General features: G+C 34.5%; 64 protein-coding genes and 4 pseudogenes (1 of these 68 running past the window's edge). 46 read left to right on the forward strand and 22 right to left on the reverse strand.

What is annotated here, in order from left to right:
- Window positions 1-165 precede the first annotated feature (165 nt).
- Window positions 166-1,116, forward strand: a complete 951-nt coding sequence (locus COL05_RS13880) for a serine protease (RefSeq protein WP_098669038.1) — start codon at window positions 166-168, stop codon at window positions 1,114-1,116.
- A gap of 39 nt (window positions 1,117-1,155) precedes the next feature.
- Here COL05_RS13880 and COL05_RS13885 read toward each other — a convergent pair whose 3' ends face one another.
- Window positions 1,156-1,464: an ArsR/SmtB family transcription factor gene (locus COL05_RS13885; protein ID WP_098669039.1), complete on the reverse strand. Its 309-nt coding sequence runs from the start codon at window positions 1,462-1,464 to the stop codon at window positions 1,156-1,158.
- A 109-nt stretch (window positions 1,465-1,573) separates the two neighbouring features.
- On the opposite strand from COL05_RS13885, the gene COL05_RS13890 reads away from it, so the two are divergent.
- From COL05_RS13890 to COL05_RS32185, 3 genes and pseudogenes are all read left to right on the forward strand, one after another.
- The gene (locus COL05_RS13890; RefSeq protein ID WP_098669040.1) at window positions 1,574-2,509 is read left to right on the forward strand and encodes an aldo/keto reductase; all 936 of its coding nucleotides are present in this window, start codon (window positions 1,574-1,576) and stop codon (window positions 2,507-2,509) included.
- Between the two features lie 89 nt (window positions 2,510-2,598).
- A pseudogene (locus tag COL05_RS13900) lies at window positions 2,599-3,852 on the forward strand (MFS transporter).
- A 48-nt stretch (window positions 3,853-3,900) separates the two neighbouring features.
- A pseudogene (locus COL05_RS32185) lies at window positions 3,901-4,108 on the forward strand (hypothetical protein).
- Between the two features lie 38 nt (window positions 4,109-4,146).
- Here the strand turns inward: COL05_RS32185 and COL05_RS13910 are convergent.
- Entirely contained in the window at window positions 4,147-4,371 is a 225-nt protein-coding gene (locus tag COL05_RS13910) for a hypothetical protein (protein ID WP_000162601.1), read from the reverse strand.
- Window positions 4,372-4,455: 84 nt separating this feature from the next.
- Complete coding sequence (locus COL05_RS13915) at window positions 4,456-4,803, reverse strand: DUF4257 domain-containing protein (RefSeq protein ID WP_087959566.1); 348 nt, start codon at window positions 4,801-4,803, stop codon at window positions 4,456-4,458.
- A 299-nt stretch (window positions 4,804-5,102) separates the two neighbouring features.
- Here COL05_RS13915 and COL05_RS13920 point away from each other — a divergent pair, with 299 nt between their 5' ends.
- From COL05_RS13920 to COL05_RS13945, 5 genes are all read left to right on the forward strand, one after another.
- Complete coding sequence (locus COL05_RS13920) at window positions 5,103-5,528, forward strand: DinB family protein (protein ID WP_257152571.1); 426 nt, start codon at window positions 5,103-5,105, stop codon at window positions 5,526-5,528.
- Between the two features lie 182 nt (window positions 5,529-5,710).
- Window positions 5,711-6,760, forward strand: a complete 1,050-nt coding sequence (gene rsgA / locus COL05_RS13925) for a ribosome small subunit-dependent GTPase A (RefSeq protein ID WP_098669041.1) — start codon at window positions 5,711-5,713, stop codon at window positions 6,758-6,760.
- Between the two features lie 204 nt (window positions 6,761-6,964).
- A complete protein-coding gene (locus COL05_RS13930) occupies window positions 6,965-8,947 on the forward strand; it encodes a HAMP domain-containing methyl-accepting chemotaxis protein (protein WP_098669042.1) in 1,983 nt (660 codons plus the stop codon).
- A gap of 199 nt (window positions 8,948-9,146) precedes the next feature.
- A complete protein-coding gene (locus COL05_RS13940) occupies window positions 9,147-9,452 on the forward strand; it encodes a hypothetical protein (protein WP_098669043.1) in 306 nt (101 codons plus the stop codon).
- A gap of 294 nt (window positions 9,453-9,746) precedes the next feature.
- Window positions 9,747-10,115, forward strand: a complete 369-nt coding sequence (locus tag COL05_RS13945; protein WP_098669044.1) for a DUF3979 family protein — start codon at window positions 9,747-9,749, stop codon at window positions 10,113-10,115.
- A gap of 36 nt (window positions 10,116-10,151) precedes the next feature.
- Here the strand turns inward: COL05_RS13945 and COL05_RS13950 are convergent, their stop codons facing one another.
- Window positions 10,152-11,192 carry a YkvI family membrane protein gene (locus COL05_RS13950; protein WP_098669045.1) on the reverse strand — a complete coding sequence of 347 codons (1,041 nt, stop codon included), beginning with the start codon at window positions 11,190-11,192 and terminating at the stop codon, window positions 10,152-10,154.
- A gap of 241 nt (window positions 11,193-11,433) precedes the next feature.
- Between COL05_RS13950 and COL05_RS13955 the strand changes: the two genes are divergently transcribed.
- The 3 genes from COL05_RS13955 (at window position 11,434) to COL05_RS13965 (ending at window position 13,591) form a co-directional block, all read left to right on the forward strand.
- Entirely contained in the window at window positions 11,434-11,877 is a 444-nt protein-coding gene (locus tag COL05_RS13955; protein WP_000105198.1) for a Dps family protein, read from the forward strand.
- 106 nt (window positions 11,878-11,983) lie between these two features.
- Window positions 11,984-12,439, forward strand: a complete 456-nt coding sequence (locus COL05_RS13960; RefSeq protein WP_098669046.1) for a DUF3939 domain-containing protein — start codon at window positions 11,984-11,986, stop codon at window positions 12,437-12,439.
- A gap of 207 nt (window positions 12,440-12,646) precedes the next feature.
- Window positions 12,647-13,591, forward strand: a complete 945-nt coding sequence (locus tag COL05_RS13965) for an alpha/beta hydrolase (protein ID WP_098669047.1) — start codon at window positions 12,647-12,649, stop codon at window positions 13,589-13,591.
- A gap of 45 nt (window positions 13,592-13,636) precedes the next feature.
- Here the strand turns inward: COL05_RS13965 and COL05_RS13970 are convergent, their stop codons facing one another.
- Together COL05_RS13970 and COL05_RS13975 are read right to left on the reverse strand one after the other, a co-directional pair.
- On the reverse strand, window positions 13,637-14,638 hold the full coding sequence (locus COL05_RS13970) for an LLM class flavin-dependent oxidoreductase (protein ID WP_098669048.1): 1,002 nt from the start codon (window positions 14,636-14,638) through the stop codon (window positions 13,637-13,639).
- Between the two features lie 105 nt (window positions 14,639-14,743).
- Window positions 14,744-14,935 carry a DUF3896 family protein gene (locus tag COL05_RS13975; protein WP_060630536.1) on the reverse strand — a complete coding sequence of 64 codons (192 nt, stop codon included), beginning with the start codon at window positions 14,933-14,935 and terminating at the stop codon, window positions 14,744-14,746.
- Window positions 14,936-15,112: 177 nt separating this feature from the next.
- On the opposite strand from COL05_RS13975, the gene COL05_RS13980 reads away from it, so the two are divergent.
- Window positions 15,113-16,585, forward strand: coding sequence for a flavin monoamine oxidase family protein (locus COL05_RS13980; protein ID WP_142337487.1), 1,473 nt, complete (start codon window positions 15,113-15,115; stop codon window positions 16,583-16,585).
- A 75-nt stretch (window positions 16,586-16,660) separates the two neighbouring features.
- Complete coding sequence (locus tag COL05_RS13985) at window positions 16,661-17,245, forward strand: GNAT family N-acetyltransferase (protein ID WP_098669049.1); 585 nt, start codon at window positions 16,661-16,663, stop codon at window positions 17,243-17,245.
- Between the two features lie 22 nt (window positions 17,246-17,267).
- On the opposite strand, the gene COL05_RS13990 is transcribed toward COL05_RS13985, so the two are convergent.
- Window positions 17,268-18,170 (reverse strand): aldo/keto reductase, encoded by a 903-nt coding sequence (locus tag COL05_RS13990; RefSeq protein ID WP_098669050.1) that lies wholly within the window; start codon window positions 18,168-18,170, stop codon window positions 17,268-17,270.
- A gap of 165 nt (window positions 18,171-18,335) precedes the next feature.
- On the opposite strand from COL05_RS13990, the gene COL05_RS13995 reads away from it, so the two are divergent.
- Entirely contained in the window at window positions 18,336-19,286 is a 951-nt protein-coding gene (locus COL05_RS13995) for a CobW family GTP-binding protein (RefSeq protein WP_098669051.1), read from the forward strand.
- A 96-nt stretch (window positions 19,287-19,382) separates the two neighbouring features.
- Here COL05_RS13995 and COL05_RS14000 read toward each other — a convergent pair whose 3' ends face one another.
- On the reverse strand, window positions 19,383-19,853 hold the full coding sequence (locus COL05_RS14000; RefSeq protein WP_098669052.1) for a GNAT family N-acetyltransferase: 471 nt from the start codon (window positions 19,851-19,853) through the stop codon (window positions 19,383-19,385).
- A 521-nt stretch (window positions 19,854-20,374) separates the two neighbouring features.
- Between COL05_RS14000 and COL05_RS32325 the strand changes: the two genes are divergently transcribed.
- A complete protein-coding gene (locus COL05_RS32325) occupies window positions 20,375-20,569 on the forward strand; it encodes a hypothetical protein (RefSeq protein WP_373605322.1) in 195 nt (64 codons plus the stop codon).
- Here COL05_RS32325 and COL05_RS14015 read toward each other — a convergent pair.
- From COL05_RS14015 to COL05_RS14040, 5 genes and pseudogenes are all read right to left on the reverse strand, one after another.
- A pseudogene (locus COL05_RS14015) lies at window positions 20,531-20,668 on the reverse strand (exosporium leader peptide-containing protein); the annotation flags it as partial. The gene COL05_RS32325 and the pseudogene COL05_RS14015 overlap by 39 nt on opposite strands.
- Window positions 20,669-20,856: 188 nt before the next feature.
- Window positions 20,857-21,181, reverse strand: a pseudogene (locus tag COL05_RS14020) (WXG100 family type VII secretion target); the annotation flags it as partial.
- Between the two features lie 226 nt (window positions 21,182-21,407).
- Window positions 21,408-21,812 (reverse strand): hypothetical protein, encoded by a 405-nt coding sequence (locus COL05_RS14030; RefSeq protein ID WP_098669054.1) that lies wholly within the window; start codon window positions 21,810-21,812, stop codon window positions 21,408-21,410.
- A gap of 13 nt (window positions 21,813-21,825) precedes the next feature.
- A complete protein-coding gene (locus COL05_RS14035; RefSeq protein ID WP_098669055.1) occupies window positions 21,826-23,325 on the reverse strand; it encodes a WXG100 family type VII secretion target in 1,500 nt (499 codons plus the stop codon).
- Window positions 23,326-24,070: 745 nt separating this feature from the next.
- A complete protein-coding gene (locus tag COL05_RS14040) occupies window positions 24,071-25,021 on the reverse strand; it encodes a metal ABC transporter substrate-binding protein (RefSeq protein ID WP_098669056.1) in 951 nt (316 codons plus the stop codon).
- 267 nt (window positions 25,022-25,288) lie between these two features.
- Here COL05_RS14040 and COL05_RS31380 point away from each other — a divergent pair, with 267 nt between their 5' ends.
- Both COL05_RS31380 and COL05_RS14050 read left to right on the forward strand, forming a co-directional pair.
- Entirely contained in the window at window positions 25,289-25,438 is a 150-nt protein-coding gene (locus COL05_RS31380; protein ID WP_180233455.1) for a hypothetical protein, read from the forward strand.
- Between the two features lie 115 nt (window positions 25,439-25,553).
- Window positions 25,554-26,213, forward strand: coding sequence for an oxidoreductase (locus tag COL05_RS14050; RefSeq protein WP_098669057.1), 660 nt, complete (start codon window positions 25,554-25,556; stop codon window positions 26,211-26,213).
- A gap of 29 nt (window positions 26,214-26,242) precedes the next feature.
- Here the strand turns inward: COL05_RS14050 and namA are convergent, their stop codons facing one another.
- Complete coding sequence (namA, locus tag COL05_RS14055) at window positions 26,243-27,280, reverse strand: NADPH dehydrogenase NamA (RefSeq protein ID WP_098669058.1); 1,038 nt, start codon at window positions 27,278-27,280, stop codon at window positions 26,243-26,245.
- 133 nt (window positions 27,281-27,413) lie between these two features.
- On the opposite strand from namA, the gene COL05_RS14060 reads away from it, so the two are divergent.
- From COL05_RS14060 to COL05_RS14085, 6 genes are all read left to right on the forward strand, one after another.
- The gene (locus tag COL05_RS14060) at window positions 27,414-27,866 is read left to right on the forward strand and encodes a methylated-DNA--[protein]-cysteine S-methyltransferase (RefSeq protein ID WP_098669059.1); all 453 of its coding nucleotides are present in this window, start codon (window positions 27,414-27,416) and stop codon (window positions 27,864-27,866) included.
- A gap of 7 nt (window positions 27,867-27,873) precedes the next feature.
- Window positions 27,874-28,887 carry a DUF2628 domain-containing protein gene (locus tag COL05_RS14065; RefSeq protein ID WP_098669060.1) on the forward strand — a complete coding sequence of 338 codons (1,014 nt, stop codon included), beginning with the start codon at window positions 27,874-27,876 and terminating at the stop codon, window positions 28,885-28,887.
- Window positions 28,888-28,962: 75 nt separating this feature from the next.
- On the forward strand, window positions 28,963-30,624 hold the full coding sequence (locus COL05_RS14070; protein WP_098669061.1) for a peptide ABC transporter substrate-binding protein: 1,662 nt from the start codon (window positions 28,963-28,965) through the stop codon (window positions 30,622-30,624).
- Window positions 30,625-30,682: 58 nt separating this feature from the next.
- A complete protein-coding gene (gene fosB, locus COL05_RS14075; protein ID WP_000911692.1) occupies window positions 30,683-31,099 on the forward strand; it encodes a FosBx1 family fosfomycin resistance bacillithiol transferase in 417 nt (138 codons plus the stop codon).
- A gap of 13 nt (window positions 31,100-31,112) precedes the next feature.
- Window positions 31,113-31,658, forward strand: a complete 546-nt coding sequence (locus COL05_RS14080) for a short-chain dehydrogenase (protein ID WP_098669062.1) — start codon at window positions 31,113-31,115, stop codon at window positions 31,656-31,658.
- A 13-nt stretch (window positions 31,659-31,671) separates the two neighbouring features.
- Complete coding sequence (locus tag COL05_RS14085) at window positions 31,672-32,283, forward strand: phosphoserine phosphatase 1 (RefSeq protein ID WP_098669063.1); 612 nt, start codon at window positions 31,672-31,674, stop codon at window positions 32,281-32,283.
- A 45-nt stretch (window positions 32,284-32,328) separates the two neighbouring features.
- On the opposite strand, the gene exsB is transcribed toward COL05_RS14085, so the two are convergent.
- Window positions 32,329-32,907 carry an exosporium protein ExsB gene (gene exsB, locus COL05_RS14090; RefSeq protein ID WP_098669064.1) on the reverse strand — a complete coding sequence of 193 codons (579 nt, stop codon included), beginning with the start codon at window positions 32,905-32,907 and terminating at the stop codon, window positions 32,329-32,331.
- A gap of 181 nt (window positions 32,908-33,088) precedes the next feature.
- Between exsB and cotH the strand changes: the two genes are divergently transcribed.
- The 8 genes from cotH (at window position 33,089) to COL05_RS14130 (ending at window position 40,868) form a co-directional block, all read left to right on the forward strand.
- Window positions 33,089-34,165, forward strand: coding sequence for a spore coat protein CotH (gene cotH / locus COL05_RS14095; protein ID WP_098669065.1), 1,077 nt, complete (start codon window positions 33,089-33,091; stop codon window positions 34,163-34,165).
- A gap of 105 nt (window positions 34,166-34,270) precedes the next feature.
- Window positions 34,271-34,888, forward strand: coding sequence for an NUDIX hydrolase N-terminal domain-containing protein (locus COL05_RS14100; protein ID WP_098669066.1), 618 nt, complete (start codon window positions 34,271-34,273; stop codon window positions 34,886-34,888).
- A 104-nt stretch (window positions 34,889-34,992) separates the two neighbouring features.
- Complete coding sequence (uptA, locus tag COL05_RS14105; RefSeq protein WP_000881208.1) at window positions 34,993-35,595, forward strand: undecaprenyl phosphate transporter UptA; 603 nt, start codon at window positions 34,993-34,995, stop codon at window positions 35,593-35,595.
- A 97-nt stretch (window positions 35,596-35,692) separates the two neighbouring features.
- Window positions 35,693-37,072, forward strand: coding sequence for a putative polysaccharide biosynthesis protein (locus COL05_RS14110; RefSeq protein ID WP_098669067.1), 1,380 nt, complete (start codon window positions 35,693-35,695; stop codon window positions 37,070-37,072).
- A gap of 184 nt (window positions 37,073-37,256) precedes the next feature.
- Window positions 37,257-38,198: a magnesium transporter CorA family protein gene (locus COL05_RS14115; protein ID WP_098669068.1), complete on the forward strand. Its 942-nt coding sequence runs from the start codon at window positions 37,257-37,259 to the stop codon at window positions 38,196-38,198.
- A 198-nt stretch (window positions 38,199-38,396) separates the two neighbouring features.
- Window positions 38,397-39,293 (forward strand): permease, encoded by an 897-nt coding sequence (locus COL05_RS14120; RefSeq protein ID WP_000418724.1) that lies wholly within the window; start codon window positions 38,397-38,399, stop codon window positions 39,291-39,293.
- A 3-nt stretch (window positions 39,294-39,296) separates the two neighbouring features.
- Window positions 39,297-40,166, forward strand: a complete 870-nt coding sequence (locus COL05_RS14125) for a TIGR03943 family putative permease subunit (protein ID WP_098669069.1) — start codon at window positions 39,297-39,299, stop codon at window positions 40,164-40,166.
- Window positions 40,167-40,361: 195 nt separating this feature from the next.
- Entirely contained in the window at window positions 40,362-40,868 is a 507-nt protein-coding gene (locus tag COL05_RS14130) for an acyl-CoA thioesterase (RefSeq protein WP_000141166.1), read from the forward strand.
- Between the two features lie 126 nt (window positions 40,869-40,994).
- On the opposite strand, the gene COL05_RS14135 is transcribed toward COL05_RS14130, so the two are convergent.
- Entirely contained in the window at window positions 40,995-41,081 is an 87-nt protein-coding gene (locus COL05_RS14135) for a YjcZ family sporulation protein (RefSeq protein WP_000505094.1), read from the reverse strand.
- 160 nt (window positions 41,082-41,241) lie between these two features.
- Between COL05_RS14135 and cls the strand changes: the two genes are divergently transcribed.
- The 4 genes from cls (at window position 41,242) to COL05_RS14155 (ending at window position 43,997) form a co-directional block, all read left to right on the forward strand.
- The gene (cls, locus tag COL05_RS14140; protein WP_142337489.1) at window positions 41,242-42,426 is read left to right on the forward strand and encodes a cardiolipin synthase; all 1,185 of its coding nucleotides are present in this window, start codon (window positions 41,242-41,244) and stop codon (window positions 42,424-42,426) included.
- A 31-nt stretch (window positions 42,427-42,457) separates the two neighbouring features.
- Window positions 42,458-42,916, forward strand: coding sequence for a spore coat protein (locus COL05_RS14145; protein ID WP_098669070.1), 459 nt, complete (start codon window positions 42,458-42,460; stop codon window positions 42,914-42,916).
- Between the two features lie 183 nt (window positions 42,917-43,099).
- Window positions 43,100-43,279 (forward strand): hypothetical protein, encoded by a 180-nt coding sequence (locus COL05_RS14150; RefSeq protein ID WP_001045960.1) that lies wholly within the window; start codon window positions 43,100-43,102, stop codon window positions 43,277-43,279.
- A 97-nt stretch (window positions 43,280-43,376) separates the two neighbouring features.
- Entirely contained in the window at window positions 43,377-43,997 is a 621-nt protein-coding gene (locus COL05_RS14155) for an NAD(P)-dependent oxidoreductase (protein ID WP_098669071.1), read from the forward strand.
- Window positions 43,998-44,021: 24 nt separating this feature from the next.
- Here COL05_RS14155 and COL05_RS14160 read toward each other — a convergent pair whose 3' ends face one another.
- The 3 genes from COL05_RS14160 to COL05_RS14170 form a co-directional block, all read right to left on the reverse strand.
- Window positions 44,022-44,504 carry a DUF456 domain-containing protein gene (locus COL05_RS14160; protein WP_098669072.1) on the reverse strand — a complete coding sequence of 161 codons (483 nt, stop codon included), beginning with the start codon at window positions 44,502-44,504 and terminating at the stop codon, window positions 44,022-44,024.
- A 1-nt stretch (window position 44,505) separates the two neighbouring features.
- Complete coding sequence (locus COL05_RS14165) at window positions 44,506-45,813, reverse strand: hemolysin family protein (RefSeq protein WP_098669073.1); 1,308 nt, start codon at window positions 45,811-45,813, stop codon at window positions 44,506-44,508.
- A 208-nt stretch (window positions 45,814-46,021) separates the two neighbouring features.
- A complete protein-coding gene (locus tag COL05_RS14170; protein WP_098669074.1) occupies window positions 46,022-46,891 on the reverse strand; it encodes a hypothetical protein in 870 nt (289 codons plus the stop codon).
- A gap of 244 nt (window positions 46,892-47,135) precedes the next feature.
- Here COL05_RS14170 and cbpA point away from each other — a divergent pair, with 244 nt between their 5' ends.
- The 4 genes from cbpA to COL05_RS14190 all read left to right on the forward strand — a co-directional run bounded on the left by cbpA (window position 47,136) and on the right by COL05_RS14190 (window position 50,499).
- Entirely contained in the window at window positions 47,136-47,783 is a 648-nt protein-coding gene (gene cbpA / locus COL05_RS14175; RefSeq protein WP_098669075.1) for a cyclic di-AMP binding protein CbpA, read from the forward strand.
- Between the two features lie 437 nt (window positions 47,784-48,220).
- Window positions 48,221-49,558 (forward strand): branched-chain amino acid transport system II carrier protein BrnQ4, encoded by a 1,338-nt coding sequence (gene brnQ4 / locus COL05_RS14180; protein WP_483861168.1) that lies wholly within the window; start codon window positions 48,221-48,223, stop codon window positions 49,556-49,558.
- Between the two features lie 66 nt (window positions 49,559-49,624).
- Window positions 49,625-49,954, forward strand: coding sequence for a chaperone CsaA (gene csaA, locus COL05_RS14185; protein ID WP_098669077.1), 330 nt, complete (start codon window positions 49,625-49,627; stop codon window positions 49,952-49,954).
- Window positions 49,955-49,971: 17 nt separating this feature from the next.
- Window positions 49,972-50,499, forward strand: a complete 528-nt coding sequence (locus COL05_RS14190) for a DUF1572 domain-containing protein (RefSeq protein WP_098669078.1) — start codon at window positions 49,972-49,974, stop codon at window positions 50,497-50,499.
- On the opposite strand, the gene COL05_RS14195 is transcribed toward COL05_RS14190, so the two are convergent.
- Window positions 50,472-50,777 carry a permease gene (locus COL05_RS14195; protein WP_142337491.1) on the reverse strand — a complete coding sequence of 102 codons (306 nt, stop codon included), beginning with the start codon at window positions 50,775-50,777 and terminating at the stop codon, window positions 50,472-50,474. The two genes, COL05_RS14190 and COL05_RS14195, sit on opposite strands and share 28 nt — an antisense overlap.
- A 4-nt stretch (window positions 50,778-50,781) precedes the next feature.
- The gene (locus COL05_RS14200; RefSeq protein WP_098669080.1) at window positions 50,782-51,078 is read right to left on the reverse strand and encodes a hypothetical protein; all 297 of its coding nucleotides are present in this window, start codon (window positions 51,076-51,078) and stop codon (window positions 50,782-50,784) included.
- An 89-nt stretch (window positions 51,079-51,167) separates the two neighbouring features.
- On the opposite strand from COL05_RS14200, the gene spoIIP reads away from it, so the two are divergent.
- The 5 genes from spoIIP (at window position 51,168) to COL05_RS14225 (ending at window position 56,028) form a co-directional block, all read left to right on the forward strand.
- The gene (spoIIP, locus tag COL05_RS14205; protein WP_098669081.1) at window positions 51,168-52,322 is read left to right on the forward strand and encodes a stage II sporulation protein SpoIIP; all 1,155 of its coding nucleotides are present in this window, start codon (window positions 51,168-51,170) and stop codon (window positions 52,320-52,322) included.
- A gap of 223 nt (window positions 52,323-52,545) precedes the next feature.
- A complete protein-coding gene (locus tag COL05_RS14210) occupies window positions 52,546-53,043 on the forward strand; it encodes a GNAT family N-acetyltransferase (RefSeq protein WP_142337492.1) in 498 nt (165 codons plus the stop codon).
- Between the two features lie 11 nt (window positions 53,044-53,054).
- Entirely contained in the window at window positions 53,055-53,795 is a 741-nt protein-coding gene (locus COL05_RS14215; RefSeq protein WP_098669083.1) for a M15 family metallopeptidase, read from the forward strand.
- A 23-nt stretch (window positions 53,796-53,818) separates the two neighbouring features.
- Window positions 53,819-54,262: an NUDIX hydrolase gene (locus COL05_RS14220; protein ID WP_098669084.1), complete on the forward strand. Its 444-nt coding sequence runs from the start codon at window positions 53,819-53,821 to the stop codon at window positions 54,260-54,262.
- Between the two features lie 290 nt (window positions 54,263-54,552).
- Complete coding sequence (locus COL05_RS14225) at window positions 54,553-56,028, forward strand: amidase family protein (protein ID WP_098669085.1); 1,476 nt, start codon at window positions 54,553-54,555, stop codon at window positions 56,026-56,028.
- Window positions 56,029-56,073: 45 nt separating this feature from the next.
- On the opposite strand, the gene COL05_RS14230 is transcribed toward COL05_RS14225, so the two are convergent.
- Window positions 56,074-57,291, reverse strand: coding sequence for an MFS transporter (locus tag COL05_RS14230; protein WP_142337494.1), 1,218 nt, complete (start codon window positions 57,289-57,291; stop codon window positions 56,074-56,076).
- Between the two features lie 275 nt (window positions 57,292-57,566).
- On the opposite strand from COL05_RS14230, the gene COL05_RS14235 reads away from it, so the two are divergent.
- Window positions 57,567-57,671 carry the 5' end (the start) of an NfeD family protein gene (locus COL05_RS14235; protein ID WP_098669086.1) on the forward strand. Its footprint extends 324 nt past the window's final position, so the window shows 105 of its 429 coding nt (coding positions 1-105); the start codon lies at window positions 57,567-57,569; its stop codon lies off the right edge, out of view.

A 57,671-nucleotide genomic window follows, 5' to 3' on the forward strand; every position in this document is an offset into this window, starting at 1 on the left:
CAGCCCTCACCAATCGGGCTGCCCGTTAATGCGGGATAAAATTAGTAAGCTATATTGAGAAATATTTGTAAGGGAGGAATATGAAACGAATAAAACGAATGTTACATGTAAGCATTTTTAAAAGTGGTCTGAAATGAAAATAATTTATTTTCAGGAGGGATTACGATGAATAGTAGTACAGCGAATAAACAAAAAGGTATACAATTGATTCCTTTTACAGTCGAAAAGGTGGTTGAACAAGTAAATGAAATTCCACCAGGTGTACAACTCATTCATGCTCCGCAAGTATGGGAGAAGAGTGCGAAAGGAAAAGATATTATCGTTGCCGTATTAGATACAGGGTGTGATATGAATCATATAGATTTAAAGGATCGCATTATTGGCGGAAGAAATTTCACGAAAGATTATGAAGGAGATCCAAATATTTATCTTGATAATAACGGACACGGTACTCATGTAGCGGGGACAATTGCAGCGACTGAAAATGGTGTCGGTGTTTTAGGAGTCGCACCTCTTGCTAAAATGTTAGTGTTAAAGGTTTTAGCGGGAGATGGGTCTGGAAGTTATGGGCAAATTATTGAGGCGATTCATTATGCTGTAAATTGGAGAGGGCCTAATAAAGAAAGAGTTAGAGTTATATCAATGTCACTTGGTGGTCCGCAGGACGTTCCGGAATTACATGAAGCAATTCAAAACGCGGTAAAGCAAGATGTTCTCGTCATATGTGCTGCTGGGAATAATGGAGATTGTGATGATAACACGGAGGAACTAGATTTCCCAGGTGCATACTCAGAAGTAATTGAAGTCGGCGCTGTCAATTTAGAACGGAAAATCGCATGTTTTAGTAATTCGAATCAAGAAATTGATTTAGTGGCGCCAGGCGATGAAATATTATCTACGTATCCTGAAGGGAAATATGCGGTATTAAGTGGTACTTCTATGGCGACACCGCATGTGGCTGGAGCGCTCGCATTGCTTATTAAGCAGTGTGAGAGAGAATATGGTAGAAAATTATCAGAGCCAGAAATATATGCACAACTTATTAAAAGAACTGTACCTTTAGGTTATGAACGTACATCTGAAGGGAATGGATTATTAGATTTATTAAAAGAATAGAAAATACAAAAAACATCTCATAATTTTATGAGATGTTTTTTAGTATGGTTCTGTCGCATGTAATACGACGTCTAATAAACCGGGGAATCTAGCATGTAAGTCATCTTCACGAATTGAAATGAAACGCTGTGTTCCTTCAAGACGTGTATACATAACACCAGATTCACGTAAAACCTTGAAATGGTGAGATAAAGTTGATTTCGCAATTGGAATGTTTAACGCACCACAAGATTGTTCACGTTTCTCTAGTAGCATAGTTACAATTTGTAAACGAATTTGATCGCTAAGTGCGTATAAAACAGAAGAGAATTGAATTTCTTCTCGGTTTGGATGATAGAGAGTACGCATTTTTTCACCTACTTGTATAAGTTAATATAGTTTGCACTATAACATATAAAGTGGTATATTTCTATTGTTCGAATATATTAGAACAATAGAAATATAGGGGGGAGAAAAAATGAAGTATACTAAATTACAAAAGGCAGGACTACATATTTCAAAGTTGGGGTTAGGAACAAACGCTGTAGGGGGGCATAATTTATATGCTAATGTGAATGAGGAAGAAGGAAAACGATTAATAGAAGAAGCTATCCAGCAAGGGATTATATTTTTTGATTCAGCAGATTCATACGGTTTCGGTAGATCAGAGGAATTGGTAGGCGAAGTATTGAAAGGAAAACGCCAAGAAGTGGTACTTGCTACAAAAGGTGGAATACAGCCGTTATTAAATGGAGAGGTTTATATTAATAATGAACGAAGCTATTTAAGAAATGCTGTGGAAAATAGCTTAAGAAGATTACAAACTGATTATATTGATTTATATTATTTACATTTTACAAATCCAGAAACAAGTTACATAGATTCAATTGGTGAGCTTACTCGCCTAAAAGAAGAGGGGAAAATTCGTTCAATAGGAATATCAAACATAAACCTAGAGCAATTAAAAGAAGCGAATCAGCACGGACATATTGATGTTGTACAATCACCGTATAATATGTTGGATCGTGCTGCTGGGGAAGAACTTTTGCCGTATTGTATAGAATCAGGTATTTCATTTATTCCGTACGGACCTCTTGCCTTTGGGATACTAGGCGGGAAATATACGGAAGATTTTAAATTAAGTGAAGGTGATTGGCGTCAAAGTGTAAATCTATTTGAAGAAAATACATATAAGAGTAACTTTAAAAAAGTTGAGAAGTTAAAAGGCTTAGCTAAAGAAATGAATCTTGAAGTATTACATTTGGCTTTAGCGTGGCTATTAAACAAAAAAGGAATTGATACTGTTATTCCTGGTGGGAAACGAGCGGGGCAAATAAGAGAAAGTGTAAGAGCGGTGGAAGTTTCATTGAATGAAAAGGTTATGAAAGAAATTGAAACTATTTTAGAAGCTTAGTTGAGAAGAGGGGGGAGTCCCCTTTTCTTATATAAAAGGAGAAGGTTTAAATGAAAAGAGTACTAGCTATATTCTTTACGATCATGTTTATGATAGGTACAGATACTTTCTTAATTTCACCACTTTTACCGACATTACAACAGGTGTATCATGTTTCAACTGAGCTGTCAGGGTGGATGGTGAGTTCATATGCTTTAGGGTACGCTGGATTTGCACTTATTGCTGGTCCTATATCAGATGGCTTAAATAGAAAAAAAGTGATGGTAATAGGAATGAGTTTTTTTGCGTTAAGTACGTTTTTATCCCGCTTTAATGGGCAGTAAGACCCCCACCTCAAAATCCAGCGAAAGCAAAGAAGTTAGGTNNCTAATAATCAGTGGGGGATGAACAAAACCCCCACTGATTAAAGTTTCACTTTATGTGGAATGGCACCGAGTTTTCTATGGATGCTAGCATTTAGATTTTTAGCAGGTGTGAGTGCAGCCTTTGTATCTCCACAAGTGTGGGCATCTATTCCGGTCCTTATAGAGAAGAAACAAATTGCAAAGGCATTTGGAATTGCAACAGCAGGGTTAGCAATCTCTCAAATTTTAGGATTGCCAGTTGGATCGTATTTGGCAATGATACACTATACAACACCATTCTTCGTCATTGGTATATTATCAGCATTACTTGTCATTCTTATTTATGTAGTATTACCAGAAATACAACCTGTTCATATAGGTGAAAGTAAAACAAACATCTTAAAGCGCTATAAACAATTACTTGCAGATTCAAAGGTTTCACTTTCTTATTTTGCATATTTTGTTTTTCAAACTGGTAATTTTGCTGCATTTTCATTTTTTGGTGTATGGCTTTCCATTCAATTTGGCTTGCAAGTTCATGAAGTAGGTACAGCTATGTTCGTATTAGGATTAGGAAATTTAACCGGTAATATTTTTGGCCCTAGAATCGTAAATAAAATTAGTTATAACCTTTCTTTCTATGGTGGAATTATATTTACAGCAGTGCTATATGTATTACTTCCTCATGTAAAGAACATTATATTTGTGGAGTTATTATTCTTTGTTATATTTTTTGTGACAGGAATTTTGTTTGTATTAATGATGAGGCACTTACAAAACATGTCTAGTGTAGCAAGAGGAACAGGAGCAGCGCTTGCGAATGCTTCTATGTATATTGGTCAAATGATTGGAGCAGCAATAGCAGGAATGTTATTTGCAGCATCTCACAATTTTATACTTATAGGTAGTTTTACTGCGTTACTATATGTTGTAGCTTTATTTTTGTTTAGAAAAAGTGAAAAACTTACTGAACATAGTGAAACGGGAATTGCATCATAAAGCTTGTATAGATAGTGAATATATCATAATAAATAAGAGCGTAAATGTATGAATATACTTTTCATTACAGTGGTTACTAAAAGTATAGAAATAGTAGAAGTAATGCATTGTAACAAAGTTATGAGGAATCCAAAAATAAAAAATCCCTATAAAGATAGGGATTTGTATATCGGCATATAGTTCCTTAGGAAAGGATATATTTAGTTTAGCATATCGGACTACTTATATTTGTGAAATAGATGTGAAAGTAATGTGAAAAATACCTCAATAAAAAGCACTGTTTTAGCCAATGAACTAAAACAGTGCTTTTCTTTTTGATTGAACAGTTGCTGCATTTTCATCATGTATGCCTGCATCTTTAATAATTCGTTGTTTTGCTTTATTTAATAGATGATTTACTGCTTCTCCAAAATAGTTAGCTTCGCTTTTGGTGCGGGCTTCTCGTAAACATTTATAGTTTTCTAGCAGTTCCTCTTTTTCAGTGTCTGTTAAGAAATCTTCTATTTTCTTTTTTGTCATACGAAACACCCTTTCTTCTGACAAACGACGCAATAGAAAATATTTATTGTTTATTATAGCAATAATTTTTAAAGAAAGTATAGACTAACGTCGTAATAATTTGTCAATTTCTTGAATCTTCTCATCAGCTTTCCCAATTTGTGTATTTTTAGCCTGCTCACCACCAAGCGCTTGGTGCAGTAAGAAAGTCTGACCGGAAATAGCAGTCACAATGGATACTTTAATAATTTCTTTTATTAAGGTGACATCGAATAAAACGAGTCCAAGAAGTGCAGCTAGACTACCAGTGAAAATATCAGTCAAAAACCCAAAGTGAAAAAAAGTTTTCAAACGGCGTGGAAGCAATAACTTACCTTGGTTATTGATTAGATGGGAAACGAAACCGGTAATGCCACCAACGAGAACAGCAGTTATCCATTGATACATTTCCATCGAATCCACTCCTTTTAGTGAATAAGATTCGATTATTTTATATTGATTCCTTTTAATATTTCATAGAAGCATATTGAGAAAGTTTGTTTGGTTTTTTTTCTATATTCAATTTAATTATAACAGAAAAATCTGATATATATGAGTCTATTATATGAAGCGGTTATTCCGTAATATGAATGTAGAAAGGGGTGCGTGATATGAATATAGATTACCGAATAAGAAGTGTGGATGGTTATACAAAAAATATAGGGGAATTAGTAAGCATGCTGGAGCATACGAGGGCCGTAACATTATAGGAAATAAAAGTTCTATCAGTTGAGCAATTAGATTTAATGAAACCGAGTAGAGGGAATTCCATTGGAGCGTTACTAAAGCATATAGCAGCTATAGAAAAAGCTCATCAACTTATTTCATTTCAAGAGCGTGACTTTATTAAAGAAGAATTAGAAATATGGGAAGACGCACTGTATTTAGGAGAAGTGGGGAGAACAATCCGTGGTCATGAAATAAAGTATTATGTACAACTTCTACAAAGTGTTCGAGAAGAATCTCTGAAGTATTTGAGTAAACAAGATGATGAGTGGCTTAAGTCAGAAAGAAAGTGGCCTAACGGTGTAGCATATAACCAGCACTATCTGTGGTTTCATGTACTAGAAGATGAGATTAATCACCGTGGGCAAATTAGAATGATGAAAAATAAAATGTTTGAAAATTACGTTAAATAAGGTAGCTTTTTGTATAGATATTCCATATAATGAGAGTAATTAAAATGAGAACGGGGTGATGTATTATGGTGAAAATAGTTTATATGAATAATAAACCAAATACAAAGGTGGATGGAAAGGGCGAGACTATATAAGGGAGCGCACGATCCTTCCGCTTAGCTTAAACTAGGGAGGATATCAATTTGAATCAAAATATTTTAGAATCGTTCGGCTGGGATTCTTTTTTTGAGGAACAAGCTGTAGAGAACTTTGAAGTAGGGCGTATTTTACTTGAGCATAAGCATATATATCGAATTATTTGCAATGATGGTGAATATATGGCAGAGCTGTCTGGTAAGTTTCGGCATGAAGCAGTAACGAAGGGTGATTATCCAGCGGTTGGTGATTGGGTATATATAAAGAAAATAGAGAATGAAAAGAAAGCAATTATTCATCGTATTTTTCCAAGAAGAAGCTCTTTTTCTAGACAAGAGGCTGGTACTCGAACGGAAGAACAAGTAATAGCAGCAAATGTAGATTATCTATTTTTAGTGAATGCACTTAACCATGATTTTAACGTAAGAAGAATAGAGCGCTATTTACTACTAGCGTATGAAAGTGGTGCAATGCCTGTTATTGTTTTAACAAAGAGTAGCTTATGTGAGGACGTGGAACAGAAAATCGTTGAAACAGAAGCTGTGGCAATTGGTGTTCCGATCTTCGTTGTTGATAGTTTAGAACATACTGGTATTGAATCGTTGCAGCAATTTGTTTCTTCAGGAAAAACAATTGCTCTAGTCGGATCATCTGGGGTTGGAAAATCCACTTTGTTAAATGCACTTATAGGAATTGAAGTAGCAAAAACCGGTGATATTCGTGAGGAAGATAGTAAAGGAAGACATACGACAACTCATCGTGAATTGTTCCGATTACCGAGTGGTAGTTTAGTAATTGATACTCCTGGTATGAGGGAGCTACAGCTTTGGGAAGGAAGCGATGCAATTCAAACAACATTTTCTGATATTGAGGAACTAGCAAAAACGTGCCGTTTTAGGGACTGTAAGCATGAAAATGAGCCAGGGTGCGCAGTGCATAGTGCAATTGCTAACGGAATTATTACGATAAATCGTTTGCAAAACTATAAAAAATTACAAAGAGAACTAGCGTATTTTATGAGAAAACAAGATGCTATTCTTGCAAGGGCAGAGCGTGATAAGTGGAAAAAGATTTCTAAACAGCATAAAAAAATGTAAAAATCCAAAGGGTGATTCCCTTTGGATTTTTACATTTGTAAATTTTATAATAATATTATTCAAATATATAGACAAATAGAATTTAATTGTTTAAACTTTACAAAGTATTCATCATAGTAGGTTATAAAAATAATAATTAGGGATTGGGAAATATTTATAATTCGTTACGTTTAACTTTTTAAATTGAAAAGCAGGAGGTTTGTAATGGGTAGACTATTAAATTTGTTTCGTGATATGAAAGTAGCAAAAAAACTACTAATTTCATTTTTTGTTATTTTAATTGCGGCTGTCTCTATTATCGGAGGCATGTCTTATCAAACAGCTAAAAAGAATTTTGAATCACAGATTACGAGCAGTGCTCACGACAATATAAAAATATTAGATAATTTAATCAATCAAATGATTGAGGCGAAATTTAATGATGTAAATAATTTTGCACGTGTGATTCAAGGTAATATGTACCAAGGGGATAATCAAGAAGAATTAAGAAAAATGTTATCTCAATATATCAATTTGAATAAAGATGTTGAACAAGTTTATGTTGCTGGGAATGATAAGAAATTTGTGCAAGAGCCAAATATACAAATGGCAGCAGACTATGATCCAACAGAACGTTCTTGGTATAAAGATGCAGTGGCAAAACAAGGTGGTATTGTCATTACTGAGCCGTATAAGGCGAAAGGAAATGGACATATTGTCGTAACGATTGCGAAACAAACAGAAGATAAAAACGGTGTTGTAGCAATAGATTTAAGTTTAGATAATTTATTAAAAACAACAAAGTTAATCAATATCGGTAAAAAAGGGTATGCTTTCATTTTAGATGGGAAACAAAAAATAATTGCGCATCCTCAAGAAAAATCAGGGGAAAAAGCAGCTGGTTCTTGGGCCAAGAAAATTTATGAAGATAATCACGGTGCTTTTTCATATATGTATGATGGCAGCGAAAAACAAATGGTATTTGCTACAAATGTAAAAACAGGTTGGAAAATCAGTGGGACGATGTACTCGAATGAAATAATTGAAGCTGCACAGCCTGTATTTTATAATATGTTAATTGTAATGTTCATTTCATTAGTTATAGGCGGGGCGCTTATTTATTTTGTGACACTTTCTATAACGAAGCCATTAAAGAGATTAGTTACCACTTCCAAAGAAATAAGTGAGGGAGATTTAACGCAAACAATCGAGATTCATTCTAATGATGAAATTGGTCAACTTGCAAAAGGGTTTAATGAGATGACAGATGCATTACGAACGTTAATAGGAAGAATAAATACTTCGGCTGGACATGTTGCAGCAGCATCAGAAGAGCTGACGGCAAGTGTAAGACAAGCGAGTGAAGCAACTGAGCAAATTACAATGGCAATGGATGAAATATCGAGCGGGGCAACAACGCAAACGACAAGCGTAGAAAATGGTGCAATGTTACTATTTGATGTAACAGAAGGAATTCAGCATGTAGCAAATAGTTCCTCATCAATTAGTACCGCTTCTGCTCATACTCGTGAAAAAGCAGAAGATGGCGGAAAACTAGTCGGAAAAACTGTAAATCAAATGCAATCTATTGCAGAATCTGTTTCACAATCAGATGAAGTTATACAGTTACTAAATAATAAATCTAAACAAATTGGTGACATACTAGAAGTAATTCAAAATATTGCAGATCAAACAAATCTTTTAGCTTTGAATGCAGCAATTGAAGCTGCAAGAGCGGGAGAGCACGGAAGAGGGTTTGCAATTGTTGCAGATGAAGTACGTAAATTGGCGGAGAAGTCTAGCGTATCTTCTAGTGAAATTAGTAAATTAATATGTGAAATACAAGATGACATGAGTAAGACAGTAAAATCTATGGGTCATGTAAATGAAGAAGTTCAATCTGGACTTGTTATTGCGAATGAAACGAAGCAAAACTTTACTGAGATTTTACAATCTACAAATGAAATTGCAGATCAAATTAAAACGATGGTTGAAACCGCTAATGGGATGTCGAAAGGTGCAAATGAAGTGTCTATTTCAGTAGGGCAAATTGCAATGACAGCACAGAATAATGCGACGAGTACTCAAAACGTTGCAGCATCAGCAGAAGAACAACTAGCGTCCATTGAGGAGATTAGTTCTGCGGCGGGCACATTATCTCAAATGGCTGAAGAATTACAAGGGTTAATTGAAAGATTTAAAGTGTAATAAAGGACAGACTACTCCAAAATAGCAGTATGAGATTTTGGAGTAGTCTGTTTTTACTATGTAACATGAAATGTGATAGAGAGTATGTTTAGGATGTTTAAAGGTATATCATGTATAATATTTGTCGAAAAATAGAGGTATTTGTTAACTTTATGTATAATTATAATCATATAGAATGCAAATGAAGGAGATTATTAATATGGGAGTGTACTGGGGGACCAAAAGACATTCTTGGCTTAGTTATGTCTCATTTTGGTTAAGTATTTCGTTTTTCATTGTTTTTCTCATTGAAGTGTTTATTTTAAAAACACTTTCAAATAGTTCGGTGCAAATTGTTAAATACTTTTATTTTATATTTGTACCAGTAAACATCTTTCTTAGTTTAAAGTTACTCTTTAAGAAGAATGAAAAGAAAGCATTACCTATTTTTAGTTTCATTGTATCATTATTATTTACAATTTTAATACTAGTATTAGCATTAGTAGCTACTGGAAAGTTCTTTTAAGGAGAGTGATATAAGTCACTCTCCTTTTTGTTATTGTAAGGAAATACTAAGCGGAGGATGGCCAAAGAGTGCATTTACTTATGTTTGATAGGATTGGAAAGCTTTAGAAGCATATTAAGAAATACAATGAGAGACAATTCATATAGCAATGAAGAAAATCAGCTGTTTTATATGCAGTATGAAGCAAATGAATACGGTAAAAACGGTGATATATGGTACAATACATTTGGATAGTGATAGAGATAAAGGGTATATAAAATACTCATCGTTTTTTAGTAAGAGAGGGGTTATCTTATGCTATACGAGGATTTGATGACATTATTTCAAACAGCTCCGAAAGAAGAAGGTAGAGGCGGCTGGAAATATATAATCCAGGAACGAAATGATAAATATGAAATTGTTGATGAAATGTTGAAAAATGAAATGAGTATTGAATTGTATTTTAATGAATATGATGAGGTGAAAATCACTTTATATAAAGATGGAATGCCTATTTCTACTATGCAAAGAATTGCGATTTCAAAAGTTGAATTAGACGAAGAGGAAGAAGGAATTCAATTCGTTTTAGAACGTATGCCTAGTCGGATGATTCGCTTGCAATTAAAGCCATATTTAGCACTCGAAATGGGACCGTACTGGGAAGTTTGTGATGATTGTGAATAAACATAGAAGGAGCATCCAATGACATGGATGCTCCTTCTATGTTTTTTGAAGTCGTTTAAAAGCAATAATCGGGAGTAAAATAATACTGACCCATCCGATTATAGGATATAAAATGTGGAGCAATTCACTGTAACCAACGTAACTAAAGCAATAACTAATTAGTAAAATGAAGAAAATAATATTGTTGTTTTGCCATCCGGTAATCGATTGCATTTGTTTTGTCATTCCGAATACATTGCCAACTAAAGTTGTAAACACTTCGCCGAAAATAACAAGAACAAAGAAGAAGTGGAAAGTTGCATTAAATCTTCTTATGACTTCAGCCATTGGGATGTTATATTGATAAAATTGATCGACTGATAAGATTGCTAAATGGCTGCATAGTAAAATTAAAGAAAGTCCTGCTCCACCTAAAATACCGCCCCATAAAATGGCTTTTCGATCTTTAACTTCACTGGCTAACGGGACGAGAACGCTTTGGGCAAGAGAAAGATTTAAGGCGACATATGTAATTGGGCTAGTAATCCACTTCATATTCCAGCTTTCTACTGGAATAGTGTTACTAATAGGAGTTGTACCATGAAAAAAAGTAGTAATAGCAAGTCCTATAATAAAAATCATCATAATAGGTACGACAAGAGTATTTACTTCAAAGACACCTTGTAATCCACGACTACCTATAATGAGGCATGCAATTACTGTAATGAGAATGCCGAGTTGTCTTGGTAAACGAAGTTGCTCTTCAAATACCGCTCCAGCTCCTGATAACATAACGCTTGTTACACCAAATAATACGAGTAATAATAGTGTATTTACAACATTACCAAATACATCTCCAAATAAATATTTGTTAAATTCTTGCGCTGAAAATGCGCCGATTTGTGATGAAAGCAACATCATCTTCGTGCCAAGCCAAATAAAAAAAAATCCACTGACACATATACCAATTGTTCCGTAAAATCCGTTCACTGTAAAAAATTCAACAATTTCTCGTCCAGTAGCAAATCCAGCTCCAACGACTGTTCCAATATAAGTAGCAGCGACTTTCTTTGCTACTTGCCATTGTTGATTGTCCATGTTATCCCTCTTTCTACTACGATGAGCTTGATTTACTATTATGCATATGTATGAGCTTGGACAATTAGACGTAAGAAGTAGTTGAAAACATACATGAATTGAAAGATATTAGGGAAGTATTAAAGGTGTTAAAACTTTGTTACATATGAGCCAATCGTTCGAAAGGATAGGAAATGTATGGTAACATGTAATTAGGTTATTAAAAGATAAACATTATGAAATGATAAGAGGAGTGGATTGTATGAGTACGAAAACAAACGTTGTTGAAGTATTAAACAAGCAGGTAGCAAACTGGAATGTGTTATATGTGAAATTACATAATTATCACTGGTATGTGACAGGACCACACTTCTTTACATTACATGAGAAATTTGAAGAGTTTTACAATGAAGCTGGAACGTATATTGATGAATTAGCAGAACGTATTCTAGCATTGGAAGGTAAGCCATTAGCGACAATGAAAGAATACCTTGCAACATCTAGTGTAAATGAAGGGACAAGCAAGGAATCTGCAGAAGAAATGGTACAAACATTAGTGAATGATTACTCTGCATTGATTCAAGAGTTAAAAGAAGGCATGGAAGTTGCTGGTGAAGCTGGCGATGAAACATCAGCGGACATGTTGTTAGCAATTCATACAACATTAGAACAACACGTATGGATGTTAAGTGCGTTCTTAAAATAAATATAAGTTGATAAAGAAAAAAGTCATTGAAAAATTCTTTCAATGACTTTTTTGTGATTTTTCAGTTTTCTTTTATGCTATAATATAGTAAAAAGGAGGCGATGCGATGTTTCGCTTTTTCAGAACTGGAAAAGAAGAGCGTGAAATTACGAAAGATGAATTAGAACAAGCGATGGCCAAGTTTCTAGAAACGAATGCTAATATTGTTTATACAGTATTAGTAAATGATGATTATACAGTAAATTATGATTTGTTAAAGCCGTATTTACCTGCATTTCCAACAAATAGTTTTCTTATTACGAAGGAAACGCTTGAGGTATTTGAACATACAGAAGAAAATCTAAACCTAGTTAAAGAAATTGATATCGTACAAAAAGCAGTAGATCAGTACGTAACAGAAAAAGAAATGTTTCCAATTGTTGAAGGTAGTGAAGAGCGTCTTATATGTGGGATGAAATTAGGACCGTATTTAAATCGTATATTAAAAAGAGATTTATATATTTCAGAAAAACATTATTTAGTTTCGAGTAAACCAGACAGAAAAAAACAAAAGAGTGGTTAGATGTATTGAAAACAACAATAAATATATTGTTGTCTTTTTTTGTTTATAAAAATATTGAAATTTCAATCTATTCAATTCTATAATAAACTTATTGGACGAAGAGGAGTAATGATTAAGTACTATTAGCGTGAGTTATATATAGTGATTACAAAATAGTAAAAAGGTTTGAGAAATACATATTATAAAAGATTGTGGGGGAATGGGTGTATGAAAAATAATATGACTTACATTCAATTATTAAATGAAACGTTACATTGTTACGCAAATAAAGGAAGTTTGGAAGCATACGATTATATAATGGAGCATGCGAAAGGCATAGTGGGGAATGAGGCGCAAATATATAATTTTAAATATGCACTGGCGAGTGCGGCAGGGCTTGAAGAAGAAGCGATGCATGTAATGAAGAAAGCTATTATAGAAAAGGGTTTTTGGTATGGAAATGAATATTTAATGACCGACGACGATTTAAAACCACTACATAAATTTGAAGAGTTTCATAAAATGGTTCAATTATGTAAAGAAAGAGAAGAATTAGCAAAGAAGAAAGAACGAGCAGATGTGAAATTTATAGAAGGTAAGAAAAAAGAAAAACTATTGATTGCAATGCACGGAGATCAAGAAAATATAGCAATAGTAGAACCATATTGGAAATCTGTTTTGGATCAAGATTATACGTTAGCTTTACCACAGTCTTCGCAAATTCAGTTTTCAGATGGGTTTGTTTGGGATGATATACATAGAGGGAAAGAGGAATTAAAAGAGCATTACGTTAATTTTAAAGAAAATCATACAGTAGAAAGTGTAATAATTGGTGGTTTTTCTGCTGGTGCAAGAGTAGCTTTGTATACGATTTTACAAAAAAATATAGATGTAGATGGTTTTATTTTTATGGCGCCGTGGCTTCCAGAACTTGAAGAATGGAATGAGTTATTGGAAGTGCTACAAGATAAAAATATAAAGGGATATGTAGTGTGTGGGGATCAAGATGAAGATTGTTTCGAATGTACACAGCAATTTGTACAAGTATTAAAAGATAAGAATATAGAACATGAGTTTAAAGTTGTACCTAATTTAAAACATGATTATCCTGAGGATTTTGATGAACTATTAAAAGAAGCTATTAAATATATAGAAGACAAAAGTAATAAGTAGTAAGAAAGGGAGATGCATCATAATGGATGTATCTCCCTGTTATCCTTATAAATGAAAAGCATTCGCTAGTAAGCGATAAGAATTCAATTTATCTTCAAATCGATGAGTAATTGTTACAATCATAAATTCATCAGTATTGTATGCTTTGCTTAAGTTCATGATTTGTTCTTTCACAGAAGATGGATCACCGACAATCATACGTTGACGATTTTCTTTTATACGGAATAAATCATAAGCGCTGTATGAATAATTTTGTGCAGTTTCGATAGAAGGAGTACCAGTTGTACGCTTTCCTTGCTCTAGTAATAAAATTGATAAATCTAAACTAGAAGCAATTTTTTCCGCCTCTTCATTTGTTTCCCCACAAATAACAAAAATAGAGACGATTGATTTTGGTTTATCTCCTAAATAGGAAGGTTGAAATTGTTCCTGATAAGCCTTCATTACTTCAGGGCCACCGTATCCGTTAATGAACTGTGCGAATGCAAAAGAAGCACCTTGTTTTGCGGCAATCATTGCACTTTCTCCACTAGAACCGAGCAACCACATCTCAGGAGATGTTGGAACCACAGGGGTAGCCTTTAAATTTGCGTAATGATGGTTTTCTGGTACTTGATCATGTAAGTACATTGCAACATCTGCAATTTGTTCTGGATATTGATCAAGTGAAACCATTTTTCCTTCTTGAAGTGCGCGAGTTGCAATTGGCATACCACCAGGTGCTCTGCCAACACCAAGGTCAATACGATTTGGATAAAGCGCTTCTAGAACGCGGAAATTCTCAGCAACTTTATATGGGCTATAGTGCGGTAACATAACACCACCCGAACCGACTCTCATCCGCTCTGTTTTCGCTGCAATATGAGAAATAAGTATTTCTGGACTTGAACCAGCAAGACTTACAGAATTGTGATGTTCTGATACCCAAAAACGTGTGAACCCTAGTTTTTCAACTTCTTGTGCAAGTGTAACTGTATGTGAAAAAGCTTGGGCTGCTGTACTACCATCTGAAATAGGGGATTGGTCTAATACACTTAATTTGATCATAGAATATACCTCTCAATCTTAATGTACATCCTATTATATATTTACTTACGAAAAATGCGTAATGAAATGCTCAAAATAAAAAGTGGATAAATTACATATCCACTTTTAACGTGAAAATCCTCGTTCATAATGATTCATTTCGACTACATTTAAAATATATTCGTAGTTATCAATTTCAAGTTTTAGTTGTTCACGCTCTTTTTTAGATAGATGCATATTACTTAGTTTGTTGCATAGTTGTTGTTTCTTTTCTTCTAAATACTTCTTTGTAGCGTGGTAGTCGTAAGTTTGTTTCATTTTCAACCACTCCTTGTTTGCTGTTGCTATATTCTATGAAGCGTGAAGAGATGTGAGAGCTATCTCTTATGTATTTTTAGTGAATATTCAACTTGCTCTGTTGTTATGTTTATGGGAATTTATGAATAAAATGCACTAAACGACTAATGCCCATTTGATGAAGTAAGGGGTGGAATTGTGCAGAAAGATATAATGTATAACACTGAGATGGATGAAACGTTAAAAGTTATAAATAAAGGGTTAAAGAAGACGACTCGTCCGAAGCGAATTATAGTAGTAGGGGCTGGCATGGCTGGGTTAGTTTCGTCATCTTTATTAAAAGCTGCAGGACATGAAGTAAAGATTTTTGAAGCAAACAACCGGGTAGGTGGCCGTATAGAGACAGTTAGAATGGAAGATACCGGATTATATTTGGATGTAGGGGCAATGAGAATTCCGTATTCTCACACATTAACGATGGCGTATATAAGAAAATTTGGGCTACAGGTGCGCCCTTTTATTAATAGGAATGAGACTGATATTATTTACGTAAATGGCCGGAAAACGACATTAAAGCAATATGAAAAAAATCCAAGTATATTAAAGTATCCTGTAGAAATGAATGAAGTTGGGAAAACGTCTGAGGAGTTATTAATGTTAGCGGTGCAGCCTATTATAAATTTTATTAAAAAGAACCCAGAGAAAAATTGGGATGTTGTAGTAAAGGATTTTGGGAGATATTCTACAGGACAATTTTTAAAGTATCATCCTTATCAATATAATACTTACTTTTCGCCAGTTACAATTGAGATGATCGGTGTTTTATTAGATTTAGAAGGTTTCTTGGAAAGGTCATTTGTTGAGACGTTACGCTTTATATATATTATGCAGGAGGAGAGTGGATTTTGCGAAATAGTAGGCGGGAATGATAGATTACCAAAGTCATTTTTACCACAATTAGAAGAAAATATTATATATAATCAAAAACTAATGAAGCTACAACAACACGATAACGGTGTAACAGCTTTTTATCGAAACGAGGAAACTTTTGAATATAGTAGTATTACAGGGGATTTAGTCATTATTACAATACCATTTTCGACAATGCGCTTTGTGGAAGTAGATCCATTTGATTCTATATCTCATGAAAAATGGAAAGCAATTCGTGAATTGCATTATATGCCGGCGACAAAAATAGGAATTCAATTTAAAAGTCGATTTTGGGAAGAACAAGGACAGTTAGGTGGCAGAATTATAACAGATTTACCAATTCGTTACGCATATTATCCAAGTCATGGAATTGGAGAAAAAGGACCTGCTATAATGTTAGGCAGCTATACATGGTCTTATGATGCGTTGTTATGGGATGGGTTATCAAAAGGAGATCGTATCTATTACACACTACAGAACTTAGCGACAATATTAGGCGGTCAAGTATATGATGAGTTCATGTCTGGCATATCCAAAAGTTGGACATTGGATCCATATGCACTTGGAGGTTTTGCGTTATTTCAGGCAGGGCAAGAATCTGAATTACAACCAGCGATTATAAAACCAGAAGGCAGATTATACTTTGCCGGAGACCATACAACGTTATATCACGGATGGATACAAGGGGCAATTGAATCTGGTGTTCGTGTAGCATTAAATGTAAATGAATTAAATGTATAAAATTCAGAAATTTCTTTACTGTATAGTTTGAGATGGATATTATTATATATAAAAGAATTATAGGGAGTGTTGAAAGTGAATCCGTTATTATTCGATTTTCCTTCTGAATTTTATACTGAAAGGCTATTTATTCGAATGCCGAAGCCAGGTGACGGTAAAGCTGTATACGATGCAATGCAAGCTTCTATGAAAGAATTAAAACCATGGATGGTTTTTGCACAAAAAGAGCAAACAGAGGAAGAAGTAGAAGTGAGCATTAGAAAATCGCATATTCAATTTTTGCAGCGTGAGGATTTAAGATTACTAGTTTTTTCGAAAGAAACAGGTGAATTTATTGCATCAGCTGGATTACATCGCATTAATTGGGATATACCCCAATTTGAAATCGGGTATTGGATTGATTCGAGGTTTAGTGGAAAGGGTTATATGGTCGAGGCTGCAAAGGGGATAACAGACTATGCTTTTTCTGAACTGAAAGCAAACCGCGTAGAAATCCGATGTGATTCTTTAAATAAGAAAAGTAGAGCGATACCTGAGAAATTAGGCTTTAAGTTAGAAGGTACGTTAGAAAGTGCGAGTGTGGCAGTAGATGGAAATGGATTAAGGGATATGTGTGTATTTGCCATGACTAGAGATACATATGAAAAAGAAGAGCTGTAGAAACGGCTCTTCTTTTTGTATATTATGGTACAGGATGTCCATTAGAACTTTCGAAAATTGTAAACCATTGTTGAGGGTCTAAGTTAACTTTTGTAGAAAGAGCGGCTGTTTTAACACGATCTAATTTACCAGATCCAACGATTGGCATCATATTAGCTGGATGAGCAAGCAACCATGCATACATAACTGTATCGATGCTAGTAACACCTAGTTCCGTAGCAATTTTTTGTAACGTTTCACGTACACGTACAGCACGTTCTGATTGGCCCGTAAAGATTTCTCCCCCAGCGAGAGGTGACCAAATCATAGGATTCATTCGTTTTTCTTGGCATAAATCAATTGTTCCTTTTTCAAAATGCTCAAGTTGCATCGCCGATACTTCAATTTGATTTGTAATGAGCGGGGAATCTAAATAAGAACTTAACATATTAAACTGTGAAGGTAAAAAGTTAGATACACCGAAGTGACGAACTTTTCCTTCTTGCTTTAAGCGTGAGAACGCTTCTGCTACTTCATTTGGATCCACAAACGGATCGGGACGATGAATGAGCAATACATCAATATAATCTGTATGTAAGTTTTGTAAGGAATCCTCCGCGCTTTTTATAATATGTTTAGCACTCGTATTGTAGTGCGCAACATATCGCTCTGGAAATTTCGGTGATGGGGGAGCGATTCCACATTTTGTGACAATTTGCATATTTTCGCGTAAGGAAGGCTTGAGTTGTAATGCTTCTCCGAACAGTCCTTCACACGTATAACCGCCATAAATATCAGCATGATCGAAAGTAGTAATTCCCATATCCATACAAGATTCAATAAAAGAAAGTAACTCTTGTTTTGACATATTCCATTCTGCTAAACGCCAAAAACCTTGAATAATACGAGAAAATTCGAGTGTTTCGGCCATTTGAACTCGTTCCATTATAAGTGCCCCCTTGATGAATGAATAATATTTTGAAAAGGCTTTCTTGCTACATATTATTATATAGTTACAGTGTCGTTCATACAATAAATATGTTTTGCTACAAAAACGATTTTTTCTATATGCTATAATGTAGAAACATATAGCTATAAGGAGAGGTACAAAATGATTCCAGTAACAATATTAACTGGTTTTCTTGGATCAGGGAAAACGACATTATTAAATCGCATTTTATCAGAGAATCACGGTCAGAAATTAGCAGTGATTGTAAATGAAATAGGGCAAATTGGTATTGATAATCAGCTGATTATGAATGTCGAAGAAGAGATTATGGAGATGACGAATGGATGTTTATGTTGTACTGTACGTGAAGATTTACTCGTTGCTTTAAAACAATTACTGGATGTAAAAGCAGAAGGGAAAATGGACTTTGATGGATTAGTAATTGAAACGACGGGTCTTGCAAATCCAGGTCCGATTATTCAAACATTCTTTTTAGATCCTGTAATTCAATCTGCATACCAAATTAACGGTGTTGTAACAGTAGTAGATAGTTATCATATACATAAACATTTTGAAAAAGGACTAGAAGCAAAAGAACAAATTGCATTTGCCGATGTTGTATTAGTGAATAAGTTAGATTTAATTGAAGAGAGCGAAAAAGAACATCTCTTACATGAATTGCAAGGAATAAATCCGACTGCAAAGTTAATTCAGTCGACTCACTGTGATGTGGATATTCCATCGTTACTAAAAATTCAAACGTTTAAAACGAAAGATACGTTACAAATCTATCCTCATAAAGAGCATAATCATCTAGAAGGTGTAAAATCGTTTGTACTACGTGAAGAGCGTCCGTTAGATTTACAAAAACTAAATGAGTGGATGTCAGCTGTCGTGCAAGAACTAGGAGAATACTTATATCGCTACAAAGGAATTTTATCGATTGATGGAGTGGATAAACGTATCGTTTTCCAAGGTGTACATACGTTATTTGCTGCTTCGTATGATAGAGAGTGGCAAGAGGGCGAAGATCGAGTAAGTGAAGTTGTTTTCATCGGAAAAGATATTAATAAAGAATGGTTCCAAGAACATTTTGAGGAGTGTGTGAAATAAGTCTGCGTTTACTGCAGGCTTATTTTTTGGACTTAACTAAGTGTTTTGTAGAAAAATGATAGATTGCCAAAAATGAAGGATTAAAAAAGCCTGTTTTCACAGGCTTGTATGTTCATCTAAAAGTAACTCCATTACAACACCTACAACAGGGCCTTCATCATCAATATCGCCATTTAAACGGAAGCCAAATGACTCATATAATCCCATTGCGAGTTTGTTGTCTGGATGTAAACTTAAATAAATTGTTTTACATTCAAATTTATTTTGTAAGAATTGAATAAGTAAGCGAAGGAAACGTTTTGCGTATCCTTTTCCTTGATAGCGTTCGTCAATCATAAAGCGGTCTAACCATACGCTTTTACGTTTTTCCCAATACCATCCATACATTGCATATCCTACAAGTGTTTCTCCATCATATAAACCTACTGACGTTCCGTTTTTCTCATATAATGATTCTACTAGAGAAAACGCATTGCTTTCAATAAATTGCTGCTGGTCTTTTGTGACGGTTAAAGCAGCTACTGAACGCCAGTTTTTTTCTGTTACTTCACAAAAGTGAAGAGTCATAATTCCAACTCACCTTCTAAATTAATATAGCTTAAAAGCTAATATGGATAATTTTACTTGTTATTTTGGTCAAGTCAAGTAGAAGCACATAAAAAAGAAGAGGTTGCCCAAAAATAGCTGAATAGCTACTTTTGGGCAACCTCTTTAATGTTTATGCTTCATTATGCTAATAAGAGCATCTCCATTGGTGAGCTCAATATTTTTATTCACTGCACATTGCACTCGTTGAAGGGGCACTTGGTTTTGTATTGTCTGCTGTATGTAATATCCTACAGGAGAAATCTTGCCAAGGGGTGTAAAAAAGATGGAGAATGCAAGCTCGATTTTCGTTTACCGACTCTTACTGCATCAGAAGTAGTAGTGTAGATCAATCTAGATTAGAGAAACTGCAATTCATTCTAGGAAGATATATATGAAGGAAAACTCCACCATACTGCAAGTTCTATATATTGACGACAAGGTCAAGTGGAAACATCTAAAAGAATATGAGATGGATAAACATGAACATCGACCATTATGTGGTGATACTTGCTACGATTAGAAAGCTACAGTTTGCAACAAGAAGACATGTAATTTGTATTCATGATATGGGTAGTATCCGAAATGCAAAACGTATGATGAGCGATTTAAAGTCATATGTGAGCAAAACAATGCCAGGTGGTCCGGTATTGCCAATAAGGCTCAGTGTTACCGGTTGCCCCTGTAGCACCCGTTGAACCAGTGGGACCTGTAGGGAATTGAAAAGGTTGCATAGGTGGAAGTGTCGGTCCGACTGAACCTGGATTTAATGCAGCGGAGGATAAAAACTCGTTCAATAAAATTCACCTCTGAAAAATTCGTATTACTAATAGTAAATGCGTGGGTAGAGGCAAATGAAATGGACAAGCGATTGTATATATGAAATTTAATAAAATAGTTATTTAATAAAAAAGCAGTTAGCTTTCGCTAGACTGCTTTGCTCCCTAATGTAGTTCTTGTTATGTAATTTAGATGAAGATACTACCCTAAAAGGAGCACTGTCAAATGCAGATGTAATACCATTACCACCTGCGAAAGCTAAATTACCGCCTTTATTAAATAATTGTCCAGCCTTTGAGATACCTTGAGAGAATTTAGCCCCTTGTGCTAGCTTTGCAGCCTTACTGCCCCCCTTTATCTCCAAGAAGACCTAATTCAATTTGTGTTAAAGCATACGATCCCCATCTTGCACGGGTCTCTGCATCACCATTTATCACATCTTTATTAAAAGAGTCGGATAATGCATTCCACATAGCAGGTAAAGCTTCATCTAAATGGATGACAGTGTAGCCTATGCCTTTCCAATATTCATTTTCTGTACCTCTTCATAGAAAGAATCTTGATGAAAGTTTACTGCTAGGAATTGATAAATTTTATTTTCTGGATTGTGTTTTAGTAACAAATTGATCATCCTATTTATCAATTTGGATAGCTAGTTAAGATAAAGATGCTGGTTTTGGGTTTGCTATTGATACAAAAATAGGTATGGATTATAAAAGCAGAACCCTTATAAGGTTCTGCTTTTATTTGGTGTAATTAATTGTCTATATCTAGTGTAAATCCCCATATAGGTTTTTTTTCTTCAATTAACTCAACATCTGTCCTATTTACTTCCATATGAAATTCCCCACGACCTGGTACAGACATATTTAGTTCGTGTCCTACCTGTGGATTATTTGTAGCAATAACTACTTTTAATTCGCTTGCAGTTAGTACTCCGAAATTATGTCCTTTATATTTTGCGTATGTTGTAATTTCATAAGCGGTATCCAAGTCTTCTTTTTTTATTTTTTTAAAGAAAATATTTTCATCCCAATCATCTTGAATAAAACCATTTAATAGTTCAGCTGGATCATTCGAGATGATTTCTAAATCATCTTTCTTTCCAGCTAACATGTATTCTTGTCCATTATATAATCCATATTTTCCATCTCTAATCATTGAGTCACCTACTCTACTGTTTTTCGGTTGCCGGTATAAAACGTTGTTTTCTGTCGTGGTATACGGCTACCAATTTTTCTTCTTGATTAATTACTGAATATATTTCCGCCCCTGGCTGAGGTTTCATAAAATCTCCCCAAGACGTTTCATATTCAGGAACAATTCGACCATTCTCTGCAGCTGTAAAACCATTACCAGTTTGCGGAAAATGGATATATTCATTTGGTTTCATATTTGTTGAATCCTCAAATGATTGGGCATAAGGTATTTTCATTTTTTCTACATCATCAGTTTTAAATCTAATAACTGCATAATCACTAGTTGTAGTGTAAGGGGTTCCTTCGTAATCTAGGCGTAGCGATTCATATACATCCTTAGGAGAGTGAATTGGTTTCACATCTTCCATTTTAGCTACACAACCTCCAATGGAATTGAAGTACTCAGTCTCTTTCAGATAATTATCGACGCTATCTAAACTAATAACTTTTTGTAATAATGTATCTTGATTTGGTGCTGGAACAGAATCTCGTATTTTTTTCATAATTTGAATTTCTTCAGCGTTCAATTCAGTGTAGTGTTTCACTTTAAGGTTATGGAATTGTTCGTTTGATATATTTGCCTCTTTTAAAACATTATCTATTTGCGAAGCAAATCCCTCGCCTATATGTTCTGACAAATTTTCACGGTTAAAACTTGGAGTAACCTCTACAGCTTTTGGAGTAGTACCTATATTACCTTCACCCTTGGCAAACTGGTAGGTTGAAAGTTTTTCTTCGGCTTGTCTAAAATCAGCACTATCAAATACAGATCTACCACCATTACCGCCTGCGAAAGCCAAATTATCGCCTTTATTAAATAATTGTCCAGCTTTTGAGATACCTTGAGAGAATTTAGCCCCTTGTGCTAGCTTTGCAGCCTTACTGACCCCTTTATCTCCAAGAAGACCTAATCCAATTTGTGTTAAAGCGTAAGATCCCCATCTTGCACGGGTCTCTGCATCTCCATTTATCACATCTTTGTTAAAGGAATCTGATAACGCATTCCACATAGCAGGTAAAGCTTCATCTAAATGGGTGACAGTGTAGCCCATGCCTTTCCAAGTTTCCCAGTCACCTAATGCTTTTATACCGTCGATTGTATCTCCAACAGCATCTCCCGCACCGTCTACTATACCATCCCATACTTTTCCTAAGAAAGATTTTTCAGGTGCTTTACTAGACTTAGTCGTTTTTTGGGATGTTACATCTTCACTATCTGCAACGCGGAATTTCTCAGCAATTCTCTTTAATTCTTCTTCAATATGCACAAGCGCATTAATAGCTGTGAATGCGGATGGTCTTGCATTGTTAAACATTTGAACGAAATTTTGATTTGATGCGCCTGTCCATTGAAAACACATGTAATCAATTTGATTGCATAAGTTATTATGTATAGACTCTAATGCATGCTTTGTATCGTTTGCCCGTTTTGCAACTCGTTCCAATTCTTCGGGCGTTACTTTTATTTGAACCATTTTTTTCCTCCCTTTCCCGATTAAAATTATGAGGTAAGGAAGGGGAAATGTAAATACTTAATATTAAGAAAAGACAGCTAAATTATATGAAATAATTATGGATGAATCCAATGTAAATGTGAAGTGGATATAGAGTTTTTATGAGCATGAAAAGTTGCAGTTTCAATTGAAACTACAACTTTTCATTTTTCTTTTACTTTTATAAGGGAGGGGAGATGAAGTGAGCTGAAATAAAGTTGCTTTAGTAGATTTGTTTTATTTTAAAATTAGTTTGAACGAAGGGGATAATTTGCTAAATACACTATGTTGTTCATTTCCTTCTTGATTCATACTTGCTTGATAAGGTAAAAATCCTTTAAACGTTTTTCGTTTCCATTTCAAGAATGACGCTACATGGTGGATTTCAATATAAAGAAATTGAAAATATATCTCTAAAATGAACTACTCTTGATTCATAAAGATTTTCTTAGTCATTGATTTTTTGTATAAAGAGTATTTATATTTCTTTATAGAAAAAACTGCCTCCCAATCGTTAGACATGTCTAACAGTTGGGAGGCAGTTTTTTGTGCTCACTATATTAGAGCATAAAAAAATTAATCACCATTCTTTTAATTTATATCATTACGAAGGTGAATGGGTAAGAACTTCGCTAAATATGTCCCTATTAAAGTTAAAATAAAAAACTGTCTACAAAAGGTCTTATTTAAAGATCTTTTGAGACAGCCTCTTCTTATCAAAAATTGATTAGTTAGTAGCTTCTTTCAATGTGTTTACGTTTTCTTCCATCAAAGTGAAGTAATCTTTATTGCTCTTTGCGTCATCTTCAGAAATAGTAGCAAGATGATTTAAGCGTAAAATTTTTGTCCCCGTTTCTTTTTGAATGACGGATGCTACTTTTGGAGTAGAGAATGTTTCAAATAAAATATATTTTAGATTATGTTCTTTTACTGTTTTTGTAATGTCAGCAAGCTGTTTTTGAGAAGGTTCATCAGAAGCTGAAATACCAGCGATAGCAATTTGTTTTAGGCCATAGCGTTGTTCCCAGTATCCATAAGCCGCATGAGAAACTAAAATATCTTTCGTTTTTGCATTCGCAATAGCTGCTTTAAATTGATCATCTAAATCAGTAAATTTTGTTTGAAGTGCTGCAAAGTTTTTTTCGAACTCTTGTTTATGGTCAGGTTGTAATTCTACAAGTGCGTTTTTAATTTTTTCAGCCTGTTTCATTGCTAGAGTAGGGTCTAACCAAATGTGTGGGTCTTTATCGTGATGATGTTCATCTTCTTTATGGCCGTCTCCGTGATCATGATGCTCTTCTTCAGTAGAAGTACGTAGTTCAATACCTTTTGATGCATTTACAATTTTAACATTTTCTTTTTGTAATGATTTTTCCATTTTTTCAGCAAATGGCTCTAATTCAGCCCCGTTATAAACGAATAAATCGGCTTTTGCAACTTTTACTGTTTGTTTTTGACTTGGTTCAAATGTATGAGAATCAGCACCAGGTGGATAAATTGCTTCAACCGTTACATAGTCGCCACCAATTTTTTTTGCGAAATCTGCAAGAGGAAAAATAGTTGTATAAACAGTTAGCTTTCCGTCTTTCTTGGCATTACCTTCTTTCGTATTTGAGCAGCCAGTAAAAATTAAAGTGAAAATAAGTAAGAATGAAAATATAGTCAATCTTTTAGGCATGAAGTTCTCCTCTTTTCTTTTTTTACGGATATATTTTCCCCAATTATAGAAGAAAAATATCATTTTAATACAAAACGGAATAATTACGTTTTAGTTTGCGAACTTAGTATAATACATCTTTTATAAAGTTGCAATAAATAATAATCATTCCGATTTGATTTTGTTATAAAGTTGTCAAATATAGATGTGTTATTTTTGCGAATACATGCATATGTGACAACGCTGTGTTCATATATATGAAAGGAGGGCGTAGAGGGGGATGAGTGTTTGAGTTACTTAATGGAAGCTATTTTATTGATATTAGCGGTAGTATTACCATTAGCCTTAGTCTTAACTTTTTTAAGCAGATTAATAAGTAATTTAGGAGATGCATCAACAGTATCAAAATTACGAGAGAAAGATGAGAAAAAAGAGTGAGTAAAGCACTATGCGTACGCATAGTGCTTTACTTGTGGTAAAATGAGAGGAGGAAACTCCTAAAAGTTGTATTTTACTGAAGGAGAGTAAAGTAAAATAAGAGGTATATGCATATATGAATAAGCGAACAGCGTTAGTACTTGGTGCAAGTGGTTTAGTTGGACAAGAGATAACGCGTCTATTACTTGAATCAGATTACTACGATTCGGTTACTATTTTTGTAAGAGAACCAATGCAATGGCAACATGAGAAGTTACAGCAAAAGCAAGTGGATTATTCGGTATTAGAGGAATATAAAGAATTTTTTGCTGTAGATGACGTATTTAGTTGTCTAGGAACAACAATCAAAAAAGCAAAAACAAAGGCAAATTTCAAAAAGGTAGATTATGAATATACGGTACGAGCTGCGTGTCTAGCGGAGAAACAAGGTGTGCAAAATTTCCTTGTTGTGTCTTCAATGGGAGCAAATTCTAAATCATTTTTCTTTTATTCACAAGTTAAAGGGAGAATGGAAGAGGAATTACAAAAGTTAGTCATTGGTGGTATTCACATTTTTAGGCCATCTTTATTAGTAGGAAATCGACAAGAATTTCGTTTCGGTGAACGAATGGCTGAAAAGTTATCTCGTATCATTCCTTTTATATTTAAGGGGGCTTTCAAAAAGTATAAACCAATTTCAGCGAAAGATGTGGCGAAAGGGATGTATATCACTGCATTGCGAGAAGAAACGGGTATTTATATTTATAACTCAAATGAAATTACAACGATAGAATAAATAAAACCGAGAAGAATGCCTTCTCGGTTTTATTTATTCGTATGGATTTTCCCCGGTGCTCGCTTGTATTGATACGGTTCTTCTAACTCAAAGCCAAGTTCATTGGCGGCTATTCTTGGGAAGTAAGGATTGCGAAGTAACTCACGGCCGATAAAAATTAAATCTGCTTCGTTATGATTTAAAATTCGCTCTGCTTGTACTCCGGTCGTAATCAAACCAACAGCCCCAGTTGCAATGTTAGCATGTTCTTTAATATGTTTAGCATATTGTACTTGATACCCGGGATATACATCAATGTGTGCCGGAACAACAGCTCCAGAACTACAATCAATTAAATCTACTCCTTGTTCTTTCATCCATTTTGTATATGGAACGTAATCTTGAATCGTTAAACCGTCAGGGTGATAATCGTTTGCTGAAATACGAACAAATAAAGGTCCGTTCCAAACTTCATTTATTGAGTCAATAATTTCACGTAAGAAACGATAGCGATTTTCAGGTGAACCTCCATATTCATCAGTCCGTTTATTAGAAAGTGGAGAAAGGAATTCATTAATAAGATAACCGTGAGCACCGTGTATTTCAATAACGTCAAATCCGGCTTGTTTGGATCGTATTGCAGCTTCTTGAAAAGCTAATACGGTCTTTTTTATTTGCTGTATACTCATTTCTACTGGTGTTTTCATAGTTTCATTAAACGGAATTGCAGATGGAGCGAGAGCATCCGTCTCTAATTCAGCTTTTCTTCCGGCGTGAGCAAGTTGAATCGCTGCTTTTGCGCCGTTATCATGTATAAAAGTTGTCGTTTTATGTAAGCCTTCAATTAAGCTATCATCCCATATACCTAGGTCTTTATTAGAAATTCTCCCTTCAGGTAACACGGCTGTTGCTTCGATCATAACTAAACTAACTTGACCAGCAGCTCTTGTTCCGTAATGAACGAGATGGAAATTCGTTACTTGGCCATCCTCGTTTTCTGATGAATACATGCACATAGGTGACATAACGATACGGTTTTTTAATGTAACGTTTTTAATTGTATAAGGTGAAAAAAGTTCGGAATTCATCCAATAGCCTCCTAGATTGAATTTTCTTACATTGTATCATTCTTGTTTTTGTTTCCCTAATAAAACGCTTATACGAAAAATTTTGTCTATTCGTGTTACAATAATGAATATGAATTGAATTGGAGGATGACATATGTACCAGGCTTATTATGAAAGCGAATTAGGTTTGCTAGAAATTACAGCGAACGATAAAGGAATTACGTCTGTTATATTTGTTGATGAGAGACAAGAAGAAATTACAAATGAAATGATAGATCAATGTATAAATGAGTTAGATGAATATTTTAAGGGGAATAGAAAAGAGTTCACAGTCCCGCTGTCTGCCGAGGGAACAGCATTTCAAAAAAATGTATGGGATGCGCTCTATACTATTCCTTATGGCGCAAGTGCTTCATATTTAGATATTGCAGAGAAAGTCGGAAATACGAAAGCTGTACGGGCAATAGGAGGAGCGAATAGTCGTAATCCGATTTCAATTATCGTTCCGTGTCATCGTGTAATAGGAAAGAGTGGGAAGCTTGTTGGATATGCAGGCGGTCTATGGAGGAAAGAGTGGTTATTAAAACACGAAGGTATTTTGAAATGACGTATGGATGGGAAGAGGGATTGTTTTGAAATGTATAAATTGTGGGCAACTTTGTGAGGGAAATCAGTTGAATTGTGAAAGTTGCCAGCGGACTTTGCATACTGAACAAGGTGAAGGAAGCTCGCTAATAGACAAAGAATTAGAAGTATATGTAGGGAGACAATATCCGTATTACAAAAGGAAATGGGAGCTTGAGGAAAAGCGGATTGCTAGGTGGAGCTGGAATGGTTGGGCAACTATTTTCAATGTAGGTTGGCTTGGATATCGTAAGTACTATTTACCGGCAGCATTATTTGTATTGTTATTAGTAGCGTGTGATGCGTTTTCTTATTATATGGGTTTCAATGTAGCACTGCCAATCATTAATATGGTGCCTCTTACGTTTTTATTACTCGTTTTTATTTTATTTGGAATGGCGATTTTTGCGAATGGATTATATTATCAATTTGCAGAAAGGCGTATATATCGAATAAAAGCACGAGAAATTCAAGATGAGTCGGTTGAGAAGTACCTCATTCGTGATAGTGGTGGAACGAGTAAAATGGGAGCAACAATCGTTACGATTTTAGCGGTTGCTAGTATTTTTTTCAGCCATTTCTTTTTCCCGACTGATCGAGATATTATTCAAAAAGTTCGTACAGGCTCGCTTTATGAATATCCGTTCTTTTCCATTGGTGAATCGTTTGAAAATTATTTTAAAAATCCAGGTTGGGTATATTATCGCGGAACGGAAGGGTTAGAATTGGTAGAATTCCAAGGAGAGAGTCCTGATATGCCGAGAAAAAGGGTGAAAATTCAATTTATTGTTGATTATAAATTGGGTGAGATTGAGCCGTACTCACTTACGATTAATGAAGAACCTAAAAATGAGGATGAATTTTTAAAGATAATGGACGAAATATTCAAAGTTCAAAATCCATTTGACATAGAGGATGGATTACAAGTAAAAAGAATAGAAAAAGAAGCGGATGGAAGACTGCGATATCCGCTTCTTTTTTTATTGTATAAAAATAATATTTGAAATAATCTGAATCTTTTGTATAATAATATGTATTATACTAGCTTTCATTTATACATATAGATTGGGGGAGGAAGAATGAAGAGAAAGATAACAACGCTTGCTGCAGTAGCATTATCGACTAGTGTATTAGTTGCAGGTTGCGGAAATGGGGAGAAGGTATCTACAACGAAGAAAGAAGCAGGTAAGGGAGCAGCAGATAAGCAAGTATTAAACTTACTAGAAACAGCAGAAATTCCTTCAATGGATACATCAAAGTCAACAGACTCTGTATCATTCCGTGCCTTTGTAAATGCAATGGAAGGATTATATCGTTTAGATAAGGATAATAAACCAACTCCGGGTATGGCAAAAGATGTGAAGATTAGTGAAGATAAAACAACATATACATTTGAATTACGAGACGCAAAGTGGTCTAATGGCGATCCGGTTCGAGCACAAGATTTTGTATATGCATGGCAACGCACATTAGATAAAGCAACGGCAGCTGAGTATGCATTCATTTTATTTGATGTAAAAAATGCACAGAAGGTCAATAAGGGAGAACTACCGCTAGATCAATTAGGAGTGAAAGCGAAGGATGATAAAACATTAGTAGTAGAATTAGAACAACCAGCACCATATTTCCTTGAACTTACTTCATTCCCAACATTCTTCCCTTTAAATGAAAAATATGTGAAAGAACAAGGAGATAAATACGGATTAGAAGCAGATAAATTATTATATAATGGACCATTTACGATGAGTGAATGGAAACATGAAAGAAGTTATCAGTTAAAGAAAAACCCTAATTATTGGGATAAAGATACTGTGAAGTTAGAAGAAATTAATGTGAATATTGTGAAGGAAACAAGCACAGGAGTAAATTTATATGATAGTGATCAAGCAGATCGGGTTATTTTAACTTCTGAATTTGTTGATAAATATAAAAAGAATAAGCCAGATGAATTTAAAACGAAGTTAGATCCACGTATGTATTTCTTACGTTTTAACCAAAAAAATGCAACGTTTAAAAACCAAAAGGTTCGTGAAGCAATTGATCTAGCATATGATAAAAAAGGAATTGCAAATGTTATTTTAAATGACGGATCATTGCCAGCATATTTCTTAGTACCTGAAAAATTTACGACAGGACCAGATGGGAAAGATTTCCGTACTGTAAATAAAAATTTCCGTGACAGTAAAGATAATGCAGCAAAAGCAAAAAAATTATGGGAAGAAGCGAAGAAAGAACTTGGCCAAGATACAATTACAGTAGAATTACTAAATGATGATAACGGTAGTCGTAAAAAAGTAGGAGACTTTATTAAAGAAGAGTTAGAGAAAAACTTACCTGGTATTAAAGTGAATTTGAAACAACAGCCATATAAGCAGAAGTTAGATTTAGAAAAGAAATTTGAATATGAATTCTCTTTATCTGCATGGAGCCCAGATTATCCAGATCCAATGACTTATATTGATATGTTTGTTACTGGAAGCTCATTTAATGAAATGGATTATTCTAATCCGAAGTATGATGATTTAGTTGCGAAATCAAAAGGAGAGCTATTAAAGGATGATAAAGCACGCTGGAATGCACTTGCAGAAGCTGAAAAAATCTTAATTGGTCAAGATGCTGCCATTTCTCCTACGTATCAACAAAGTACTGCATATTTAGAAAAACCATACGTAAAAGGCATTGCAAATCATACGTTTGGTGGAGATTTCAGTTATAAATGGGCATATATTACAAAAAAATAGTATAATAAAAGATGAGTGAATTTTTGCTCATCTTTTATTTGTATAGGAGGAATTAGAGTTGTTGAAGGGAATCAATCATCTATGTTTTTCAGTATCTAATTTAGAAGATTCTATTACATTTTACGAAAAAGTATTGGAAGGAGAATTATTAGTTAGAGGAAGAAAACTTGCATATTTTAATATATGTGGAGTATGGATAGCGCTTAATGAAGAAATACATATTCCGAGAAATGAGATTCACCAATCTTATACACATATTGCATTTTCTGTTGAACAGAAAGACTTTGAACGTCTACTGCAGCGATTAGAAGAAAATGATGTTCATATTTTACAAGGAAGAGAACGGGATGTAAGGGATTGTGAATCTATATATTTTGTTGATCCTGATGGACATAAGTTTGAGTTTCATTCAGGGACATTGCAAGACAGGCTTAATTATTATAGGGAAGATAAACCTCATATGACATTTTACTAAGGGGGGGAAGAAGTTGCATGCGCTAGTAATTAGTGGAACAGGAATGCTAAAGAGGGTGTCTATGTGGCTTTGTGAGCAAGAGTTTCATGTTTCTATTATTGGAAGAGATGAAGTGAAATTGGAAAATGTTAAGCGAGAGAGTGCTATACCAGAAAGTATCACATGTCTATCGTTAGATTACCATAATGAAGACGATGTAAAGTTAGCTATAAAAAGCACAATTGAGCAGAATGGCCCAATAACATTAGTTGTCGCATGGATACATGCAAGTGCGAAGGAGACGTTATCACTCATTTGTAGAGAATTAGACTTATCGTCTGAAACATGCAGTGTTTTTCATATTTTAGGTAGTAAAGCATCGCGCATGACCGTCCACAAAATAGGAGGTACGCGGTGTAGCTACCATAGAATAATATTAGGTTTTATATTAGACGGTACATACGGCAGATGGCTTACTCATGAAGAAATATCAGATGGGGTAATAAAAGGAATTGAGAGTAAATGTGATCAATGGATTGTAGGGCGAGTAGAGCCGTGGGAATTGCGGCCAACACGGTAAGGAGGAACGGCAAATGAAAACAACTGTATATGTAACGAGGCACGGTGAGACGGAATGGAATGTAGAGAAACGAATGCAAGGCAGGAAAAATTCTGCTTTAACTGAAAATGGTATGTTACAAGCTAAGCAATTGGGAGATAGAATGAAAGATTTATCTATCGATGCAATTTATAGTAGTCCGAGTGAAAGAACCCTTCATACTGCAGAGTTAATAAAGGGCGAACGTGATATACCGATAATCGCGGATGAGCATTTCTATGAAATTAACATGGGTATATGGGAAGGACAGACAGTCGATGATATAGAAAGGCAATACCCAGACGAAATACAATTATTTTGGTATGAGCCACATCTTTTTCAGTCAACATCAGGAGAAAATTTTGAGTCTGTTTATAAAAGGGTAATTGAGGGGATACAGATTCTTTTAGAAAAGCATAAAGGAGAAAGTATATTAATTGTTTCTCATGCGGCAGCGGCAAAGCTACTTGTAGGACATTTTGCAGGTATTGAAATAGAAAATGTTTGGGATGATCCATTTATGCATAGTGCTAGTCTAAGTATTATAGAATTTGAAGAAGATAAAGGTGAAGTGAAGCAATTTGCAGATATTAGTCATTTTCAGTAAGCATACAAAAAAGGCCGTGAAAACGGCCTTTTTTTGTGTGAAAAACTAGCAATTGCGTTTTTTGTACCAGAAGTGATCGAATTTCTTGTTTTTGCAAGATGGGAATTTATGTCCGCCTTTGCAATCGTCCCACTTGTGTCCGCCATCGTGACAGTCTTTACCATGATCACATGAATCATCGCAAGAGTGACCGTGTCTGTTAGGGAAGAATTCGCATTTTTTACAGAAACTTCGTTTTGTCCAGAAAAATTTCTTTTCAAAGCGTATGCATTTTGTAACGAAAGTACAATGTTTTCTGCGAGTACGTTTTGTAACTAAAACGCATTCTTTTCTACGCGTTACTTTCGTAACAAACGTCCATTTTTGAACACGTACACGAGTACATTTTGTAACAAATGTCCATTTTTTTACATGCGTACATTTTGTAACGAAAGTACAATGTTTCACGCGAGTACATCTTGTTCTTGGACATTTACCCCCAGTTGTACATTTACATCCAGTTGTACAATGATGATGAGTGAATTTATCATCATCGCATTCAAAAGTACTTGGATCTTGGTGTAAAAAATCCTCCATCCCTGCACTTTTGATTTCTTCAACCGCTTTTCTAATATCACGTTTCATAGAAATCCTCCTTATCATGTATTAAGTTGAAAAGGTATTCTTTTTCCTTAACATGATATGAGATATGACGTCTTTATGAACAGGACAAGAGTGTAATTTTATATAAATAGATGATAGCGGATGTATGGACAAGACAAGGCGCATACATTGAATGAAGAGAACTGAGAGGGGATGAGAAAATATGCTACCTTCATATGATTTTTTTATTCATCCAATGTACTTAGTGGAATTGAAAAAAGACATTTGGTCAGATAGTCCAGTGCCAGCAAAATTAACTTATGGAAAAAAGAAGTATGATATTGATATCGTATACCGGGGTGCACATATACGTGAATTTGAGAAAAAGTCTTATCATGTTATGTTTTATAAACCGAAAAAGTTTCAAGGTGCGAAAGAGTTTCATTTAAATTCTGAGTTTATGGATCCGTCTCTCATACGAAATAAATTATCTTTAGATTTTTTTCATGATATTGGTGTACTTTCGCCAAAATCACAACATGTATTTATAAAAATTAATGGTCAAATTCAAGGTGTATATTTACAATTAGAATCAGTAGATGAAAACTTTTTGAAAAATAGAGGATTACCGAGTGGTTCTATTTATTATGCGATAGATGATGATGCGAATTTCTCTTTAATGAGTGAGAGAGATAAAGATGTTAAGATCGAGCTTTTTGCGGGTTATGAATTTAAATATTCGAATGAAAATAGTGAAGAACAACTGAGTGAATTTGTATTTCAAGCAAATACTTTGTCAAGGGAAGCATATGAAAAAGAAATTGGGAATTTTTTGCATGTAGACAAATATTTAAGGTGGTTAGCTGGCGTCATTTTTACGCAAAACTTTGATGGTTTTGTTCATAACTATGCACTATATCATAATGATGAAACAAATTTATTTGAAGTGATACCGTGGGATTATGATGCGACTTGGGGGCGAGATGTACAAGGGAGACCACTTAATCATGAGTATATTCGTATTCAGGGTTATAACACATTAAGTGCAAGATTGTTAGATATACCTGTATTTAGAAAACAATACCGAAGTATTTTGGAAGAAATATTAGAAGAACAATTTACTGTTTCGTTTATGATGCCGAAAGTAGAAAGTTTGTGTGAATCGATTCGTCCATATTTACTACAAGATCCATATATGAAAGAAAAATTAGAAATATTTGATCAAGAAGCTGATATGATTGAGGAATATATAAATAAAAGAAGAAAGTATATACAAGATCATTTACATGAATTGGATTAATTTTGAAAGAGATTGGAACATTATCAATCTCTTTTTTTGTATAATAAAGATGTATCAATAGAATTGACGTAATACGTACTTAATAAAAAATGGGGATGTGGAAACATGACGATAAAATGGATTGAGTGGGCAAAACAAATACAATCTATAGCTCAAGCGGGTTTAACGTATTCTAAGGATGTGTATGATATAGAACGTTTCCAACAATTACGGGATATTTCCATTTCGATGATGTCACATTACACTAAGACAGATTGGGAAGTTGTAGAGAAGTTATTTGCAAGTGAGACAGGCTATCAAACACCAAAAGTTGATATAAGAGCAGTTGTTTTTCAAAATGAAAAGTTATTATTTGTGAAAGAAAAAAGTGATGGGAAATGGGCATTGCCAGGTGGATGGGCTGATATCGGTTATACGCCGACAGAAGTAGCTGCAAAAGAAGTTTTAGAGGAGACGGGTTATGAAGTAGATAATTTTAAGTTATTCGCTATATTTGATAAAGAAAAGCATCACCCGTCGCCTTCCGCAACACATGTATATAAAATTTTTATAGGCTGTAAGATTATCGGTGGTGAAAAGAAGACGAGTATTGAAACGGAAGATGTGGAGTTTTTTGGTGAGAATGAATTGCCTAATTTATCAGTTGCTAGAAATACAGAAGAGCAAATTAGAGAAATGTTTGCCTATATGAAAGAACCTCAGAAAGAAACATTAATAGATTAATAATACTTATGCCGATAATAATGTTGGAATGAAGATATTGGCAGAATGCAACCTTTATGTAATAATGGGAAGGTATGTGAAGAAAAAAGGAGATAGAAAATAAAATGTTAGCAAGCATAATAGATCAGTTATTGCAATTTTTTGCAAGCTTAGGTTACTTTGGAGTAGCGCTAGCTTTAATGATTGAAATTATTCCGAGTGAAATTGTACTTTCATATGCGGGCTTTTTAGTTGCAGATGGTAAAATTAGCTTTGTCGGTGCAGTTATTGCTGGAACAATCGGTGGTACTTTAGCTCAAATCTTTTTATATTGGCTTGGATACTATGGTGGGCGTCCAGTTGTAGAGAAGTATGGGAAATATCTACTTATTAATAAACATCATTTAGACATAGCAGAAAATTGGTTTAAGCGTTACGGAGCAGGAGTAATCTTTTCTGCACGCTTTATCCCAGTAGTACGCCATGCAATCTCTATTCCAGCAGGATTAGCCAAGATGCCATTAAAACTATTTACACTGTATACAGTAGTTGCGATTATTCCATGGTCAATACTATTTATATACTTAGGTGAAAAGCTAGGTGGGAATTGGCGACACATTAAAGAGTATGCATCTGATTACACACATTACATAATTATAGGAGCTGTTCTCTTTGTTGCTTTATACTTCGGTTTAAAGTATTTCAAAAAGAAAAAGGCAGCGCGTTAAAGTCAATGATTTTTCATTGGCTTTTTTTATTTGTTTCGGTTCTAAAGAAAAGGAGTTGTCCATAATGTGTAATAATAAAGCGTAGCGGAGGAATGTGATGAAAGGATCACCGTTTTTACGTGGAACGATATTTTTAACGATGGCAACGATGATATCTAAAATGTTAGGGTTTATATATGTTATACCATTTACAGCAATGGTCGGTACGAGTGGGTACGTTTTATACACGTATGCATATCGTCCCTATACGATTATGCTCAGTATTGCGACGATGGGGCTACCACTGGCAGTTTCGAAGATGGTATCAAAATATGATCAACTGAATGATTATCATACGGTTAAGAGAGTGCTAAAGAGCGGTATCTTTTTTATGCTAATCATGGGAGTAATCTCATGTTTAACCCTATATATATTAGCTCCACATTTAGCTAAACTTGTAATCGATGGAAATGATCAAACAGGGAATAGTGTAGCGGCGGTCACAACTAATATTCAAATTGTCAGTTTTGCGTTAATACTTGTACCGGTAATGAGTTTATTAAGGGGATTCTTTCAAGGGTTCCAATCGATGGGGCCTTCTGCTTTAAGTGTAGTTGTAGAGCAATTTTTTCGAGTCTTAACCATTTTGATAGGAAGTTTTGTCGTTTTATATATTTTAAAAGCTTCTGTCTCTCTAGCTGTTGGTATTTCAACGTTCGGTGCTTTTATGGGAGCGATAGGTGGACTGACTGTTTTAAGTGCGTATTACATAAGGAGGAGAAAGCACTTAAAGAAAAAAGAAATGGCAAGTATACCGCAAACAACGAAATCTTTTTTTTCGCTATATAAGGAGCTCTTTACATATTCAATACCATTTGTTGTGGTTGGTTTAGCGATTCCGTTGTATCAGACGATTGATACATTTACAATTAATAAACTACTTATACAAATAGGATATATGCAAGGGGAAGCGGAGAAAATCAATGCAATAATTGGTCTTGTTCAGATGGTTGTACTTATCCCAGTTTCCGTTGCGACTGCTTTTAGTATGTCTCTCGTACCTGAGATGACAAAAGCCTATACAGCAGGAAATGTGAAATTACTGTACAAACATTTTACGAGGACGAATCTATTAGTAGTAGGTATTACGGTACCAGCGGCAATTGGAATGATGGTGTTAGCAAAACCAGTATATACTCTTTTATTCGGTGCCGGAAATGATCCGGAGATGGGGCGAGTTATATTACAGTATTATGCTCCTGCTTGTATACTATTTTCGCTTTTTACAGTAACAGCTGCGATGTTACAAGGAATCAATCAGCAACAGAAAACGGTGCTAGGATTAATGATTGGAATTATTGTGAAGATAGTTTTAAATATTGTATTGCTTCCGTATTTCGATTATGTAAGTTTTATTATTTCAACATACGCGGGTTACACGATTTCAGTTGGCTTTAACTTGTGGATGCTTTCTAAATATGTTATAAAGGCAACATAAGCTTTTTAAGGCAGAGAGCGCTCTGTCTTTTTCTTTGTTTAAAATATTTTTCTTATAAAAACGTTTTCAAAATAATTTTTCTATTGAAATTTAAACGTATGTTTCATATGCTGAGAATGGCGGTTCAAAAACTGTTATTTAAGAGAGGTAGATTCCTACATGTAAAAAGAATCGGGGTGATAGTATGTTAAATATTTATTTAACAGACCGAAACGGAAAACTACAAGAGATTGAGGAAATACAAAAGGGTTGCTGGATTAATGTACTTCATCCAACGGAAGAAGAAATTCAATATCTAGTACAAACTTTAAATGTAGACTTAGATTTCATTAAAGACCCTTTAGATGATGAAGAACGTTCTCGTATTGAAAAGGAAGACAGTAATACTTTAATAATCGTGGATATTCCAACAGTTAGACATGATGAAGAAGGAAATTCGATTTATGACACGATTCCAATAGGTATGATTGTTATGCCAGATTGTTTTGTGACAATTTGTTTAGAGGAAAACCCAATATTTGAACGTTTTATTAATCAACGTATTAAAGAATTTTATACGTTTAAAAAGACACGATTTGCACTTCAGCTCTTATATACGATTTCTACTTATTATTTAAGATACTTAAAGCAAATTAACAGAAAAACAATTGATTTAGAGCATCAATTAAATCAGTCGATGAAAAATAAAGAGATTTTCACATTGCTAGGTCTTGAAAAAAGTTTAGTTTACTTTACAACATCATTAAAGGCAAATAAAATCGTAATTCAAAAATTAATGCGTAACAGTACATTTTTAAAAATGTATGAAGACGATCAAGATTTATTAGAAGATGTATTAATTGAAAATAAACAGGCGATTGAAATGGCGGAAATATATAGTCACATTTTAAGTGGAATGATGAATACATTTAGTTCCGTTATATCAAATAATTTAAATAGTGTTATGAAACTGTTAACGTCTATAACAATCATTTTATCGTTACCAACGATGGTTTCTAGTTTCTTTGGAATGAACGTAAAGGTTCCGTTTGAAGGAGAAGCACATGGTTTTGTAATTGTGCTCATAATATGTGTAACACTATCTTTCACACTAGCATTTGTTTTTTGGAAGAAACGTTACTTTTAACGATAAGAAAGCTGCTCTAGCATAGTTGTATAACTGCGCTAGAGCAGCTTTTTTGCTATGAAATCGAAAGTTTCGAATAGAATAAAACTTATAAAATGTAATGTATATGAGAGGGCTGAATTCCGTATAAGTCTTGTTCAATTCATAAAATGGGGTTAAAATTACATATTGTTAATGAAAAGTTGGAGGAAATACATCATGGAATTGTTTCAATTACCGAAAGCATTCCTGCAAATGAATACAATCTTTATCTCCATATTGATCGAAGCACTTCCTTTTGTGCTCATTGGTGTATTTATTTCAGGATTCATTCAAATGTTTGTGACAGAAGATATGGTAGCAAAATGGATGCCGAAAAACCGATTTCTGTCTGTTTTAATGGCTACTTTTTTAGGGATGATGTTTCCGGGCTGTGAATGTGGGATCGTTCCGATTGTAAGGCGATTAATCGGAAAAGGGGTTCCGCCATATGCCGGAATTGCATTTATGTTAACTGGGCCAATCATTAATCCGGTTGTATTATTTGCAACATACGTTGCCTTTGGAAGTAGTATGCACATGGTATGGTATCGTTCTATTGTAGCGATTATCGTAGCAATTATCGTTGGAATTATATTATCATTTATGTTTAAAGAACATCAATTACGAGATGATCACTTCCCAGAAGTGAATCATAAGCGTCCATTACGTAAAAAAATGTGGGATGTATGTACGCATGCTGTTGAGGAATTTTTCTCAATGGGGAAATATTTAGTATTAGGTGCGTTAATCGCAGCTGCAGTTCAAACGTTCGTACAAACTTCAACACTTCTTGCTATAGGACAAGGGCCGTTCTCTTCACCAGCTGTTATGATGGGACTTGCTTACATTTTATCACTTTGTTCAGAAGCAGATGCATTTATTGCTTCGTCATTCCAAAGTACATTTTCAACAGCGTCACTTGTCGCGTTCCTCGTATATGGACCGATGGTGGATATTAAAAATATGTTTATGATGCTTGCGACATTTAAAACGAAATTTGTAATTGTCGTTACAGTTACAGTTACACTTGTTGTTTATGCAAGCTCACTACTCATTTATGCGATGGGGTGGTAGGTTATGTTTCGAGCATATATATTATTAGGTTTTACAATTTTAATCGCGCAGCTTCATATTTCAGGTAATATTACGAAGTATATCAATATGAAGTATGCCTATTTATCAACAACAGCAGCTATTATTTTAGGATTCTTAACGATTGTTCAAATTATTATCGTTTTCCAAAAAGAACATCAAAAAGAAAAGGAACAGCACAATTGTGGTTGCGATCATAGCCATTGCGGGCATGATCATTCAAAAGATGAAAATACGTGGTGGAAAAAAGCATTTTCGTACACATTGTTTTGTTTTCCGATAGTCACAGGATTGTTTTTCCCGATTGCAACGTTAGATTCAGATATTGTTAAGGCGAAGGGATTTCATTTTCCAGTAGCACAAGCAGAAAGTACAGATCCATTTATGACAAGGCAATTCTTAAGACCTGATACGAGCATTTATTACGGGAAAGAAGGATACCGTGGTGTAATGGAAAAAGGGAAAAAAGAGTTTGTTACGAAAGATAGTATTAATTTAAAAGATGAAGATTTTCTAAAAGGGATGGAAACAATTTATAATTATCCTGGCGAGTTTACTGGGAAAAAGTTATCTTTTAAAGGATTTGTTTTTAGAGATGATTCTTCTAAAAAAGAACAATATTTCTTATTCCGTTTCGGCATTATACATTGTGTAGCGGATTCTGGTGTATATGGTATGTTAGTGAAAAAACCAGAAGGGGTAGAGTGGAACAATGATGATTGGATTCAAGTTGAAGGAGAAATATCAACGGAATTTTATCAGCCATTCCATGCGAACATTCCTGTTTTAGAAGTAACGAAATGGAATAAAGTTGAACAGCCGAAAGAACAATATGTATTTAGAGGAGCCGATTGATCACATCGGTTCTTTTTTATGGACTAAGAGTTCTGAATGTTGTTAATATTAAACGTGTAGTGATAGTAAGCTCATACTGCTCAAGTGTTAATGGGAATTGGAACTCTCACCGAACTTCTTTGCTCCAGCCGAATTTTGTGGTGGGAGTCTTACTGTCTGCAAATAGCGGATGAAATAATCAAAGAGGTGATAACAATGACTGAAGTAAAGGGAAAAACAGCTAATGAGTCTAGAGTGTTTAAAACGAGCCGAGTATTTCCAACAGATCTAAATGATCACAATACGCTATTTGGTGGAAAGATATTAGCCGAGATGGATATGGTTGCTTCTATTTCAGCAACGAGGCATGCAAGAAAAGAATGTGTTACAGCATCTATGGATTGGGTAGATTTCTTACATCCAGTTCGCTCTTCAGATTGTGTTAGTTATGAATCCTTTGTAATTTGGACGGGTAGAACTTCTATGGAAGTATTTGTGAAGGTAGTAGCAGAAGATTTAATTTCAGGTGAGAAACGTATAGCGGCAACATCATTTGTTACTTTCGTTGCACTTAGTAAGGATAATAATCCAGTTCCAGTTCCTCGAGTAATCCCTGAAACAGAAGAAGAGAAAGAATTACATCGCATTGCTGTATTGCGTGCAGAACAACGTCATATACGTAAGGCGGAGAGTAAGAAAGTAGCTACATTACTAACTTTTTGAGTTGAATATGTAGTCGTTAAAGGTATTATAACGGACTGAAATGTTTTTCATATGAAAAGCGGACACCTAAAAATAGGTGTCCGCTTTTATAGTTTTTTCATCCACATATCATATGACGACAACTACTTAGCAGAAGCAAGCAGCACCGACGATGATTAAGAGGATAAATAATACGACTAATAGCGCGAATCCATTACCATGTGCGAAGCCCATTGTTATTTCCTCCTTTTATTTTAAGATACAACATACAATATGCAAATGAGCTATCGTTTGATATGGACATATATCATGTAATGACATATTTTCTTGAATGATATTGTATTAAAAAAGGGAAGATATAGAAATAACAGTAAGTGGAGAAAGGAAAATATCCATGAAACACTTTTTCGTTGTAATCCTTTGTTTAATAGGTGTATTCATTTGGATGAACATCGATGTGGAAATGGGGAAAAAAATGGCTAGTGAATATGAAGTAGGACAAGTTCGATTAGGTGAATTTCAACTGTATACGAACGGTGAAGAGTTATATACAAAACTATTTGAGGATATACGTAACGCAGAAAAGTACATATATATCCATTTTTATATTGTAGGTAAAGATGAAATAAGCAAAGAGTTTTTGCAGTTGCTCGAGAAAAAGGCATCGAGTGGAGTAGAAGTAAAATTATCAGTTGATCGAATAGGTGGATATAAGCTGAAGAAAAAGATAATTCGTCACCTAAAAAGCAATGGTATCCAGTTTACGTTTAGTAAAAAACCTAAATTGAAACATTTATTCTATTCATTGCATCAACGAAACCATAGACGCATAGTTACGATTGATGGAAAAGTATCATATATCGGTGGCTTTAATATTGGAAAGGAGTATCTTGGACAAGATCCGAAATTTGGCCCGTGGCGTGATTATCATGTGCGAGTCATTGGGAATGGTGCCACGGATATGGAAAGAAAATTTGCTGCTGACTGGAAAGAAGATACAGGAGAAAAAATGCCTGTACATGAGAGGTTACCTGCAATTGGAAATGTAAAATATCAATATTTATTTTCAGATGGAAAAGGGTTATGGGAAAAATATGGAGCGCTTTTAAAGCAGGCTAAAAAGTCTTTAATTATTGCTACGCCATATTTTGTACCGAGTAAAGAAATGATGAGAGAGTTAAAAGATGCATTAAACCGGGGTGTCAATGTAAAAATTCTCGTACCATTTAAAAGTGATGCAGTATTGTTAAAGCAAGCTGCCTACCCGTATTTGAGAGAGATGAACCATGCTGGAGCGGAGATCTATCAATATCGGAATGGTTTTTTTCATGGGAAAGTAACAATCATTGATGGAGAAATTGTGGATATAGGTACAGCGAATTTTGATAATAGAAGTTTTTATTTAAATTGTGAATCTAACTGTGTCATATATGATAAAACAGTTGTCGCTGACGTATGGAACCGATTAAAGGAAGATTTTCGTAAATCAAAAAGATTTTCGGAAGAAGATTTTGAGAAAATTAGTAAATGGGATTGGTTTTTAGCAAGAATAGCGAATGTTATAGCATCATATTTATAGCATATAGACAAAAGAGAAGGGAGATACTTTCGTGGATTGTATGAAAGAACTAATGAGGTATAATTATATGCTTATATATAAGGTTGGAGAGTATACAGGCAAGGTAAGAGACGAAGAATTAAAGGGGCTATTACAGCAACATTTACCATATATGTTGCAAGCATATAATGAACAAGTGAATTTTCAAGAAGGAGAGAATGTACAGCATATAACTTGTGAACCAATTTCATTTCATTTTCATGAAATGGAAAAGGAAATTGATAGTAAATATACAGGAGATGTCCATATTGCAACTTGTTATATTTCGTATTTAAAACGGTTAGCATTAAAGTTTGCTCAAGTGGCAGTTGAAGTTGCGAATCCAGAATTCCGCTCGTTTTTAGAAAATTGTTTCCTGAAAATGAATCGTTATGCCTATAGTGTATGGCAATATGTTGTGAAGAAAGAGTATAAAATTAAACATGTATATGAAAATGAGAAGTTTGCATAAGAAACTAAGGCGGAAAGATGCGCGCCTTAGTTTTTTCTTTTCATAGAGAAAAAACTAGATGTATATCTTTATTATCAGAAAATTTACAAATATTTACCGTTTATTTACTGTTTTTCAATCTTTCCTTTAAAAATAGAGAGTAATATGGGATTGTACATATTCTATCTAAAGGAGGAAACGCAAATGAACAAATGGGTTAAATCATTAACTGCTATGGCACTTGCAAGTTCTTTATTAATGGTAGGTTGTAGTAAAGGTGAGGACAAGAAGAAAGAAGACGATACAACAACACAACAAGAGGACAAAAAGGATAAAGAAACAAGTGGAACTGAGAAGTCTACGGATTCTAAAGAAAAGAAATAATAATTAGAGCTTCCTCTTATATAAGAGGAAGCTTTTTTGTTGTAAATTGATTGAGATTATTGAAAAATAGAGGAAGAATGAAAGAGGGGGAAAACAAGTGAAAGTATGTATATTAGGAGCAACAGGTCGAGTAGGTTCAAATATAATTGAATTGGCATTAAAGGATTCAGTTGAAGTGACTGCATTAGCACGTGATATAAATAGAATAGAAATACAACATGAAAGGTTACGAGTAATAGAAGGGAATGTACTAAATGAAAATGATATACAGAAAGCGATAGAAGGAAGCGATATAGTAATAAGCGCACTTGGGACGGATCAAAATGGGACGTTAGCGAGGAGTATGCCACAAATTATAAAGAAAATGGAAGAAGAAGGAGTTCATAAAATCATTACAATAGGAACAGCCGGTATTTTACAAGCGAGAACAAATCTAAATTTATATCGTTTTCAATCAACGGAATCAAGAAGGAAGACAACAACAGCAGCAGAAGATCATTTAGCTGCATATAAGTTACTGAGTAGTAGTAATTTATGTTGGACGGTCGTTTGTCCGACGCATTTAATAGACGGTGATGTGACAGGGGTATATCGAACAGAAAAAGATGTATTGCCAGAAGGAGGAGCGAAAATAACAGTTGGTGATACAGCACAATTTACGTGGAATCTGTGTAGGGAAAACCAATATGAGAATAGCCGAGTAGGTATTTCCTATTAAAAAACCATCCCGAAATTGGGATGGTTAAAAGACGATATAACATATAAATATGATAATCATAATGATTTGGAGAATGGCTTTTGCTACTGTACTGCTTAAAAAACCAACTACAGTAGCAACTCCTACTAGAAAGGCGTCTTTTGGCGCTTTTTTATGCATGAGTTCTGTCATAAATACCGATAAGAACGGTATGATAATTAAACCGAATGGTGGGAAGAAGAAAGATCCGACAATGATAGAAATCATACCGACACGTTCTCCCCATTTAGAACTTCCATATTTTTTTAAGAAATATCCATTTGCAATAAAATCAGCAACGAAAATGAATAGTGTGAAAATGACTTGAATAATCCAAAAGGAAGTTGTGAGTTCTCCGCCATTTATACCGAAATGGTAAATGAAATATCCAGCCCAAACAGCGAGGATGCCTGGAATGATAGGGTAAATAAAGGCGAGAAATGAAACAATGAAACAGGCGATGATACAGATTGTTAATAATACTGTCACTTTATAACTCCTTCTTCGTGTCTAATTTATGTACTGCAATTTTTTTCACTTGATGTCCATCGAGTTCTAGTGCTTTAAACTGAAAACCGGCAAATTCAATGGAATAACCAGCCTCAATATTTAAGTCCACTGCTTGAGAGAGGAGCCAGCCTCCAATTGTATCTAAATCGCTATCATCAATATGTAGGCCAAACATATCATTCACTTCAGAAATGAGCACTTTCCCATCTAACACAGTAAGCTTCGGCGTACGCTTTTCAATCATAGGTGATTCATCTGTATCAAACTCATCTTGAATTTCTCCAATGATTTCTTCAAGAATATCCTCCATTGTTAAAAGTCCCGCAGTACCACCATATTCATCCATAACAATTGCCATTTGAACGCGATTCTTTTGTAAATGAACTAACGTTTTGCGAATGGGAACAGTTTCAAATACAGTTAGTACTGGATGTATGTAAGATTCAAGTGGCTTATGAATGCCTTTCGTTTGATCGTGAAATACTTCTTTCGTATTGATCATACCGATAATATCATCTTTATCTTTTTCAATGATAGGATAGCGTGTATACTTTTCAGTTGCAACGATATCCATATTTTCTTCTAACGTATTTTCAGTAGATAAGCAAATCATTTCTGTACGAGGGACCATAATTTCTTTTGCAACTCGGTCGTCAAATTCAAAAATATTATTTACATATTTATATTCGGTTTGATTTATTTCACCGCTTTTGAAACTTTCCCCTAAAATAAGTCGTAGTTCCTCTTCAGAATGGGCAAGTTCATTTTCTTTCGCAGGCTCTAAACCGAGTAGTTTTGTGAAAAAGATAGCTGTACTATTTAGTAGCCAAATGAATGGATACATAATTTTATCAAATAAGATAAGTGGCCGTGCAAACTTTAGTGTGATTGCTTCTGCTTTTTGAATTGCGAAAGACTTTGGAACTAATTCACCTAATACAACATGGAAAAATGTAATAACACTAAAAGCAATAATAAACGATAAAGTATTCGCCATTGTTCCAGTAATATTAATTTTTTCAAATAGTGGTCGTAATAAATGTTCCACAGTCGGTTCACCAAGCCAACCAAGCCCTAAAGAAGTAATTGTAATTCCGAGCTGACAAGCTGATAAATAAACGTCTAAATTAGATATGACACTTCTTGCAGCTAAAGCTTGTTTATTGCCTTCATTTGCAAGCTGGTCAATTCGACTTTTTCGTACTTTTACAACAGCGAACTCTGATGCAACGAAAAAGCCGGAAATAAGGATAAGTATAAAGATGAGAAAAATATTTAATATGTCCAAGTGTGTTCTCTATTCCGTATCTGGGAATAAAGATGTCACCTCCTGCAATTATGTTATACTTTTATAATAAATCCAAACGAAAAGAATAGTCAAAGAAAAAGGGTAAATATTGGTATGTTTCTGCAATAGTTTTTGAATGTGCTGTTATTTTGTCCGCTATACAAAAGGAATAACCCCCTACTTTCAGATTATAGAGGGTTATTTCAAATTAAGGTTTTGGAATACTTCTCGTTAAAGCGTATGATTGTTGTGTAACGTGGTTTGTCGTCCATAGTGTTTGAAGGAACGAGAGTATGCAATACGGAATATACAAAAGTAATAAGCTAATTGTAACAATAATAGGTGCATTTCCGCCAAATTGAACGATAAATTGCAATAGTCCGCTTGCATGAAAAACGCATTCCATAAAAACGAATGAAAGAATAATGGAACCTAAAATGGATTTATGATTCGAAGTTAGCGCCAAAAATAATGTATCAACAAGGAAAGAAGATTGTTTTATCTCATATTCATTTGTGTTACTTAAGAACGGAATCCATTTTTTTATGGCTTGCATAACGATAATCATAGAAGTACTACAAACGATGATAAAAGATGAGTAGTAAGGAAGTTTTATAAATTTTGCGATGTATAGGAGTAGTAATAAGACTGAGCATTGTAATAATACAGTACAAAAAGAGTAAGGTATCCATCTTAATAAGGAAGTGAACTTTTTAACCGAATGAGGTGCTTTAAAAAATAAATGGCCGATCCCTAAACTGATGAAGAATCCAATCGCAAGAGTAAAGGTAAAACGAACAATCGATAAAAAATATACTTCCCATATGTAAGGGAATAACGGTGTTGAATGATTTGAAGTATGTACCATCTGATTTACTGAGAAAAAGATAGATTCATGCATCCAATCAATCTTTGGAATTGTCATAGAAGAAAGTTGTGCGAAGTTATGAAAAATGCTTATAAAGCCAGTTATGTAAGAGTATTTATTTGTAATGAATAAAGCCGGAATAGGACTGATGATAAATATAATGAGAACACCAATGATAAATTTACATATATGTGAGCCCAATAAAGACATGTAATCACCTACTCTTAGAATATTCAGAAAATTCTTATTCTTATTTTAGCTTTTTTCAGAGTAAGTTACAATATATTTTTCGTAAAGAAGTTTAGTATTGTAGTGGATAGAATTGAATGGAACGTGAATAAATTATGACAAGAAAATGAATAATTTTCAGAAAAGTAAAATAAATTATTTATTTTTTTCTGAAAATATAATATAGTTATGGCACAGAAAGTATTTTAACATAAGGAGGCTGTTTATGAGGATTAAAGGGAATTATGTGCCGAAAAGGGAAGTTTTATTTTGTTCAAGTTCAATTACGATAGGGGAAGCACTGGAGCATTTAAATAAAACTGGCTATCGTTGTGTACCAGTTTTAGATGAAAAAAAAGAGAAATATTTAGGGAATGTATACAAAGTAGATATTCTAGAATATAAAGGTTCACTGGAAGAGAGTGTAGTACAATTATTAAACGATAAAGAAGGTTATGTCAGAGAAGATTCTTCGTTCTTTAAAGTATTTTTTACAATAAAAAAATTACCATATTTATCAGTAGTTGATGAAAAAGGCATCTTTCTTGGAATTTTAACGCATAAAAAAGTTTTCGAGTTATTAGAAGATGCATGGGGCGTTCATTCTAGTAAATATTCTGTCATGATTGGGACACAGGATTATAATGGGGCCATTCAAAAATTATCGACAGTATTAAAAAAATATGCAGGTATCCAAAGTTTAATGACTTTTGATAATGATGCTTTATTAGTTCGTAGAATTATGTTTACATTAGGAGAAGAGTTTAACGACGGTGAATTAGATACATTATTGAAAGATTTAGAAGATCATGGATTTAGAGTTGTGTATGTGGAAGAGATGAAAAATCCACGTGAAGTTGAAACGATAGAGTAATATGCAAAAGCCATCTAATTTTATGTTGGATGGCTTTTGCATGTTATGCAAGTAAAGTTATTTGAAAATAACGATAGGATGAAAGTTGAAATTATAACAATATTTGTGCAAAAGAATAAAAAATGTAGATAATTTGGATTTTCAAAAAAATCAATTTGAAAATATGTTTTTATTTTTCAACTAAATATGTTACTATATGTGTGATAAAAACAAAGAGGTCTGACAACTATACTCCACGAAATACCACTCTAATGAGTTAAATATTCAAAAAAATCAAAAATTAATAATTAGAGTAAAAATAAGGGGAATGGAGAAATTATGGAGAAAGACACTGCTTTGTAAGGGGCGTATTTTATCAGCTTGAGCAGAGAGGAGGATGCATAGCATATTGTGAAAATAGAGATAAACAATGCGAAAGTGCTATGCAAATGAAAAGTATGAAGGGACGTTTAAGGCCAGGTGATACAGTAGCAATTGGTTTAATGTTATTTGCACTATTTTTAGGAGCAGGAAATTTAATTTTTCCACCAGTTTTAGGGCAACAAGCTGGAGAAAATGTTTGGGTTGCTACAATTGGATTCCTTGTGACGGGAGTCGGATTACCCCTATTAGCTGTAACAGCTGTCGCGTTTGTAGAGGGGGACTTGAAAGCGCTATCTTCTAGAGTTCACCCGATATTTGCGTTTATTTTCCCATTGATTAGCTATTTAGCAATTGGACCATTTTTCGCCATTCCGCGTACTGGAGCCGTTTCATTTGAAATGGGTATGAAGCCATTTTTATCAGAGGCATTGGTTTCCGAATGGTACATGCTATTTCTTTTCACAATAGTTTTCTTCGGAATAACTTGGTATTTATCATTAAATCCATCTAAATTAGTGGACTGGTTTGGAAAATTTCTTACACCATTGTTAGTATTGATTGTTGCTGTTATTGTCGGAAAGGCAATTATTGATCCAATTGGAGAACCAGCTGCGCCACTAGCAGCATACAAAGAAAATGCTTTCTTTGGTGGGTTTATTCAAGGATATTTAACGATGGACGCAATTAGTGCGCTTGTATTTGGAATTGTCGTTGTACAAGTTATCCGCTCTAAAGGAATAAAAGAAAGTAGTGAAGTTGCAAAAATAACAGTAGTATCAGGTATTATTGCAGTACTTGGTTTAACGTTAATTTATTTATCACTTGCTTATCTTGGTTCTACAAGTACATCACTTGGAGTATCAGAGAATGGTGGACTTATTTTAACGAATGTTGTAAATGAGTTATATGGAACAAGTGGTAAAATTTTATTAGGGCTTGTTATTGTACTCGCTTGTTTAACAACTTCTGTTGGTTTAACATCAGCTTGTGCTGGCTTCTTTACAAACTTATTCCCTAAGATTTCGCATAAAACAATTGTAACAATGGTATGTGTGTTTAGTTTAATTGTATCTAACCTAGGTTTAACACAATTAATCGCAGTTACTTTACCAGTGTTAATGATCATTTATCCAGTAGCAATCGTATTAATCGTACTTTCTTACTTCCATAAATGGATTGGGAAGCGTAATACCATTTATATTGGAGCTATTTTAGGTGCATTATTAATTAGTTTCTTTAACGGTTTAGAAAGTGTGAAGATTAAAATTGACGCCATTTCTAATGTACTACAAATGTTACCATTATATAATGAAGGAATAGGATGGTTAATACCGTCATGTATTGGCGGGATCCTCGGTTTCTTCTTCTATAAATCAAATGAATCAAGTGAACTACAAAAGAAAGGTGCTTAGGCGCCTTTCTTTTTTTAAAGGGGATTTTTTTGTTTTGTCTAAGTAATAAATGGAAGGAGTGATAAAATGGCTAATTTTGAAGATTTCTTAACTTTGGATTTACGGATTGGGACTGTAACACATGCAGAGGAATTTAAAGAAGCGAGAGTTCCAGCGATTAAACTAGAGATTGATTTTGGAGAGCTTGGAATTAAGCAGTCAAGTGCTCAAATTACGAAGAGATATACCCCAGAAGATTTAATCGGTCAGCAAATCGTGGCTGTTGTAAATTTTCCGCCAAAGCGTGTAGCTGGATTTAAATCAGAAGTACTTGTTTTAGGAGGAGTACCTGAAGCTGGTGATGTTGTATTACTTCAGCCGAATATGGAATTACCAAATGGAACAAAAATTAGTTAGTGTAAAGGCGGGGGAACATGGATATCGGACGCGAATATTTACAATGTGCCATTTCGAATTTTAAAGCAACAAAGAAGCAAGGAGAGAGGGTGCTTTCACAATTATCATACGAACAGATTGAATGGTCTTCTCATGAAGAAACAAATAGCATAGCAATCATAATTAAGCACTTGCACGGTAATATGCGTTCTAGATGGACGGATTTTTTAACATCTGATGGTGAAAAAATAGATCGTAACCGAGATGCTGAATTTGAAGGTGTTTATTCTTCTAAAGAAGAGGTACTCGCAGCATGGAATGAAGGATGGGAATATGTTTTTAATACGATGAATGTGCTAACACCAGAAAACGTATTACAGACGGTATATATTCGTGGTGAAGCACATACTGTCATGCAAGCAATTGAAAGACAAATTTCTCATTATGCTTTGCACATTGGCCAAATGATTTATATCGGTAAAATGTTAAAAGAAAATGATTGGGAATGTTTAAGTATTCCGAGAGGGCAGTCTGCACGTTATGTAGAGAAAAAGCGTTCAACATAATAATAGGAAAGAAACCGATATAAAATTGGAAATAAGAAAATGAGCCAAAAAATAGATGGTTCTGTAACCATAAGAATACTCCCAAAAATAAGTCCATATATAATAAGAAAGAAATTTAATAGTGTATTCACAGGGATAAATCTTGAAATGAAAACTTGCTGTCGTTTAAAGCAACCAATGTGAAATAAATACAAACGGAAGTACAATGTGGCAGTAATAAGATCTTTCTTTCGCCTAATTCTTTTTTTGCATGTATGACAGATGAACGGTGGTTGCATCTCATTACGCTCCATTTTTCATATTTGTAATCATGTAAGACAAAAGTAGGTATAAAGTGTATATCCCTACATACGCTCCTGATATAAGAAAAAACGGATTTAGTAAAATGCTATGAATGCTTGTCATAAAAACTAAATCTTGCATTAAAACATCATATATATGAATAGAAATAATTGTACCGAGTACATAAAGTGATAAGTATGCTGAAATATGTAACGCAACACGGATTGTAGGATACTTAGCGAGCCAATAAAAAAGAAATGATAGTACAATGGGTAATGTTCCTATTAGTAGCTTCAATTCAGTTCACCTCATTAACAATATAGCCGGAATTTAGACGGTCTATTCTCTAGAGCTTGTACATAACTTGAAATAGAGAGGGTGATAGTATGAATCGAGGCTTTTTTTATGTGAAATTTACAAGTGTACGTAAGTTGATTTTATTTATTATTGCTACAGTACTAGCGACTTTTTTTCTTATTAGTATGATGGTAACCTCTATGAAAGAGACAAAGTCAACGTATTTATATAATTGGTTAAATGAGTTATCGATGAATGGTTACATGTATGTTCTTGGAAAAGAGAATCATTATTTTACACAGGAATATCGAAATTTAAATCAAGATTTTTCGATTTCTTCGTTTCTCTTTTCTATGGCTACAAATATTCGTTTTAACGATGTACGCAGTTTTGTCGGCAAAGAGCTACCTGGTTTTGGTAAGTACGATACAGAAATTGTTATTGCGGGTGAAGGGACAAATTATTCTAACTTACCGATAGAGTCGAGTGTGCCACTTGAAGAAGTAGTAAAAGAACGGACTGGAGAAGGTGGACAGGCTCCAAAGTCGGATGGGAACAAAGAGAAAAAGCAACCAGCTCAAACGACAGGGAAACGACAAGTTGCGTTTATTTATCATTCACATAGCTGGGAATCTTATTTGCCGTTACTGAATTTAGCAAATGATCCAAATCCGAATAAAGCGACAAGTTCCGTCACGAATATTTCAATAGTCGGCGATCGATTTCGTGAACAATTAGCAAGTGAAGGAATCGGAGCTACTAACGATAAGACGGATATCGGTCAAAAGTTGATTAGTAAAGGGTTAAATAGTAATAGTTCTTACAAAATGTCACGGGAAATTGTACAAGAAGCAATGACTGGTAATAAAGAACTGCAATACTTCTTTGACTTACATCGTGATAGTGCTCGGAAGAATGTTACGACAAAAACAATTGGCGATAAATCATATGCGAAGCTTGCATTTGTAGTAGGTAAAGGCAACAAAAACTATGAAAAAAACTTGCAATTAGCAACGGCTTTACATGAGACGATTAGTAAGAAGTATCCAGGCGTTAGTCGAGGTGTCATTCAAAAAGGATTCCAAACAGGAAATGGAGTCTACAATCAAGATTTATCTGGGCAAGCGATATTAATTGAAGTTGGTGGCGTAGATAATACAGAGGAAGAATTAAATCGATCGATTGATGCGCTAGCTAAAGCGTTTGGTGAATATTTCTGGCAGGCAGAAAAAGTGAATGGATAAAGTGAAACAGAAATGAATGAGAGAGTCTGAAAAAACGTGAGTGTAATGCTTGCGTTTTTTGTAATTAATGATGCGTCACAGAATAGACACAATTTGTCGATGTTATAGTAATATCGAAATTTGTCAAATTATACTGGGGAATTTACAAAGGGATTTTTGGAGAAATAGAGAAAATCTTTTTACAAGGAAAACTTTTTATTATGAAACTGGTAGGGTGATTGAAGTGATTAGAGAGATCAAAATAGAAGATGCAGCACCATTTTTGCAATTAAGTAAGCGATTAGACGAAGAAACGAAATTTATGTTATACGAACCAGGAGAAAGAAAATTTACAGTCGAGCAACAAGAAAAAATGATTCATCGCTTTATAGAAAATAAGTTTGCAACGATATTGGTAGCAGTTGAAGAAGAGAGGATAGTAGGGTTTATCTTAGTGAATGGAAATCATATTCAAAGAAAGAGACATGTAGCAAGTATTGTAATTGGTATTTTGCAAGAGTATAGCGGACGAGGTATTGGGACGAGATTGTTTAAAGAGGCTGAGAAGTGGGCAAGATTACATGATATATGGCGTTTAGAATTAACGGTGATGGCCCACAATACAAGAGCTCAGGCACTATATAAAAAAGCTGGATTTGAGAAAGAAGGTGTCAAAAGAGCTTCTCTTATTATCGATGGAGAGAACATCGATGAGTATGAAATGGCCAAATTATTAAAATAAGAGGTCGTTATATGAAAAAAAGATGGATACTACTTGGTATCGTAGCGATGGTACTTATTGTTGGAGTAGCAGGAATCAATTATAAAATGTATAAGGATAAGCAGGCGCGCGAGGTAAATGTAAATAACATATTTCCGAAAGCGAAAGAAACGATTGCCAATATGGATGGTGATATTGCAGTAATTAGTAATCCGAATTCGATGCTTGTGCTTGTAAATAAAAGTAGGCGTTTGCCAGATGGGTACAGACCGCCAGATTTAGTTATTCCGAAAGTGCGCTACTCAAGTGAAGGTGATCAAGAAAAGAAAAAAATGAGGAAGGAAGCAGCAGGGGCGCTAGAGGAAATGTTTCAGCAAGCTGATAAGGAGCGCATTTTCTTATTTGCAGTCTCTGGATTTAGATCTTTTGATCGACAAAAAGCATTAAATACGATGTATAAAAAACAAGATGGAGAAGCAAAAACAGCGATGTCTAGTGCGGTTCCTGGAACGAGTGAACATCAAACAGGGCTTGCTATGGATATTACATCTCAATCTGCTAAGTTTCAGTTAGAGACCGTTTTTGGTGAAACGAAAGAAGGGCAGTGGCTTTCTGAAAATGCCCATAAATTTGGTTTTGTTATTCGATATACAAAAGAGAAAGAATCTCTTACGGGCTATCGATTTGAACCATGGCACGTGAGGTATGTGGGAAATCCACAAGCTACATATTTATATGAAAATCAACTGACGCTTGAAGAGGTAACAGAGTGAACAATTGAGGGGAGAGAAGGATTATGACGATGTTATATAAGAAAAAAGTACACGCATATGTGACAAGGGAAAAAGAGGGAGTTATGCAATTACTTGTTTTTAAACATCGTGATATACCTGAAGCTGGTATACAAATACCAGGGGGGACAGTTGACGAAGGGGAAACGTTAGAAGTAGCGATTTTACGTGAAATACAAGAAGAGTCTGGATTACGTCATTTATGTATAGAGCGTTTTCTAGCAGATTATATTATACATGTGAAGGACAAACGGGAATATGAAAAACGTCACTTTTTCCACGTAACGTTACTAACAGATGTAAAGGATACGTGGGAACATATTGTAAGTGCCGGTGAGGAAGATGAAGGTTTAGTATTTTGCTACGAATGGATCGATATTGCAAAATGCCCTGAATTAGCCGGGAAACAAGGGGAGTTTTTACATCTGTTAGAAGAAGTACACGTGTAGTAATAATAGGGTCTGAAGCGAGGGTGAACTCGTTTCAGACTTTTTTTATTTTTCAGGAAATAAGAGATTTTTACATTGGTAAGTTGAATTCTTTTAAAGGGTTTGTAGTTGTATATGCGAGGAGCGGAGAAAATGAAAAACAATAGGTACATGTAATTAATAAAATGCTTTATCCCACTTTAATGGGCAGTAAGACCTCCACCTCAAAATTCAGCGAAAGCAAANNAATCAGTGGGGGATGAAGAAAACCCCCACTGATTAAAGTTTCACTTTATAGAAGGAGAATGACAATGGAGATTCAGTTCAATACACTATTAAAAAAAGAGTTAACAATTCATGATATACAAACAGCGATGGAAGCTGGGCAATTATCTTCAAAAGAATTAGTTATGTATTATCTTCATAGAATCGCAAAGTATGATCAAGATGGACCAAAAATTAATTCTATTTTAGAAATCAATCCAGACGCTATTTTTATTGCAGAAGCGTTAGATTATGAAAGAAAGATAAAAGGTATAAGAGGTCCATTACATGGTATACCTGTGTTACTTAAAGACAATATTGAGACGAATGATTCCATGCATACAAGCGCAGGCACGATTGCTCTAGAACAAAATATTAGTAGTGAGGATGCATTTCTCGTTACAAAACTGAGAGAAGCGGGAGCAGTCATAATCGGAAAAACAAATATGACAGAATTAGCAAATGCAATGTCTTTTGAAATGTGGGCTGGATATAGTGCAAGAGGTGGACAAACAATAAACGCTTACGGTACAGGTGAGGATGACATGTTTGTTGGTGGCTCAAGTACAGGATCTGCTATAGCAGTTGCTGCTAACTTTACAGTAGTATCTGTTGGAACTGAAACAGATGGTTCTATTTTAAGTCCAGCTGTTCAAAACTCTGTGGTAGGTATTAAACCGACTGTCGGTTTAATTAGTCGTAGAGGTATTATTCCGTTTACGTATTCGCAAGATACAGCGGGGCCATTTGCTAGAACAGTAACAGATGCAGCTATTTTGCTAGGGAGTTTAACTGGGGTAGATGAGAAAGATGTAGCTACTCATAAAAGTGAATGGATAGCAGAACGTGATTTTACAAAATATCTTGATGTTAACGGTTTACATGGAGCAAAGATTGGAGTATATAGTAATGCACCAAAAGATTATTATGAAACTGGTGAGTATGATGAAAAATTGTTTAAGGAAACGATTGAAGTATTGTGGAGTGAGGGAGCAACAGTAATAGAAAATATTGATATTCCGTCTTTTCATAGAGAATGGAGCTGGGGAGTATCGCTTTATGAACTAAAGCATAGTTTGGATAACTATCTTTCTAAATTACCTTCTACTATGCCAGTACATTCTATTTCAGAGTTAATGGCGTTTAATGAAAACATAGCTGAAAGAGCTTTGAAATATGGACAAACTAAGTTAGAAAGAAGAAAAGATTTTCCTAATACGTTAAGAAATCCAGAATATTTAAATGCAAGATTAGAAGATATATATTTTTCACGAGAACAAGGTATTGATTTTGCATTGGGAAAATATAATCTTGATGCAATTCTATTCCCTTCATATATCGGATCCACTATATGTGCGAAAGCAGGTTATCCATCTATAGCGATACCAGCGGGATATATGGATAACGGGAGACCATTTGGAATTACGCTTGCAAGCACTGCTTTTTCTGAGGGGACTTTGATTAAACTCGCATACGCTTTTGAACAAGCGACAAAGTATCGGAAATCTCCTAACTTATCATAAATAAAATAAATAGGGCAGGAATTCCTGTCCTATTTATTTTGTTCATTAAAGTGAAATGTTTTTTTGCTTTGTCTTATCATATTTTAATAAGTTAAATGATAAACAAGCGGAACATAAAATAAGAAAAGCAGCGATGATATAAATCGTACGAACACCAAATAAATCGGTAATAATTCCAACGCTAAGCATAGAAAGACCAGAAGCTGTCGAGAGGAGTGCACCATGAGCTGTATACATTTTTGATAGTAAAGTAGGGGCGACACTTGATTGTAGCACTGTCGTTTGAGAAATATCTCTAATTTGATAACAAGGACCCATTAGAACGCATAGAAAAAGCGCAATAAACCCGCTACTTGTCATACCATATAAAAATGTAAGAATACTAAACAGAAGAGAGCCTATCGCCATGGAGCGTATTAAATTGTTTTGAATGTATGTACTCATTTTCCACGCTAATATCCCGCCAATTAACGTCCCAACATAATAACTTGTATTAATATATCCCCACCATTCTTCGCCTTTATGAAGGACAGTCGTTACATAAGCCATCGTAATAGCACCGATCCATATCGTCCCTGCGAAAGTTTCCATTAAGTCCATACATGTGACGGTACGGAGAGATGGATTTTGAAATAAGAGTTTCCAACCTTCCAATAAAGCAGCGCCTTTTGAAGAAGAAGGCTCTATTACTCGTTCATTATGTATAGAACGTAATGAAATGTGTAGTGCAACACATCCAAAAATCATCAAAATGTTATTCATCATGAGTGTAGAGGTGGCGCCGATAAGAAGAACAATAACACTTGTAAATGAATAAGCAGCAGCTTGCGCAATTTGTGTGGAAAAGGAAAAGATACTATTTACTTTTACTAAATTTTCTTGTGGTGTAAAGCGCGGTAGAATACCGTAAAGTAATGGAGCGCTCCAGCCACTACATAATGAAATGAAAAAAATGAAAATGAATAGTGCTACAATGTTTGTAGACAGGGATGGGAAGAATATCATTAATAAAAATAAGAGAGCAGTTTTTGTCCATTGTAGTGTGAAAAGTAAGGAATAAGATGAAAAACGATTCATTATAAGTGGTGCAGATGTATTTGCTATAAGATTAGTTATAACTTGGAGTAATGGAAACAAGGCAGTTAATGTAGCTGATTTCGTTGTGATATACATATGGGTTGTAATAATCATGATGTATACGATATCAGCGAGAGTAATACATATTTTCGATCCTAAATAGTAAGTTAATGAACGATTTTGCAATGAGCACACCGCCTTCCTAAAAAATAATATTTCAGTATTTAAAATAATTATAATTTGAAAATTAAATTTTCGGAAGAATTTCATTTTTTGTCACTTTTTGAAAGGGATTTTTATGTATAATAAGGAATATATTAATATAGTATTTTAATAATACTCATTATAACAGTGAATATGTACAATAGCTCGTAGTAAGCCCCTACGTATTAGAAAGGGCGGATAAACCATTCTTTTCATCATATACATATAGAAAATGAGAAAGAAAGTGAGGGTTGCATATGGCTGCTTGGGTAATATGGTTTATAATAGCTGGTATTTTATTTATTGCAGAAATGTTGTCGATTACCTTTTATATGCTTTGGCTTGGAATTGGAGCTGTTGTC

Origin of the sequence: Bacillus sp. AFS059628, assembly GCF_002571225.1 — a bacterium.
In the GTDB taxonomy this organism is placed as follows: domain Bacteria; phylum Bacillota; class Bacilli; order Bacillales; family Bacillaceae_G; genus Bacillus_A.

Coding starts and splice junctions, on each gene's coding strand:
- COL05_RS13880 (WP_098669038.1), top strand. CDS start 166: ATGAATAGTAGTACAGCGAATAAACAAAAAGGTATACAATTGATTCCT.
- COL05_RS13885 (WP_098669039.1), bottom strand. CDS start 1,464: ATGCGTACTCTCTATCATCCAAACCGAGAAGAAATTCAATTCTCTTCT.
- COL05_RS13890 (WP_098669040.1), top strand. CDS start 1,574: ATGAAGTATACTAAATTACAAAAGGCAGGACTACATATTTCAAAGTTG.
- COL05_RS13910 (WP_000162601.1), bottom strand. CDS start 4,371: ATGACAAAAAAGAAAATAGAAGATTTCTTAACAGACACTGAAAAAGAG.
- COL05_RS13915 (WP_087959566.1), bottom strand. CDS start 4,803: ATGGAAATGTATCAATGGATAACTGCTGTTCTCGTTGGTGGCATTACC.
- COL05_RS13930 (WP_098669042.1), top strand. CDS start 6,965: ATGGGTAGACTATTAAATTTGTTTCGTGATATGAAAGTAGCAAAAAAA.
- COL05_RS13940 (WP_098669043.1), top strand. CDS start 9,147: ATGGGAGTGTACTGGGGGACCAAAAGACATTCTTGGCTTAGTTATGTC.
- COL05_RS13945 (WP_098669044.1), top strand. CDS start 9,747: ATGCTATACGAGGATTTGATGACATTATTTCAAACAGCTCCGAAAGAA.
- COL05_RS13950 (WP_098669045.1), bottom strand. CDS start 11,192: ATGGACAATCAACAATGGCAAGTAGCAAAGAAAGTCGCTGCTACTTAT.
- COL05_RS13955 (WP_000105198.1), top strand. CDS start 11,434: ATGAGTACGAAAACAAACGTTGTTGAAGTATTAAACAAGCAGGTAGCA.
- COL05_RS13960 (WP_098669046.1), top strand. CDS start 11,984: ATGTTTCGCTTTTTCAGAACTGGAAAAGAAGAGCGTGAAATTACGAAA.
- COL05_RS13965 (WP_098669047.1), top strand. CDS start 12,647: ATGAAAAATAATATGACTTACATTCAATTATTAAATGAAACGTTACAT.
- COL05_RS13970 (WP_098669048.1), bottom strand. CDS start 14,638: ATGATCAAATTAAGTGTATTAGACCAATCCCCTATTTCAGATGGTAGT.
- COL05_RS13975 (WP_060630536.1), bottom strand. CDS start 14,935: ATGAAACAAACTTACGACTACCACGCTACAAAGAAGTATTTAGAAGAA.
- COL05_RS13990 (WP_098669050.1), bottom strand. CDS start 18,170: ATGGAACGAGTTCAAATGGCCGAAACACTCGAATTTTCTCGTATTATT.
- COL05_RS13995 (WP_098669051.1), top strand. CDS start 18,336: ATGATTCCAGTAACAATATTAACTGGTTTTCTTGGATCAGGGAAAACG.
- COL05_RS14000 (WP_098669052.1), bottom strand. CDS start 19,853: ATGACTCTTCACTTTTGTGAAGTAACAGAAAAAAACTGGCGTTCAGTA.
- COL05_RS14030 (WP_098669054.1), bottom strand. CDS start 21,812: ATGATTAGAGATGGAAAATATGGATTATATAATGGACAAGAATACATG.
- COL05_RS14035 (WP_098669055.1), bottom strand. CDS start 23,325: ATGGTTCAAATAAAAGTAACGCCCGAAGAATTGGAACGAGTTGCAAAA.
- COL05_RS14040 (WP_098669056.1), bottom strand. CDS start 25,021: ATGCCTAAAAGATTGACTATATTTTCATTCTTACTTATTTTCACTTTA.
- COL05_RS14050 (WP_098669057.1), top strand. CDS start 25,554: ATGAATAAGCGAACAGCGTTAGTACTTGGTGCAAGTGGTTTAGTTGGA.
- namA (WP_098669058.1), bottom strand. CDS start 27,280: ATGAATTCCGAACTTTTTTCACCTTATACAATTAAAAACGTTACATTA.
- COL05_RS14060 (WP_098669059.1), top strand. CDS start 27,414: ATGTACCAGGCTTATTATGAAAGCGAATTAGGTTTGCTAGAAATTACA.
- COL05_RS14065 (WP_098669060.1), top strand. CDS start 27,874: ATGGGAAGAGGGATTGTTTTGAAATGTATAAATTGTGGGCAACTTTGT.
- COL05_RS14070 (WP_098669061.1), top strand. CDS start 28,963: ATGAAGAGAAAGATAACAACGCTTGCTGCAGTAGCATTATCGACTAGT.
- COL05_RS14085 (WP_098669063.1), top strand. CDS start 31,672: ATGAAAACAACTGTATATGTAACGAGGCACGGTGAGACGGAATGGAAT.
- exsB (WP_098669064.1), bottom strand. CDS start 32,907: ATGAAACGTGATATTAGAAAAGCGGTTGAAGAAATCAAAAGTGCAGGG.
- cotH (WP_098669065.1), top strand. CDS start 33,089: ATGCTACCTTCATATGATTTTTTTATTCATCCAATGTACTTAGTGGAA.
- COL05_RS14100 (WP_098669066.1), top strand. CDS start 34,271: ATGACGATAAAATGGATTGAGTGGGCAAAACAAATACAATCTATAGCT.
- uptA (WP_000881208.1), top strand. CDS start 34,993: ATGTTAGCAAGCATAATAGATCAGTTATTGCAATTTTTTGCAAGCTTA.
- COL05_RS14110 (WP_098669067.1), top strand. CDS start 35,693: ATGAAAGGATCACCGTTTTTACGTGGAACGATATTTTTAACGATGGCA.
- COL05_RS14115 (WP_098669068.1), top strand. CDS start 37,257: ATGTTAAATATTTATTTAACAGACCGAAACGGAAAACTACAAGAGATT.
- COL05_RS14120 (WP_000418724.1), top strand. CDS start 38,397: ATGGAATTGTTTCAATTACCGAAAGCATTCCTGCAAATGAATACAATC.
- COL05_RS14125 (WP_098669069.1), top strand. CDS start 39,297: ATGTTTCGAGCATATATATTATTAGGTTTTACAATTTTAATCGCGCAG.
- COL05_RS14130 (WP_000141166.1), top strand. CDS start 40,362: ATGACTGAAGTAAAGGGAAAAACAGCTAATGAGTCTAGAGTGTTTAAA.
- COL05_RS14135 (WP_000505094.1), bottom strand. CDS start 41,081: ATGGGCTTCGCACATGGTAATGGATTCGCGCTATTAGTCGTATTATTT.
- cls (WP_142337489.1), top strand. CDS start 41,242: ATGAAACACTTTTTCGTTGTAATCCTTTGTTTAATAGGTGTATTCATT.
- COL05_RS14150 (WP_001045960.1), top strand. CDS start 43,100: ATGAACAAATGGGTTAAATCATTAACTGCTATGGCACTTGCAAGTTCT.
- COL05_RS14170 (WP_098669074.1), bottom strand. CDS start 46,891: ATGTCTTTATTGGGCTCACATATATGTAAATTTATCATTGGTGTTCTC.
- cbpA (WP_098669075.1), top strand. CDS start 47,136: ATGAGGATTAAAGGGAATTATGTGCCGAAAAGGGAAGTTTTATTTTGT.
- brnQ4 (WP_483861168.1), top strand. CDS start 48,221: ATGAAGGGACGTTTAAGGCCAGGTGATACAGTAGCAATTGGTTTAATG.
- csaA (WP_098669077.1), top strand. CDS start 49,625: ATGGCTAATTTTGAAGATTTCTTAACTTTGGATTTACGGATTGGGACT.
- COL05_RS14190 (WP_098669078.1), top strand. CDS start 49,972: ATGGATATCGGACGCGAATATTTACAATGTGCCATTTCGAATTTTAAA.
- COL05_RS14195 (WP_142337491.1), bottom strand. CDS start 50,777: ATGCAACCACCGTTCATCTGTCATACATGCAAAAAAAGAATTAGGCGA.
- spoIIP (WP_098669081.1), top strand. CDS start 51,168: ATGAATCGAGGCTTTTTTTATGTGAAATTTACAAGTGTACGTAAGTTG.
- COL05_RS14215 (WP_098669083.1), top strand. CDS start 53,055: ATGAAAAAAAGATGGATACTACTTGGTATCGTAGCGATGGTACTTATT.
- COL05_RS14220 (WP_098669084.1), top strand. CDS start 53,819: ATGACGATGTTATATAAGAAAAAAGTACACGCATATGTGACAAGGGAA.
- COL05_RS14225 (WP_098669085.1), top strand. CDS start 54,553: ATGGAGATTCAGTTCAATACACTATTAAAAAAAGAGTTAACAATTCAT.